Origin of the sequence: Franzmannia pantelleriensis, assembly GCF_900102875.1 — a bacterium.
Taxonomy (GTDB): domain Bacteria; phylum Pseudomonadota; class Gammaproteobacteria; order Pseudomonadales; family Halomonadaceae; genus Franzmannia; species Franzmannia pantelleriensis.
Genome location: NZ_FNGH01000010.1, coordinates 113,707 through 161,625, shown reverse-complemented (window position 1 = coordinate 161,625; position 47,919 = coordinate 113,707). Strand labels below are relative to the sequence as shown.

General features: G+C 62.3%; 39 protein-coding genes, 1 tRNA gene and 2 pseudogenes (1 of these 42 only partly in view). 22 read left to right on the top strand and 20 right to left on the bottom strand.

Going from position 1 to position 47,919, the window contains the following annotated elements:
• The 3 genes and pseudogenes from BLT16_RS21035 to BLT16_RS13980 all read right to left on the bottom strand — a co-directional run.
• Window positions 1–632: hypothetical protein (locus tag BLT16_RS21035; RefSeq protein WP_245701671.1), on the bottom strand; the 632-nt coding region annotated here is incomplete at its 3' end.
• 360 nt (window positions 633–992) lie between these two features.
• Window positions 993–1,124 (bottom strand): annotated as a pseudogene (locus BLT16_RS21230) (PAAR domain-containing protein); the annotation flags it as partial.
• A gap of 143 nt (window positions 1,125–1,267) precedes the next feature.
• Entirely contained in the window at window positions 1,268–2,146 is an 879-nt protein-coding gene (locus BLT16_RS13980) for an AEC family transporter (protein WP_089659118.1), read from the bottom strand.
• A 246-nt stretch (window positions 2,147–2,392) separates the two neighbouring features.
• On the opposite strand from BLT16_RS13980, the gene glyA reads away from it, so the two are divergent.
• The 7 genes and pseudogenes from glyA (at window position 2,393) to BLT16_RS13945 (ending at window position 12,419) form a co-directional block, all read left to right on the top strand.
• Window positions 2,393–3,718, top strand: coding sequence for a serine hydroxymethyltransferase (glyA, locus tag BLT16_RS13975; RefSeq protein WP_089659117.1), 1,326 nt, complete (start codon window positions 2,393–2,395; stop codon window positions 3,716–3,718).
• A 32-nt stretch (window positions 3,719–3,750) separates the two neighbouring features.
• Window positions 3,751–5,001, top strand: coding sequence for a sarcosine oxidase subunit beta family protein (locus tag BLT16_RS13970; protein WP_076746607.1), 1,251 nt, complete (start codon window positions 3,751–3,753; stop codon window positions 4,999–5,001).
• A gap of 12 nt (window positions 5,002–5,013) precedes the next feature.
• Window positions 5,014–5,355 carry a sarcosine oxidase subunit delta gene (locus tag BLT16_RS13965; RefSeq protein WP_089659116.1) on the top strand — a complete coding sequence of 114 codons (342 nt, stop codon included), beginning with the start codon at window positions 5,014–5,016 and terminating at the stop codon, window positions 5,353–5,355.
• Complete coding sequence (locus BLT16_RS13960; RefSeq protein WP_089659115.1) at window positions 5,352–8,399, top strand: sarcosine oxidase subunit alpha; 3,048 nt, start codon at window positions 5,352–5,354, stop codon at window positions 8,397–8,399. The genes BLT16_RS13965 and BLT16_RS13960 overlap by 4 nt, the downstream gene beginning before the upstream one ends.
• On the top strand, window positions 8,392–9,045 hold the full coding sequence (locus BLT16_RS13955; RefSeq protein WP_089659114.1) for a sarcosine oxidase subunit gamma: 654 nt from the start codon (window positions 8,392–8,394) through the stop codon (window positions 9,043–9,045). The genes BLT16_RS13960 and BLT16_RS13955 overlap by 8 nt, the downstream gene beginning before the upstream one ends.
• A 312-nt stretch (window positions 9,046–9,357) precedes the next feature.
• Window positions 9,358–10,224, top strand: a complete 867-nt coding sequence (gene purU / locus BLT16_RS13950; protein WP_089659113.1) for a formyltetrahydrofolate deformylase — start codon at window positions 9,358–9,360, stop codon at window positions 10,222–10,224.
• Window positions 10,225–10,352: 128 nt separating this feature from the next.
• Window positions 10,353–12,419: pseudogene (locus BLT16_RS13945) on the top strand (TonB-dependent siderophore receptor).
• Between the two features lie 150 nt (window positions 12,420–12,569).
• Here the strand turns inward: BLT16_RS13945 and BLT16_RS13940 are convergent.
• From BLT16_RS13940 to BLT16_RS13915, 6 genes are all read right to left on the bottom strand, one after another.
• Complete coding sequence (locus BLT16_RS13940) at window positions 12,570–13,877, bottom strand: lysine N(6)-hydroxylase/L-ornithine N(5)-oxygenase family protein (protein WP_089659112.1); 1,308 nt, start codon at window positions 13,875–13,877, stop codon at window positions 12,570–12,572.
• Entirely contained in the window at window positions 13,870–15,681 is a 1,812-nt protein-coding gene (locus tag BLT16_RS13935) for an IucA/IucC family protein (protein WP_218124455.1), read from the bottom strand. Before BLT16_RS13935 ends, BLT16_RS13940 begins: the two co-directional genes overlap by 8 nt.
• Window positions 15,681–16,586 carry a GNAT family N-acetyltransferase gene (locus BLT16_RS13930; protein ID WP_089659111.1) on the bottom strand — a complete coding sequence of 302 codons (906 nt, stop codon included), beginning with the start codon at window positions 16,584–16,586 and terminating at the stop codon, window positions 15,681–15,683. The genes BLT16_RS13935 and BLT16_RS13930 overlap by 1 nt, the downstream gene beginning before the upstream one ends.
• The gene (locus tag BLT16_RS13925; protein WP_089659110.1) at window positions 16,583–18,343 is read right to left on the bottom strand and encodes an IucA/IucC family protein; all 1,761 of its coding nucleotides are present in this window, start codon (window positions 18,341–18,343) and stop codon (window positions 16,583–16,585) included. Before BLT16_RS13925 ends, BLT16_RS13930 begins: the two co-directional genes overlap by 4 nt.
• A gap of 94 nt (window positions 18,344–18,437) precedes the next feature.
• On the bottom strand, window positions 18,438–19,640 hold the full coding sequence (locus BLT16_RS13920; RefSeq protein ID WP_089659109.1) for an MFS transporter: 1,203 nt from the start codon (window positions 19,638–19,640) through the stop codon (window positions 18,438–18,440).
• A gap of 162 nt (window positions 19,641–19,802) precedes the next feature.
• On the bottom strand, window positions 19,803–21,899 hold the full coding sequence (locus BLT16_RS13915) for a TonB-dependent receptor (protein ID WP_089659108.1): 2,097 nt from the start codon (window positions 21,897–21,899) through the stop codon (window positions 19,803–19,805).
• Between the two features lie 298 nt (window positions 21,900–22,197).
• Here BLT16_RS13915 and BLT16_RS13910 point away from each other — a divergent pair, with 298 nt between their 5' ends.
• Window positions 22,198–22,449 carry a hypothetical protein gene (locus BLT16_RS13910; protein WP_340148264.1) on the top strand — a complete coding sequence of 84 codons (252 nt, stop codon included), beginning with the start codon at window positions 22,198–22,200 and terminating at the stop codon, window positions 22,447–22,449.
• A 73-nt stretch (window positions 22,450–22,522) separates the two neighbouring features.
• Here the strand turns inward: BLT16_RS13910 and BLT16_RS13905 are convergent, their stop codons facing one another.
• Together BLT16_RS13905 and BLT16_RS13900 are read right to left on the bottom strand one after the other, a co-directional pair.
• On the bottom strand, window positions 22,523–23,290 hold the full coding sequence (locus BLT16_RS13905; protein WP_089659107.1) for an ABC transporter ATP-binding protein: 768 nt from the start codon (window positions 23,288–23,290) through the stop codon (window positions 22,523–22,525).
• A gap of 134 nt (window positions 23,291–23,424) precedes the next feature.
• A complete protein-coding gene (locus BLT16_RS13900; RefSeq protein WP_089659106.1) occupies window positions 23,425–23,826 on the bottom strand; it encodes a hypothetical protein in 402 nt (133 codons plus the stop codon).
• A gap of 230 nt (window positions 23,827–24,056) precedes the next feature.
• Between BLT16_RS13900 and fhuB the strand changes: the two genes are divergently transcribed.
• The 3 genes from fhuB to BLT16_RS13885 are packed head-to-tail and all read left to right on the top strand — an operon-like array spanning window position 24,057 to window position 28,590.
• Complete coding sequence (gene fhuB / locus BLT16_RS13895; RefSeq protein ID WP_089659105.1) at window positions 24,057–26,042, top strand: Fe(3+)-hydroxamate ABC transporter permease FhuB; 1,986 nt, start codon at window positions 24,057–24,059, stop codon at window positions 26,040–26,042.
• A gap of 58 nt (window positions 26,043–26,100) precedes the next feature.
• Window positions 26,101–26,880, top strand: a complete 780-nt coding sequence (gene fhuF / locus BLT16_RS13890; RefSeq protein ID WP_089659104.1) for a siderophore-iron reductase FhuF — start codon at window positions 26,101–26,103, stop codon at window positions 26,878–26,880.
• Window positions 26,881–26,931: 51 nt separating this feature from the next.
• Window positions 26,932–28,590: a multidrug ABC transporter permease/ATP-binding protein gene (locus tag BLT16_RS13885; RefSeq protein ID WP_089659103.1), complete on the top strand. Its 1,659-nt coding sequence runs from the start codon at window positions 26,932–26,934 to the stop codon at window positions 28,588–28,590.
• A gap of 75 nt (window positions 28,591–28,665) precedes the next feature.
• Here the strand turns inward: BLT16_RS13885 and BLT16_RS13880 are convergent, their stop codons facing one another.
• The 3 genes from BLT16_RS13880 to BLT16_RS13870 all read right to left on the bottom strand — a co-directional run bounded on the left by BLT16_RS13880 (window position 28,666) and on the right by BLT16_RS13870 (window position 32,842).
• On the bottom strand, window positions 28,666–29,493 hold the full coding sequence (locus tag BLT16_RS13880) for an ABC transporter substrate-binding protein (RefSeq protein WP_245701669.1): 828 nt from the start codon (window positions 29,491–29,493) through the stop codon (window positions 28,666–28,668).
• A 153-nt stretch (window positions 29,494–29,646) separates the two neighbouring features.
• A complete protein-coding gene (locus tag BLT16_RS13875; RefSeq protein ID WP_089659101.1) occupies window positions 29,647–31,746 on the bottom strand; it encodes a TonB-dependent siderophore receptor in 2,100 nt (699 codons plus the stop codon).
• A gap of 106 nt (window positions 31,747–31,852) precedes the next feature.
• A complete protein-coding gene (locus tag BLT16_RS13870; protein WP_245701667.1) occupies window positions 31,853–32,842 on the bottom strand; it encodes a helix-turn-helix transcriptional regulator in 990 nt (329 codons plus the stop codon).
• Window positions 32,843–32,981: 139 nt separating this feature from the next.
• Here BLT16_RS13870 and BLT16_RS13865 point away from each other — a divergent pair, with 139 nt between their 5' ends.
• The 5 genes from BLT16_RS13865 to nrdF all read left to right on the top strand — a co-directional run bounded on the left by BLT16_RS13865 (window position 32,982) and on the right by nrdF (window position 37,777).
• Window positions 32,982–33,593 carry a superoxide dismutase gene (locus tag BLT16_RS13865; RefSeq protein ID WP_089659099.1) on the top strand — a complete coding sequence of 204 codons (612 nt, stop codon included), beginning with the start codon at window positions 32,982–32,984 and terminating at the stop codon, window positions 33,591–33,593.
• 321 nt (window positions 33,594–33,914) lie between these two features.
• The gene (nrdH, locus tag BLT16_RS13860; protein ID WP_089659098.1) at window positions 33,915–34,136 is read left to right on the top strand and encodes a glutaredoxin-like protein NrdH; all 222 of its coding nucleotides are present in this window, start codon (window positions 33,915–33,917) and stop codon (window positions 34,134–34,136) included.
• A 31-nt stretch (window positions 34,137–34,167) separates the two neighbouring features.
• Window positions 34,168–34,620, top strand: coding sequence for a class Ib ribonucleoside-diphosphate reductase assembly flavoprotein NrdI (gene nrdI / locus BLT16_RS13855; RefSeq protein WP_089659097.1), 453 nt, complete (start codon window positions 34,168–34,170; stop codon window positions 34,618–34,620).
• Entirely contained in the window at window positions 34,617–36,770 is a 2,154-nt protein-coding gene (gene nrdE / locus BLT16_RS13850) for a class 1b ribonucleoside-diphosphate reductase subunit alpha (RefSeq protein WP_089659096.1), read from the top strand. Before nrdI ends, nrdE begins: the two co-directional genes overlap by 4 nt.
• 14 nt (window positions 36,771–36,784) lie before the next feature.
• Complete coding sequence (gene nrdF, locus BLT16_RS13845; protein WP_089659095.1) at window positions 36,785–37,777, top strand: class 1b ribonucleoside-diphosphate reductase subunit beta; 993 nt, start codon at window positions 36,785–36,787, stop codon at window positions 37,775–37,777.
• A 2-nt stretch (window positions 37,778–37,779) separates the two neighbouring features.
• On the opposite strand, the gene BLT16_RS13840 is transcribed toward nrdF, so the two are convergent.
• A complete protein-coding gene (locus BLT16_RS13840) occupies window positions 37,780–38,355 on the bottom strand; it encodes a hypothetical protein (protein WP_089659094.1) in 576 nt (191 codons plus the stop codon).
• A 142-nt stretch (window positions 38,356–38,497) separates the two neighbouring features.
• On the opposite strand from BLT16_RS13840, the gene BLT16_RS13835 reads away from it, so the two are divergent.
• Window positions 38,498–38,574, top strand: a tRNA-Ile gene (locus BLT16_RS13835).
• A 39-nt stretch (window positions 38,575–38,613) separates the two neighbouring features.
• Here BLT16_RS13835 and BLT16_RS13830 read toward each other — a convergent pair.
• Together BLT16_RS13830 and BLT16_RS13825 are read right to left on the bottom strand one after the other, a co-directional pair.
• The gene (locus BLT16_RS13830; protein WP_089659093.1) at window positions 38,614–39,612 is read right to left on the bottom strand and encodes a tyrosine-type recombinase/integrase; all 999 of its coding nucleotides are present in this window, start codon (window positions 39,610–39,612) and stop codon (window positions 38,614–38,616) included.
• Between the two features lie 320 nt (window positions 39,613–39,932).
• Window positions 39,933–40,667 (bottom strand): LexA family transcriptional regulator, encoded by a 735-nt coding sequence (locus tag BLT16_RS13825; RefSeq protein ID WP_089659092.1) that lies wholly within the window; start codon window positions 40,665–40,667, stop codon window positions 39,933–39,935.
• Between the two features lie 178 nt (window positions 40,668–40,845).
• Here BLT16_RS13825 and BLT16_RS13820 point away from each other — a divergent pair, with 178 nt between their 5' ends.
• Complete coding sequence (locus BLT16_RS13820; RefSeq protein ID WP_143025078.1) at window positions 40,846–41,349, top strand: hypothetical protein; 504 nt, start codon at window positions 40,846–40,848, stop codon at window positions 41,347–41,349.
• Between the two features lie 109 nt (window positions 41,350–41,458).
• Here BLT16_RS13820 and BLT16_RS13815 read toward each other — a convergent pair whose 3' ends face one another.
• The 3 genes from BLT16_RS13815 to BLT16_RS13805 all read right to left on the bottom strand — a co-directional run bounded on the left by BLT16_RS13815 (window position 41,459) and on the right by BLT16_RS13805 (window position 44,963).
• Window positions 41,459–43,132, bottom strand: coding sequence for a YfjI family protein (locus tag BLT16_RS13815; RefSeq protein WP_143025077.1), 1,674 nt, complete (start codon window positions 43,130–43,132; stop codon window positions 41,459–41,461).
• A 65-nt stretch (window positions 43,133–43,197) separates the two neighbouring features.
• Window positions 43,198–43,629 (bottom strand): helix-turn-helix domain-containing protein, encoded by a 432-nt coding sequence (locus BLT16_RS20680; protein WP_143025076.1) that lies wholly within the window; start codon window positions 43,627–43,629, stop codon window positions 43,198–43,200.
• A gap of 212 nt (window positions 43,630–43,841) precedes the next feature.
• Window positions 43,842–44,963 (bottom strand): YagK/YfjJ domain-containing protein, encoded by a 1,122-nt coding sequence (locus tag BLT16_RS13805; protein WP_089659088.1) that lies wholly within the window; start codon window positions 44,961–44,963, stop codon window positions 43,842–43,844.
• A 450-nt stretch (window positions 44,964–45,413) separates the two neighbouring features.
• On the opposite strand from BLT16_RS13805, the gene BLT16_RS20675 reads away from it, so the two are divergent.
• The 4 genes from BLT16_RS20675 to BLT16_RS13790 form a co-directional block, all read left to right on the top strand.
• Window positions 45,414–46,520: a coiled-coil domain-containing protein gene (locus tag BLT16_RS20675; RefSeq protein ID WP_143025075.1), complete on the top strand. Its 1,107-nt coding sequence runs from the start codon at window positions 45,414–45,416 to the stop codon at window positions 46,518–46,520.
• A 234-nt stretch (window positions 46,521–46,754) separates the two neighbouring features.
• On the top strand, window positions 46,755–46,895 hold the full coding sequence (locus BLT16_RS20840; RefSeq protein ID WP_176817239.1) for a hypothetical protein: 141 nt from the start codon (window positions 46,755–46,757) through the stop codon (window positions 46,893–46,895).
• A gap of 307 nt (window positions 46,896–47,202) precedes the next feature.
• A complete protein-coding gene (locus tag BLT16_RS13795; RefSeq protein ID WP_089659086.1) occupies window positions 47,203–47,535 on the top strand; it encodes a hypothetical protein in 333 nt (110 codons plus the stop codon).
• A gap of 106 nt (window positions 47,536–47,641) precedes the next feature.
• Window positions 47,642–47,919, top strand: the beginning of a protein-coding gene (locus tag BLT16_RS13790; protein ID WP_089659085.1) for a DUF932 domain-containing protein. 691 nt of this gene lie beyond the right edge of the window; the window shows 278 of its 969 coding nt (coding positions 1–278); it begins with the start codon at window positions 47,642–47,644; the stop codon falls past the right edge of the window.

Genomic DNA, 47,919 nt, shown 5'->3' with positions numbered 1-47,919 from the left:
ACCCCGACGGCACTGCCGATACTGGTGAGTCGCGAGGCCAGCCCCACTCGCGCTACCGCCTCCGAGACGCTCGGAATCTCGAACTTGCGAAAGCCCTGCGTCGCGGTGTTCAGGCCATGCACGGCGTGACGGGCTTCTACGCCTATTTTGCGTTTCAATGCTTCGCCGGTAGCGGGTAGGCTCAATGGCCGGCGGAGCCAAGCGGGCACGGCGGAGTCGATGCGCTGAAACGCGGCCTCGCGCAGGGCATGGAACTGTTCACGCGACTGGCTCACCGCCGGGTCCAGCGTGCGCTGGTAGAGATTGGCCAGATTATCGAGTTCCATCTGTGCTCTGCTGAACAGGTTTTGTCCCGCCGCCGAGAAGGTGCCAAGCGTCGTCGAGGCCAGTGACGCGGCAGTGCCGCCGTCCGGGTCCTTGGCCAGAGCAATATCCTCGAATGCGCCCCAATGATCGATCATGGCCTGGGCTTGTGGCGGCTCCAGCCGATGCAGCGTTTGTTGCACCTTACGCGCTTCCTGCATCAGTTGGTCTTCTTCGGGACGGCATTGCTGATTATCGGGGTCGCTGAGCACCACCATTGAGCCTGGCAGCACTACCTCGCCAAGGTGGCCGTTGAGGCGCTCAAACATTGCATCCACCTCGGGCGTCGGCATCGGGAGAACGTCACGCTTCAGCTCTGCCCGGGGAGTGAGCTTACGCACGATAACGAACCCGGGAGCGAGGCTGCTTTGATTCTCATCGTCTTCACCGGCAGGCGGAACGCTCATGGTTGAACGGCTATCGAGAGTTGAGCCTGCAGCTAGAGCGCTCGCGCCAGCAATGGTGGTAGCGGTGACGGCGGCAGAGCCCACTCGACTCTGGGAAGGGCTGCCTGTCTTAGCCGTGGCACGGGCCACCACCTGGCCGCCGCAGGAGGTGGCACTACCATCGACGGCAGCCGGGGACCCCTCGATACGTAGCCAGCCGAGCCCCGACGAGATGCTTGCCCCACATGAGCTCTTGTCACCAACGCATGCAGCCGGTAGGCCGTCAACAAGGGTCGTCGATGCTCCGCTAATGATACGGTGAGGCCCTCCTTTGCATCGGCAGACGACCTTATCGCCGAGCTTTGCTTGGTCCATCCATGAACTCTCCTGAGGTGTGCTTCAATGGGATCCTACTCACGGATGAGAGTCATTACCATAAAGAGGGGCAAGTGTCGTTGATCTCTTACGAGGTGTGTCGTCATCGTCCTTCAACAGTCGGCCGACTTAGGGGGCAAGCATCACATCATGATCGCCAGCAGGATCGGCAGGTAGATGAACGACAGCAGGGTGGAGCAGAACACCAGCCCGGCGACGTACTTGGGCTCGTGGCCGGAGCGCTGGGCGAACAGGTAATTGAATACCGCCACTGGCATGCTCATTTGCAGCACCAGGATGCTGTGGGCCATCGGCGGCAGGCCGATCGCCGCGCCAATGCCCCAGGCCAGCAGCGCCGCGGCCAGGGTGCGGACCAGGCTGAAGCCGATCCCCGATGAGAGGTTACGGGCCTGGATGCTGGCCAGCGACACGCCCAGGGTGATCAGCATCAGCGGTACCGTGAACCCGGAGATAAGATCCACGGTGTTGTCCAGCCAGCGCGGCAGGGCGGTGTCGGTGAGCAGTAGCGCCAGGGCGATGCCGATGGCGTAGACGGTGGGGGTGCGGGCCAGGGTGCGCAGTGGCCGGCCGCTCCTACTGTGCATGGCAGTACCGAAGGTGAACTGTACCAGCGACACCGTGACCATCGAGGCGATGGCGAAGGCGAAGCCGCTGCTGCCAAAGGCATACAGCGTCACCGCCAGGCCCATGTTGCCAGTGTTGGGGTACATCATCGGCGATAACAGCACCCGCCAGTCCTTGCGCAGCAGAGGCGCCACGGCAAAGGTCAGCAGGCCCATGGCGACGATTACCAGCAGGGTGCCGAGCATGGTGCTGCCGAGGCTGGCGGCATCGATGTCGGCGCCGCTCAACGAGGCCAGGATCAGCGCCGGGGTGCCGATATTGAAGACCAGTTTGGTGACGAACTCCACCGGGTAGGCGTGACCGAGACGAATCCAGGTGAAACCCAGGCTGGCGCCGACGAAGACCGGGGCCATCACGGCGAAGAGTTCGACAAGCATGCGGTGTCCTTGGTGGTCGCAACGGAGTCTTCGACGTCCAGGAGCGGCGACGAAGGTCTAAAGCGCAACGCTATTGTCGTCGATTCATGCTGCGCTGCAAAGGCCGGGCCGATGTCGCAACCCGACAGCTCTGTCGCAAACGCATCGCGTCGTGACGCCGCCAAGCATCTTGACCGGCGGGGCGGGGGATACCATCGCCGCAAGTGAAATCAATCACCGCTCATCACCGTGCTTCTGGAGGCCCCGATGCCACACCGCGACGGCTTTGCCTATACCGACACCCTGGCGGCATTCGACGCCCCTCTGGCCGCGGCCATCGCCGATGAGACGGCGCGCCAGGAGGCGCATGTCGAACTGATCGCCTCCGAAAACTACGCCAGCGTGCACGTCATGGAGGCCCAGGGCACCCAGCTGACCAACAAGTACGCCGAAGGCTATCCCGGCAAGCGCTACTATGGCGGCTGCGAGTACGTCGACGTGGTCGAGAAACTGGCCATGGAGCGCGCCTGCGACCTGTTTGGCGCCGACTACGCCAACGTCCAGCCGCACTCCGGGGCCCAGGCCAATGCCGCCTCCTTCATGGCGCTGGTGCAACCCGGCGACACCGTGCTCGGCATGAGCCTGGCCCACGGCGGCCACCTGACCCACGGAGCGGCGCCCAACTTCTCCGGCAAGCACTATCACGCCGTGCAGTACGGCCTGAACCCCGAGACCGGCGAGATCGACTACGCCGAGGTCGAGCGGCTGGCCCATGAGCACCGCCCCAAGCTGATTATTGCCGGCTTCTCCGCCTACTCGCGGGTGGTCGATTGGCGCCGCTTCCGCGCTATTGCCGACGCCGTGGGCGCCTGGCTGCTGGTCGACATGGCGCACGTGGCGGGCCTGGTGGCCGCGGACCTCTACCCCAGTCCGCTGCCGCATGCCCATGTGGTCACCACCACCACTCACAAGACCCTGCGCGGCCCGCGCGGTGGCCTGATCCTCTCGGCCTGCGGTGACGACGCCCTCTACAAGAAGCTCAACGGTGCGGTCTTCCCCGGCCAGCAGGGTGGCCCGCTCATGCATGTGATCGCCGCCAAGGCGGTGGCCTTCAAGGAGGCCATGAGCCAGGCGTTCGTGCAGTACCAGCAGCGCGTGATCGACAACGCCCGGGCCATGGCCGAGGTCTTCATCGAGCGCGGTTTCGAGGTCGTCTCCGGTGGTACCGACGACCATCTGTTCCTGGTATCGCTGATCGCCCAGGGCATCACCGGCAAGGACGCTGACGCTGCCCTGGGACGGGCGCATATCACCGTCAACAAGAATGCCGTGCCCAATGACCCGCAGAGCCCCTTCGTCACCTCAGGCCTGCGCCTTGGCACCCCGGCGGTGACCACGCGCGGCTTCGACATTGACGACTGCCAGACGCTGGCTGAGTGGATTTGCGACATCCTTGATGCCTTGGGCGAGGGCAGTGACAGCGCAGACGTGGAGGCGGAAGTGCGCGATAAGGTCGCGATTCTGTGCGCCCGCTACCCCGTCTATGCTGATAGCCGAGAGGCCAGCGCCGAGCGGCACAGCGCCATCGCCTGAATAAGGCGCGACACGAGTCCTGGAGAGAACCTATGCAACGCTATTCCGGCTTCGGCCTGGTCAAGCACGCGCTGAGCCACCATGAACACTGGGAGCGCCAGTGGCGCAACCCGACGCCCAAGAAGCAGTACGACGTGATCATCGTCGGTGGGGGCGGCCACGGCCTGGCCACCGCCTACTACCTGGCCAAGGAGCACGGCATCACCAATGTCGCCGTGGTCGAGAAGGGCTGGCTGGGCGGCGGCAATACCGCGCGCAACACCACCATCGTGCGCTCCAACTACCTGTGGGACGAGGCGGCGGCGCTCTACGAACACTCCATGAAGCTGTGGGAAGGGCTCTCCCAGGACATCAACTACAATGTGATGTTCTCCCAGCGCGGCGTGCTCAACCTCGGCCACACCCTGCAGGATATGCGTGACATCCAGCGTCGGGTCAACGCCAACCGCCTCAATGGCATCGACAGCGAAGTGCTCGATGCCGACGGCGTGCAGAAAATCGTGCCGATCCTCGACTGCTCCAAGCGCGCCCGCTATCCGGTGATGGGCGCCTCCTGGCAGCCGCGGGCCGGGGTGGCGCGCCACGACGCAGTGGCCTGGGGCTATGCCCGGGCCGCCGATGCGCTGGGCGTTGACCTGCTGCAGAACACCGAGGTCACCGGCTTCAAGATCCGCGACGGCCAGGTCTACGGCGTGCACACCAACCGCGGCGACATCGAGGCCAAGACCATCGGCTGCGTCACCGCCGGCAACTCCGGGGTACTGGCCAAGATGGCCGGTTTCCGGCTGCCGTTGGAGTCGCATCCGCTGCAGGCGCTGGTCTCCGAGCCGCTCAAGCCGATCCTCGACACCGTGGTGATGTCCAACCACGTCCACGGCTATATCAGCCAGTCGGACAAGGGCGACCTGGTGATCGGCGCCGGCATCGACGGCTACAACGGCTACGGCCAGCGCGGCAGCTTCCCTACCGTGGAGCACACCCTGCAGGCCATCGTCGAGATGTTCCCGATCTTCTCGCGGGTACGCATGAACCGCCAGTGGGGCGGCATCGTCGACACCTGCCCGGACGCCTGCCCGATCTTGTCGAAGACGCCGGTCAAGGGGCTGTTCTTCAACTGCGGCTGGGGCACCGGCGGTTTCAAGGCCACGCCCGGTTCGGGGCATGTATTTGCCGCCAGTCTGGCCAAGGGCGAGATGCACCCCATCGCCGCCCCGTTTTCCATCGACCGCTTCCATAGCGGTGCGCTGGTCGACGAACACGGCGCGGCCGGCGTCGCCCACTAAGGAGGCCATCACATGTTTCAGATCTACTGCCCCTACTGTGAGGAGCTCCGCGAAGAAGAGGAGTTCCACCCCAAGGGCCAGGCCCATATCGTCCGGCCTGCCAACCCCGAGGCCTGCTCCGATGAAGAGTGGGGCGACTACCTGTTCTTCCGTGACAACCCGCGCGGTATTCACCACGAGCTGTGGGTGCACGCGGTGGGCTGTCGCAAGTTCTTCAACGTCACCCGGCACACTGTGAGCTACGCGATCCTCGAGACCTACAAGATCGGCGAGCAGCCCAGCGTTACCGCTGAGCCTGCGGTCAGCGAATCGACCACCTCCACTGATGATGTCCGCCAAGGAGTCCGCGCATGAACCAGCAAGTGCAGCGCCTCGCCCAGGGCGGGCGCATCGACCGCAGCCGGCCGCTCGATTTCACCTTCAACGGCCAGACCTACCAGGGCTACCACGGCGATACCCTGGCCTCGGCGCTGCTCGCCAACGGCGTTGATATCGTCAATCGTAGCTTCAAGTACTCGCGGCCGCGGGGCATCGTCGCCGCCGGCGCCGAAGAGCCCAATGCCGTGGTCCAGCTAGGTGCCTCCGAAGCTGCCCAGGTGCCCAATGTGCGCGCCACCCAGCAGGCGCTCTATGCTGGCCTGGTGGCGCGCAGCACCAACGGCTGGCCCAGCGTGCAGAAGGACCTGATGGGCGTGGTGGGCAAGGTCGGCGGCAAGTTCATGCCGCCGGGCTTCTACTACAAGACCTTCATGGCTCCGGCCTCGATGTGGATGACCTACGAAAAGTATATCCGCAAGAGCGCCGGCCTCGGGCGCAGCCCCGCCGAGGCCGATCCGGACATCTACGACCACCGCAATGGTCACTGCGAAGTGCTGGTGATTGGTGCCGGCCCGTCGGGCCTGGCCGCCGCCCTGGCCGCGGCGCGCAGCGGCGTGCGGGTGATCCTCGCCGACGAGCAGGAAGCGATGGGCGGCTCGCTGCTCGATAGCCGCGAGACTCTCGACGGCAAGCCGGCGGACCAGTGGGTTGCCGACGTGCTCGAGGAACTGAGCGGGCTGGCCAACGTCACCCTGCTGCCGCGCACCACCGCCAACGGTTATCACGACCACAACTTCGTCACTCTCCACGAGCGGCGCACCGAGCACCTTGCCGATTGCGCGCCGCGCACCGCCGAGGGCGCCCGCCAGAGCCGCGCGCGGCTGCACCGGGTACGCGCGGGGCAGGTGATCTTGGCCACCGGCGCCCACGAGCGGCCGCTGGTGTATGCCGGCAACGACGTGCCGGGCAACCTGCTGGCGGGTGCTGTTTCCACCTATATCCGCCGCTACGGCGTGGTCCCGGGCAACAAGCTAGTGCTCTCCGTCAGCAACGATCACGCCTACCGCGCGGCCCTCGACTGGCACGACGCCGGTCGCGAGGTCGTGGCCATCGTCGACGCCCGCGAGGCACCGGATGGCGATCTGGTAGGTGAAGCGCGAGAGCGCGGCATTCGCGTGATCACCGGCAGCGCGGTGATCGAGGCCAAGGGCGCCAACCGTGTATCGGCGGCGCGGGTGGCCAGGATCGATATCGACGGCTTCCGCGTTGCCGGCCCGGTAGAGACGCTGGCCTGCGACTGCGTGGCCAGCTCCGGCGGCTACAGCCCGGTGATTCACCTCGCCTCCCACACCGGCGCGCGGCCGACCTGGAATGATGGCATCCTCGGTTTCGTGCCCACCCTAGTCGATGGCGTACATGCTGCCGGTGGCGCCCATGGCATCTATGCGTTGGGTGAGGTGTTGGCCGATGGCGTGGCGGTAGGCTCGCAGGCTGCTGCGGCGACCGGCGGCGAGGCTGCCGAGGTAGCCCTGCCGGCTAGCCAGGCAATTGCCGAATCGCCTGCCTGCGCGCTCTACCAGGTACCGCATGAGAAGCCCACGCTGCGAGCGCCCAAGCAGTTCGTCGACCTGCAGAACGACGTCACCGCTGCAGCCATCGAGCTCGCCACCCGCGAAGGCTTCGAGTCCATCGAGCACGTCAAACGCTACACCGCCATGGGCTTCGGCACCGACCAGGGCAAACTCGGCAATATCAATGGCATGGCGATTGCCGCGCGCTGCCTCAAGCGCACGATTCCCGAGGTGGGCACCACGGTGTTCCGCCCCAACTACACGCCGGTAACCTTCGGCGCCATCGTCGGCCGTCACTGCGGCGAGCTGTTCGACCCCGAGCGCTATACCGCACTGCACCAGTGGCACGTGGAGAACGGTGCCGAGTTCGAGGACGTCGGCCAGTGGAAGCGCCCCTGGTACTACCCCCGCAAGCAGGGCGGCAAGCTGGAGACCATGCACGAGGCGGTGGCCCGCGAGTGCCGTGCGGTGCGTGAAGGGGTGGGGATCCTCGACGCCTCGACGCTTGGCAAGATCGATATCCAGGGCCCCGACGCCCGTGAGTTCCTGGCGCGTATCTATACCAACAAGTGGGAGAAGCTCGCCGTCGGCAAGTGCCGCTACGGCCTGATGTGCAAGGACGACGGCATGGTCACCGACGACGGCGTGACCAGCTGCCTCGCCGACAACCACTTCGTGATGACCACCACCACCGGCGGCGCTGCGGCGATCCTCGAGTGGCTGGAGCTGTGGCACCAGACCGAGTGGCCGGAGCTCGACGTCACCTTCACTTCGGTGACCGACCACTGGGCGACCATGACCGTTACTGGGCCCAAGTCGCGGGCGCTGCTCGCCGAGCTCACCGACGACATCGACCTGGACCGCGAGAGCTTCAAGTTCATGGACTGGCGCGAAGGTACGGTGGCCGGGGTTCCGGCGCGGGTCTTCCGCATCTCCTTCACCGGCGAACTGACCTTCGAGATCAACGTCCAGGCCCACTACGCCATGCACGTCTGGAAGGCGCTGTTCGAACACGGCAAGAAGTACCAGCTGACGCCCTACGGCACCGAGACCATGCACGTGCTGCGCGCCGAAAAGGGCTTTATCATCGTCGGCCAGGACACCGACGGCTCGGTGACCCCGGAAGACCTCGGCATGCAGTGGTGCGTGGGCTACGACAAGCCGTTCTCGTGGATCGGCAAGCGTGCGCTGACGCGTAGCGACACCGCCCGCAGCGACCGCAAGCAGCTGGTCGGCCTGCGTCCCAAGGACCCCAAGGTGGTGCTGGAGGAGGGCGCGCAGATCGTTTTCGATCCCAACCACGCCATCCCCATGCCGATGGTCGGCCACGTCACCTCGAGCTACTACAGCCCGACCCTCGACAGCGGCTTTGCGCTGGCGGTGGTCAAGGGTGGCCAGCAGCGCATGGGCGAGAGCGTCTACCTGCCAATGGCCGACGGTAGCGTCCATGAAGCCGAGATCACCAGCACGATCTTCATCGATCCCAAGGGAGAGCGTCAGCATGTCTGAGTCAGCGCTGAGCCGAGTGAACCTGTTTGATTCCCGCGCCGACCACGCCAGCGTGGCAGTCGAGTCGCCGCTGGCCTATTCCTGGCAGCGCAGTGGCGCGCCGGCCCCAAGCGCCGCCAGCCGGGTGGTACTGCGCGAGCAGACCTTCCTCGGCCACCTGATCCTGCGCGGTGGTGCCATCGTGCTCGACGAGGCGCTGCGCGAGGTGCTGGATATCGGCTTGCCGGGTCGCCCCAATACCCTGAGTTGGGACGTCAGCGGCGAGCGCTCGATCCAGTGGCTGTCGCCGGACGAGTGGCTGCTGATCGTCCCCGGCGGCGAGGCCTTTGCCGTCGAGCGCCGGCTGCGCGAGCGCCTCGCTGACGCCAGCTTCGCCATCGTCGATGTCAGCGGCGGCCAGACGCTACTCACGCTGGAAGGTGAGGCGGTCCCCGAGCTGCTGATGAAGTCGGTGGTCTACGACGTCGACCCGAGCCACTTCCCGGTGGGCAAGGGCGTCAACACGGTATTCGCCAAGGCGACCGTCATCGTGCGCCGCAGCGGCGAGACGCGCTGGGAGCTGGTGGTGCGCAGAAGCTTCGCCGACTACTGCTACCGCTGGCTGCTGGATGCCGGCGAGGAGTATGCCATCGGCGTCGAGCGGTAGCTGGCGACGCGAATACCTCGATGGTCAGCATAAGCGACAAGGGGATATGCTCAAGCAAACCGTCTACGGCAGGGATGCCGTAGTCGAGCCCCCAGGGATGGGTTTACGGCGTGTTTGCGGAGCATTCCCCGCCGTCGCGCAGCGGGGCATGGCGAGCGCCAGATGAAGCTGCGCCTCCTCGTAGGCCTGTCGGTGGATCAGTCCCGAGCGGTGCTGCCTACCTGCAATAGCCTTGCTTGATGGTCAATATAAGCGACAACCGGCATGCTCAAGCAAACCGTCTACGGAAGGGATGCCCATTAAGGAGCCGCAATGAATCACTCTTCAGATACCTGGATCCTCGCCGCCCAGTGCCCCAGCCGCTTGGGCACCGTGGACGTGGTCACCCGCTTTCTCAAGGAGCAGCGCTGCTATATCACCGAGCAGCAGTCCTTCGATGATCGCCTCAGCCAGCGCTTCTTCATCCGCACCGCCTTTCATCCCGAAGCGGGCGGGTTCGACGCCGACGCCTTCCAGGCAGAATTTACCGCCCGCGCCGCCGAGTTCGACATGACCTTCGAGCTGGCCTCGCCGGGCCAGCTCACGCCGGTAGTGATCATGGTCTCCAAGGCCGACCACTGCCTCAACGACCTGCTCTATCGCTACCGCACTGGCCAGTTGCCGATCGAGATCCGCGCGGTGGTCTCCAACCATCCCGACCTCGAGCCGCTGGCCGCCTGGCACGGGCTGCCCTACTACCATTTCCCTATCACCCCGGAGACCAAGGCCGAGCAGGAAGCCCAGGTGTGGCAGGTGATCGAGGAGAGCGGTGCCGAGCTGGTGATCCTGGCACGCTACATGCAGGTGCTCTCCAGCGAGATGAGCGAGAAGCTGGCGGGCCGGGCGATCAATATCCACCACTCGTTGCTGCCCGGCTTCAAGGGCGCCAAGCCCTACCACCAGGCTCACGAGAAGGGCGTCAAGCTGGTCGGCGCCACCGCCCACTACATCAACGACGACCTCGACGAGGGGCCGATCATCACCCAGGGTGTGGAGCCGGTGACCCACGCCGACACCCCCGAAGACCTGGTCGCCAAGGGCCGCGACATCGAGTGTCTGACCCTGGCCCGGGCGGTGGGTTACCACGTCGAGCGGCGGGTGTTTCTGAACGACAAGCGCACGGTGGTGTTCGCGCGATAGGAGGCCGCAGGGGAGGTAGCTCGTACGCACGCGGCGGGTGGTGTTGATAAGCTAAATGATAATTCTTATAATTTAGCTTAGCTGGCGTTGCCGCCGGTGCCATCCCGCTCCCTGATCGAGACGCTCCCATGTCCCATAATCCCTACTGCCCTGCGCCAGCTCCCCTGAGCGTGGCGATTCGGCGTGCCGCCGCGCTGTCGCTATCCGGCTTGCTGGCCACCACGTCCCTGGGCCTCCAGGCCCAAGACGATATCGAGACCCAAGACACCATGGTGGTGACGGGCACCGCCTTGAAGGTGGCGACGCCGCTGGTCGAGACGCCGCGTCCGGTCTCCATCGTCTAGCGTGATGAGCTCGAAGAGCGCAACGTGCAGCAGCTCGACGAGACCTTCCGCTACCGCTCAGGCGTTTTGTCAGGCCACTACGGCTCGGATAACAACACCGACTGGTTCAAGGTCCGCGGCTTCGATCAGGCAACCTATCAGGATGGCCTGCGGATTTACCGCGAGGGATTTTATCAATGGTTGCCAGAGCCCTATGGGCTGGATCGTGTCGAACTCTTCAAAGGGCCCTCATCGATTCTCTACGGCGAGGCACCGTCCGGTGGCCTGATCAATGCCGTTAGCAAGCGGCCAACCGCCGAGCAGCGGGGCGAGATCAACATTCAGACAGGCAACAGGAATCATCGTCAGGTGGGTATCGATACCTCGGGCCCGCTTACCGCAGGTGGCGATGTGCGCTATCGCTTCGTCGGTCTATACAAGGAGCGTGACGGCGACCTGAACGATACCGAGAATGAACGTTACTATTTTGCGCCCAGTCTTGAATGGGATATCTCCGATGACACGCGATTGACCGTGCTTGCCAGCGTCCAGAAGGATGACGGAATTCCCGTCAATCCCTTCAAGCTGGCCTATGGCACAGTTCAGGATACGCCGTTTGGCAGGGTGGATCCTCAGACCAACTACGGTGCCCCCGGTTACGACAAGGACGAGCGTACCCAGACGGCGGTTGGTTACGAGTTCGAGCATGCCTTCAACGACACGTGGCGATTCGAGCAGAATTTCCGCTATAGCCATCTCGACCTGGATCTGCGCAGTACCTATATGATGATGGGAACCGGTGATGGCCAGACGGCATCTCGCGGTCATCTGCAGCGCGACGGCGAGATCGATAGCATCACCGTCGACAACCGCATGGTCGGCAAATGGTATGGCGACCGCACAGAGAACACGCTACTACTCGGGGTGGACTACCAGGACCTGACACTGGATGGCAGGGAATTCGACAACTACTTCTACGACAGTGTCGATATCTTCAATCCCCAAGGTGGCATTGCCCCAGTACCCAGCGATCAGCTGACCCGCCGCAAGATCGACAAGGAGCAGCTGGGGCTCTATGCACAGAATCAGCTGCGTATCGACGATCGCTGGGTACTGCTTGGCGCCGTGCGCCACGACACTGCCGATGTACGCAACGAGTCCGAATTCGATAACAACACGGTAGATGAAACCCAGTCCGCGACCTCCTGGTCCGGTGGCGTCATGTACCTTGGCGATAACGGCCTGAATCCCTACATCAGCTATACGGAATCCTTCCGCCCGGCAGCGCAGACCAACCCCGATGGTGCCATCTTCGAGGAAATCGAAGGTGAACAGTGGGAGCTGGGCGTCAAGTACGCGCCGTTCAATTGGGACGGTTATGTGACAGCGGCGGTCTTCGATATCAAGGAGTCGAACTCCTTTGCCACGGCTCCCGGTGGTTACCAGACCCAGGAGGGCGAACGCACCTCACGTGGATTCGAAATCGAGGGGGTAGGTTATCTCACAGATGCTCTCAGGCTGACCGCGGCCTATACCTACACCGATGCGCGTGATGCCGACGACAATCGGGCGGCACTGATTCCCCGGCATATGGCCTCTGCCTGGCTGAACTATGACTTCCAGGGAACGGCCCTGGATGGCTTGAATGTCGGGGTGGGGGTTCGTCATGCGGGTGAGACAGTGGATGGCGATATCACCGTAGCCGACTACACGGTGGGAGATGCTATGGCGAGTTACGACTTCAACCGCAACTGGACCGCCCAGCTCAACGTCAACAACATCACTGACGAAACGTATGTCGCCAGCTGTGATTTCTGGTGCTACTACGGTGAGTCGCGCAGCGTCATCGGCAGCTTGAGCTATCGCTGGTAGCCACGAAAAAGACAGGATCTTGGCCGTCCCTGGCCAAGCATCCTGTCAACAGTACTGCGAAGCGCTGGTCACCTCGCTGCTCGGATGTAGTGTGTCTGAGCCCGCTCGTCAGCAACGAGTGGGCTGCAACAGTGGCACAGGTAAGAAGCGTCAGATGGCCTGGACCCAGCGAGGTTCGGATGTGGGGTGCCATTCGATGGGGCCATCGTCTTCATGCAGGTCGAAGGCTTGGTGTCCGGCGACATGGTTGAGGATCGTTGCCGAGCGCCAGGCCATCAGAGATAGCTGAGGCTCCGCGATGCCGTGGCTGTGACGGCCGGCGTTGACCGCATAGATGCGGTGTGTGGTAGGCCCATCCCAGCTCACTTCGAAATGGGGGCCCAGCATCAGCTCGCCATGGGCATCACGTTCCAGACGCGGGGCCAGGTCGGCGAGACAGTCCGGCAAGTGTGAACAGAAGCCGGTAGCGAAAACGACGACATCGGCATTGAAGCGCTCCCGCCCGCCGGTAAGCCCGTGCGTGGTGGTAAGGGTGAAGCCGAGCCCGCTGCGCTCCAGGGCGATGGCCTCGCGGTGAGGAAAGAGCCGTGCCCAGCGGCGTTCGCCGAGTACGTCGAACCGGTGGTAGAGCTCGCGGTAAAGCGTTTGTAGGGCGGCTGGCGTGATGCCATCACTGGCCAGTTTCTGGGCCGCCACTTCACGCTCACGGATCTCGCGGTGCAGGGCGTGGAAGCTGCGCGTGTAGTCTGGCGTGAAGTACTCGTTGGTGAAGGCGGTTTCATCGAGGGGTTCGAAATTGCGCCGCCGAGAGATCCAGTGCAACTCCCGTGGTTGGCCCCAATGGCCGCGCAGAGCATTGAGGAAGATGTCGGCACCGCTCTGGACCCCGCCGACCACCACCACTCGGCGCTTGTTGAAGTCACGCCGGGTCCTGGCGATCTCGGCGGCGTGCAGGCAGTGGGGGCTACGCAGCGCCTCGGCAAAGTCCGGCAGCCAAGGGCGCTTGCCGGTACCTAGGCAGAGATGGCGGGCGCGGTAGTCACCGGCGTCGGTGCGCAGCCTGAAGCCGCGGCCGTCGAGCTGGACATCTCGTACCGCCTCACCGAGGGCGACGTTGTCCAGGCGACGGGCAGTCCAGCCTAGATAGTCGGAAAATTCGGCACGGCTGACGGTGCCCAGCTCGGCGTTGAGGAAGCGGTAGAGACGACGATGCTCGACCAGGTAGCTGAGGAAGGAGTGGCGGCTGTCCGGTGCCACGGCGGTTACCAGATCCTTGAGGAAACCTGTCTGAAGATGGGTGTCGGGAAGCATCAGCCCAGGGTGCCAAGACGGGTCGCGACGGCGCTCGAAAAAGCGCGTGGCGAGCCGTGGCAGATGAGAGTCGGCCAGCGCAGCGATGCTGAGGTTGAAGGGGCCGGCGCCCAGACCGGCCAGGTCGAGAACGTGGGAGTCAGACATTGGACACCTCCTGTGTCGTGGCGGCACCGACCGTATCGGCCGGCAGACGGACGAAGTACAGCGGGTTGTCGACGCGCAGTTCCATCTCGGCGAGCATGCGTTCCGCGGCCGCGTCGGTAGCGTGCAGGAACTTGGCGCGATTGAGGGTCAGGCGCAGGATGCGCGGGGCGAACAGTTCGAAGCGGATGAAGCGCTCGGCCAATTCGGGATGTCGATCCCGGTAGGCGGCAAGCACGTCGCCACACAGGCGATAGAAGCATGCCTCCGAGACCCCACAGGCTGCGGCGTGAGGGGCGATGAAGCGCAAGGTAGTGACGAAGTGCCCGGTCTGCAGGTCATGGATTAGTTTCTCCGGCGGCAGGCGCACCGTGACGTCCTTGAGCTCGGCGGGCAGGTCGTGGGCCTCGGGAAACTCTTCGTCGACCAGCCGCAGGTCGCCCTGAAAGTCCTTGAGCGCCAGGCGGTGAGGCCAGCCGTCACGCAGGATCAGAGTCAGGTTCTGCCCGTGGGCGATCAATGACACGCCATAGCGGCACATCAGGTGCCACAGCGGCACCAGGGTGACCTCGAACATCCGAGTGAACCAGGCCTGTACCGCCTGAGGGGCGTGAGCGCCGGCGGCCGTCAGGTAGGCGGCGAGCCAGGGTCGCCCGTCCTCGTCGACCTGCATCAGCTCGGCCATCAGCAATGCCTGCTCGTTGGCTGCTAGGCGCGGTGCCAGAGCCTCGCGCCAGATCACTCCAAACAGCTCGCGGTATCGATAGGGCGATTGCGGCAGGTGGGCATACTGCTCATGAGGTAATACGGCTCCCGCAGGTTCGGCGAGGATCTCCAGATTCACGCGGGAGAACTCCTCGTCATCGAGTGCCCGGGCCTTCAGCCAGGCCGAGGCGGCGGGACCGGCGAGCAGAAAGCGCCCGGGGATGCCGCGGTAGCAGGAGGTGTTCATGATGGTCAGCGGCAGCTTGATATCGTAGGCCGCTTGGCGGCTGACGTTGGTCAGGGTGCGCAGCGATTGCTGAGGCACGTAGCTGTCGCCGAACTCGCCGAGGTAGACCAGGCGACGGTGGGCGATGTCGGCGGCGTGCAGGGGGCCGAGCCACTGCTGCCACTGCCAGGGGTGAACCGGCAGCAGCCGATAAATGGCAGGGTCAGTCACTCGCAGGGCAAGGGCCTGGCACAGCCGGGCCTTCTCCGACTCGTCCAGCGCTGAGTCGAGCAGGGGAGCGGCGTCGATGGGGCCGCCGCCACACTCCAGGGCATCACCAGCAATGGCCACCCAGGAGAGACGAAAGGCGTTGCCGTGTTCCGGGGCGTAGCGTGCCAGAGCCTCCAACCCCCAGCCGCGGCGGCCCTTGTTGAACAGGAACTTGGGATGGCCGTCGAGCAGGCGTTGGCGTTGCGGCTCGGGCAGCAGAATGGCCTCATCGGCGCTCAATCCGCGGCAGGTTTCACGCAGCCGACAGTTGGCGCGAAGGGTGGCGAACAGATCCTCCAGGTGTTCGGCGACCTGGGCGTCATTCATGCCGAGCTTCGGCGCCAGGGCGAGGAGGAAATCGGCAGCCTCGAGGGAGGCGCCGTCGGGCGGCACCAAGCTCGTGGGGTCGATTCGGGGCTGCCGCCAGAGGTTGACACTGGCCCGGAAGCGCCAGGCTCCAGCCTCGCCCAGGTCGAGCTGGTGATCGTCGCTGTCGCTCGTCAGGGCGATGACCTGCTCATAGGCCAGCTCGCCGATCATCTTGGCGATCAGCTCGCGATTGACCGTTTCCCAGTGCGGCGCCAGACAGGTGTCGAGCGGTTCCATCACAGCACCTCCCGGAAGAAGCGTTCGCGTTGCCCCATCACTAGGCTGGCGCGCTTGTGAGGAAAGTCGAAGTCACGTAGCCGCGACAGTCCCAGGCGCTCGAGATGGCGGAACAGACGGTGGTTGTCGTGGCGTGGCTCCAGCACCAGGCGGCGGGTGCGCGGCTCGGCGAGGTAGGCATAGTGGGACAGTCCCCCCAGCCAGGCATCAACGAAGCGGGCACCGCGAACATCCTCTTCGCCCACCAGCAGGTGCAGGCCGCGATCGAAAGAGGCCCAGGGATAGTAGGGGGCGAGCCGGTCCTCGGCGGCCCAGTAGAGTTCGAAATAGCCGAAGGGGAGGCCATCGAACTCGCCGATCAGCGGCAGGGTGTGCGGATCGGCGAGGCGCTGCGCGACGAAGTCGGCAAGTTCGTCGGCGGGCCAGGCTTGCTCCCAGAACTCTGCTACCCGCGGCAGATGCATCCAGCGCACGAAGGATTCGAGGTCGCGTTCGGGCTCGATCAGACGCAGAGAAAAGGTGCGTCCTAGGCGTGGATCGGCGCGCCGATAGACGAGGCCGCTGGGCTTGGTAGGACGCCTGGGATGACCGCTCCCGGTATCGAAGGGAGTCTGCTCAGGGCGGACGGGGGGATGCTGCAGCCAGTGCCAGGGTTGCTGGTAGAAGTCGCTACGCAGGATGCGGCCACCGCCGAGTGCCTCTGTCAGCCGAGGCCAGTCGGCATGGTCCTGCCAGTCGGCCGGCTCCAAGACCAGCAGTGCCAGGCCGGGATGGTGGGCGAAGACGGCATCAATGCGCTCGATCAGCGAGCCAGTCGTTGCATCGCGGTTGAGTCGGGCCGCTTCGTCCTGCAGCGGGGCGAGGACGATATCGACAGGCGATTGGGTGTCGAGGGTGAGACTCATGCCGGGGCTCCTTGGTATCGGTTGGTGGCGGGGGCTGCGGCCGCAGCGGGCGCCAGGGGGTTGTCCAGCGACAGATAGAGGCGTGCCGGCTCGGTGAGGGTGGCCTCGTTGATGCCGCTCAGGTAGCAGAAGAAGTTGCCTTTGGCCTCCAGTTGGACGGATTGCAGGGCGTGGTCGAGGCAATCGAGGTCACCGTCGAGTCGTTCACGCAATGCGTTGAGGTGGTCACGCAGGTCGTGTTGCAGGGTGGCTTCATCGATCAAACCATCGGCAGCCAGGGCGCTGGTAACGGCGAAGGTCGAGTTGATCAACAGGTAGTAAAGGAAATAGCGGCGCTGAGTGTCCCGCGCCCAGTAGTTCTCCGGTGGGTGCTCGAGTTGGGGATGTCGTTCGAGGAAGCGGTCACCCACGCCGCTACCCTGGCAGTCGCGGTAGAACATGCCCACCGGCCAGCCATCGTCGAGCCGCAGTACGATGTTCTGCTGGTGCGCCAGGAGCACGATGCCATCCTCCACGGCGAGGCCGAACAAGGGTGTCAGTACATGCCTGCAGAAGGCGGCGAACCAGCCACGCGCCACCTGGGGTAGTGATTCACCCAGAGTCTGTGCCCGGGCGCGCAGGCGCGCTGCGAGCAGCGTCTGGCGGCCGGGGCCGAGCGGCTGCTGCGTCAGGGTGGCCAGCACCACTGTCTCGGTTTCCGCCGCCCCGAGTAGCAGGTTTTCGCGTAGTACCACCAGGCTGGCGGGGTCGACGTCACCCTTGGCATCGAGCCAGCCCAGCCAGGCCGGTTCCTGCATCACGGCGAAACCGGGAAAGCGCCGGGCCATGTCGAGCTCGCGCATCCAGCGGTCCAGATGCAGGCCGCGTCGGACCTCCTTGAGGCTGAGCAGGCGCAGCGAGTTGGTCAGGCGCGCCGACAGCGAGCCCTTGACCATCCAGGGGGCTCGGGGCGCGTAGAGTGAACGGTGCGACGAGGTCGGCAGCCACTCCGCGGCGCTGTTGCCAAGCCACAGCAGTTGACCACGTCGCTCCTGTGCCTGGACCCAGGCTTGGCGGCGCAGCTGCATTGCCTGCCAGGGATGCATGGGCAGGGCGCTGAAGCCGGGCGGCAGGCGGGTGGCCAGGTTCGCTGGCAGCACCTCGAGGGCGAGGTCGGCAGCGGTGATGTCGCGGCTGGAGTCGCCGGCTGCGAGCGGTGGAGCCACCGCCCACCAGGCGAGACCGAAGCGGGCGCGGTGCTCGGGGCAGAAAGCGCGTGCCTCGGCCTCGCTGAACGGGGCCCGGGACTTGGGGGCAGGGTGGAAGGCGTGGCCGGCCAGCAGGCCCTGCTCTGCTTCGGCGAAGGTCAGCGGGCCGTTTTGCAGATGAGCGAGATCGTCCCTGTCGTCGAGACTGGCCCGGGTATTGGCCCGGCTCTCCAGTACCCGCTCGCGGAAGGTGTGGCGGGCGGTGGCGTCGAGCGGTCCCACCAGGGCCGGTGACGCCAGAATGTGCTCCAGGGCGGTGGGGAAGTCGACCGCCTGGGAGGCGCCTTCCTTGAACCACAGGATGGGCCACTGGAAGCGGCATTCGCCGCTGGTACTGCGGTGCTGTAGTCGCAGTTGCAGCTCGCCCTCGGTAATGGGCAGACGGGCTAATTCTCCGTGGCCGGTGGTATCGAGCCGCCAGGCGCAGGTTTCGCGCAGCAGGGCATTGAAGAAGCAGCTCGCGGCCGGGTCGACCTCGTTCAGGGGAGTGGCATCGGTAGTTGTCGCCATGGGAAACCTCCGTGTTGAGAAGCATAAAACTAATGATAAGTATTTACATTGATGTCGTGTCGAGGCTCCTTGCGGCCCGCATGTTGGGCCTGAGTCAGTCGTGGGTCGGCGTGATCTGCGAGGTCGCCGGCATGATCCGGAAGTGGTTCCTGGTCATGGGAACGAACAGCAGGAGGACGCAGGCGGCGGCCAGCGACAGTGGCAACAGGTGAGCGGCGGCGGCCAGGCTGACCGTCAGTGTCGCGGCGCCGTAGCCCAGGGTGTGGGCCATGGCCAGCAAGCCGGCGCTGGCACCCGGGGAGCGCTGACGCGTAGCGGCGTCGGTATATCCGGGCACGGCCAGGGCGGCGCCGACGCTGGCGATCATGACGCCCAGGCCGAAACTGGCCGGGCCGATGGCCATCGTCAGCACTCCGTAACCGGCTACCAGCCCCAACGCCCCCAGAGCCAGTAGGGCATAGCCGGACAGCCGACGGTGACGAGTGATACCTAACTGGATGGTCAGGGAACCCAGTGCACCGAGCGACAGCAGGATCCCCATCAGGTGGCCGGCCCGGGTGGCGTCGATGTCGAGCCTGCCCTGCAGGGCACCGGGAAGGCCCAACTGCATTAGCGATGCTGACATCGCCAGCAGCAGTGCAATGGCCAGGCAGGGCAGCAGGTCGAGGGTGCCGCGTGGCAGTCGAGCGGCTCGACTGGCGGCAGACGGGAGTTGGGGAGTCGGGGCCGGTATCCCCCGGAGCAGCAGCAGGGCCAGCATGCCGCACAGCAGCATCACTACGAAGGGTGCATGGGCGGAAAGGCTCAAGCTGGCGGCGGCAATCAGCGGCCCAAGCAGGCGACCGCTGCTGAGTCCGGCGCTGATGGCAGCCAGTGCCTTGACCCGCTCCTCGCCGTCATGCAAGGCCAGCGACCACTGCTGGCAGGCCGGCACCATGCCCGAGACCGTCAGGCCGTACAGCACCCGTGCTGCCGCCACCAGGGCCAGCAGCGCGCCGTCGCCCAGCCAGCCGTGGGCCGCCGTCCACAGAGCGAAGCCGATCAGGGCGAAGCTGGTTACGTAGCCCAGCAGAGCCTGGATCACCACGCCGCGTGCCCCGTGACGATCGGCGATCCGCCCCCAGAAGGGACTGCCCAGCAGGAACAGCATCGAACCCAGCAGGATCAGACCGGCCCACTGCGACAGTGGCAGGCCGAAGCGCTCCACCAGCACCGGCAGCGCGACCAGTAGGCCGTTCTGGCCGAGGCCGAGCAATGCCGCACAGGCACTGATTCGCCACAGGGGAGGGAAGCGCATGATCGGCTCCTCAGTAAATACAACTGAGAATTATTATTAGTTAAGCAGTTGCCGTCAAGCGCGACAATGTATCGGCTTGTGAAGAGAGCTGGTTTGCGGGCAGGAAAAAGCCCACTGCGAGAGTGGGCTTGAGCGGGCGAGCGGCATCGCAATGAAGACGGGTCAGTAGTCCATCGACCAGGTCAAGCTGTAGGTGCGCCCACGGCCCTGGTAGTCGTAGAGGTATTCCGGGCCATAGTAGGGCGAGTAGAACATCGCCGCGCGCTGGCCCCACACCGTGGAGTAGCTCTCGTCCAGCAGGTTCTGCACGCCGAGGCTGAACTTGCCGAAGTCGGTCTGTCGGCTGAGCGCCAGATCCAGGGTGGTGTTGCCGTCGATCTTGCGCTCGGCGTCATCCTCCAGATCGAAGGTGTGGTTGGCCTGCAGGCGGGCCGAATGGACGTGGTCTCGCCAGCCGACGAAGGCGGTTGCCGAGGAGAGCGAGGCGTAGCGGGCATCGCGCTTTTCCCATCCGCCCTCGTCGTTCTCTTGCTCCGAGCGCACCAGGTGCAGGGTGCCGCCGACTTCGAGGCCGTTCGAGAAGTAGCGGGTCAGGGCACCTTCGAGGCCGTAGTCGCGCTTCCTGTCGTCGACCACGTCGACGCTCAGGTCGCCGCTGTTGATTTCCAGCGCCTTGTCGGACCAGGCGTAATAGACCGCCGCCTGGGCCGCCCAGTCGCCCCCCTGGTAACGCCAGCCGAGTTCGACCTGGTCGGTCTCGATGGCGGAGAGCGGGTTCGCGCCGACGCTGATGCCCGGGCGGCCGTAATACTTGGCCGGATCGGGAAGCTCGAATCCCTGGCTGTAGCGCAGCCAGCTCTGGTGGCCGTTGCCGAAGTCGTGGAGCGCGCTGGCGTTGAGCAGGGTGGCGTCGTAGTCGTTTTCGCCGCCGGGAATGCCGTTGAAGTCGTCGACCTCGACGTCGGAGTGCTGGCGCCGGACACCGGCCGATAGCTTGACGGCATCGGTCGCCTGCCAGTCGAGCTGGGCGAAGGCGGCGAGCGTGTCGATCCGGTAGCCGGGATAGCGTGGTGCGATGCTGGCCTGTTCCTGCACCAGCCCGCCGGTGGCGTCGGATACGGCCTTGTCGAAGGTCATCTGGCTAGCGTCGAAGCTCTCGCGATCGACATCCAGGCCGTAGATGAGGCCGATACGCTCGTTCAGCCGTGCATCGAACAGCGCCTTGAGGCCGCTGAGCTCAGTGTTCTGCTGGGAGGCGCGGAACTCGGAGCCGCCGGCGACCGGGTAGGGGAAGGCCTGGAAGCTGGCTTCCTCCTCGCGATGGAAGGCCTGCAGATAGAAGTTCTGCCCCAGCAGGTCGGCGTGGTGGTACTGCAGGTTGACCATCTTGCGATCGGTGGCTGGGTCGCGGTCGGAACGATAGCCGTCACGGATCTCGGCGTCCGCCAGACTGGGGCTGGCAGCGTCCAGGTGTGGGAAGTAGACCCCACGATCTCCCTCGTAGCCAGAGCGGTAGAGCTGGGCGGCGAGTTCCAGAGTTTGAGCGTCATTCAACTGGAAGGTGAGGTTGCCCAGCACGTCGATGCTGCGGTTGTCCTGCAGGTCGGTCTGAGCGAGATCGGGGAAGATCTCATTGCCGCGGCCGTCGAATTGGCGGCCATTGTCCTGAAAGGCGGTGCCGAGATAGGCTTGCACCCGGTCGTTGCCACCGCTGACCGACTGAGCGATCCGCCGGTCGAGATCACTGCTGCGATTGAAGCCGGTGGTGACCCCGACCTCGGTGCGCCAATCCGGGCCGCCGGCCCGACCCTTGCGGGTGATTATATTGACGATGCCACCAGTGGCGCCGCCGCCATACAGACTGCTGGCCCCGGATAGCACCTCGACGCGTTCGATATTGAAGGGATCGATGGCATCGAACTGGCGGGACAGGCCCCGCGAGCTGTTCATCGACATGCCGTCGATCAACACCTGTACGCTGCGGCCGCGCAGGTTCTGGCCATAGTTGGTGCGCCCCTCGGGGGCCATGTCGAGACTGGGCACGAGCCTGCCCAGAGACGTCTTGAGGTCGGCGCCGGCTTCGAGCTGCTGCTGTAGTTCCTCCTTTTCGATAATCCACACCGCGCCGGGGATCTGACTGATCTGAGTGGGAGTACGTGACCCCACCACGACCATGGTTTCCTGCGGCTCCTGAGCGTGAAGGGGCATGGTCGCCGAGCCGGCGGCTATGGCGAAACTGAGGATCATTAACTTCTTCATGGGGTTCCCTTGCCTGTAAAAGGTGAATGGTTATTGCTTTAAACAAGTGAGAATATCATTGCTAAAAATAATATCAATGACACTCATTCTCATTTGATGCATAGATAGAGCGACGACGTCTTCGAGCTTGGGCTCATCGACTCGACCTTCGAGCCTGGCGAGATCGTCTTTCTGGTAGGGGGCAGCGGCAAAGATCACCCTGGCTGGACTGCATCTGCAGCACAAGGTACGGGTCGAGCACGGCGCCTTCTCCACCCAGGCGCTGTCCCAGGGCCAGCGCAAACGCCTGGCGCTGGTGGTGGCCTATCTGGAGGATCGCCCCTTCCTGGTCTTCGACGAGTGGGCGGCGGATCAGGATCCGCTGTTCAAGGAGGTGTTCTACCGCGAGGTGTTGCCGGAGTTGAAACGCATGGGCAAGGCGGTGCTGGTGATCTCCCACGACGACCGCTACTTCCCCCTCGCTGACCGGCTGGTGCGGCTGGAGAGCGGCAAGCTCAGATTGGCCGAACCCTCTGCGAGTGAAGCATCGGTGTCGCCGGTGGCCTCGTAGACGACGAGCTGATGGGCAGTTGATGACTCGCCTTCAGACGCAGGCAAGTTCCATTCTATGACTGCTTGCGCAATCAGCACGCCACAGCAATACGATGCTCGCCATTGGGGTGAGGCATCACCTGCATCGGTAGACCGTAGATGGCTTCCAGGGTGGCGTCGGTCATCATTTCCGCGGGGGAGCCGTGGGCCAGCACCCGGCCGCTGTGCAAGGCGAGCAGTTCGTCGCAGTAGCGCGAGGCCATATTGATGTCGTGGAGCACGATGATCACGCACAGCTTGAGTTCGTCGCACAGCTTGCGGATCAGTGCCAGCACTTCCATCTGATGGGAGATATCCAGTGCGGCCAGCGGCTCGTCGAGCAGCAGGAAGCGACTCTCCTGAGCCAGCAGCATGGCCAGCCACACCCGCTGGCGTTCGCCACCGGAGAGGGTATCCACCAGCCGGTCGGCGAAATCCTCGGTGTGGCTGAGTTCGATGGCGCGCTCGACGGCGGCCTTGTCCTCTTGGGTGTGGCGGCCCAGCAGCCCATGCCAGGGGTAACGCCCGAAGCTGATCAGCTCGCGCCCGATGAGATTCTCGGCGCTCGGCAGGTGCTGGGGCAGATAGGCCACCCGGCGGGCAAACTCACGCTGGCCCCAGTCACTTACTGGGCGGCCATCCAGCATCACCTCGCCTTGGCTGACGGGCTGCTGCTGGGCGAGCAGCTTGATCAGGGTCGATTTCCCTGAGCCGTTATGGCCGATCAAGCCGTAGATCTTGCCCTCTTCGAAACGGTGCTCCACGGGATGCAGCAGGCACTTGCCATTGACTTCGAAGGTAGCGCCCTTGACCTCGAACATGATGGTTTCCTTGCGCGGGTAGTCGATCCCTATAGAGTAAACGAGAATCGTTGGCGTTATCTACCGTGTTTGACTGCCTTGGGTGAATATCCGAAGAAACGCGCGAAGGCCGTGCTGAAGTTGGCAGCTGGCCTTTACCAACCCAGCCAACCACGCAGCCGCTGGCGAGGAGATGAGGAGGCGGCGCTGGTGCGCTGTGTGCTATTCGAAAGTTGTGCGGTAGCTTCCTTGAGCGGTGCCATGATCGCCGACAGATGGTGCTGGCAGAGTTGCCGGTTGAGGGCCGCGGGGCACTGTGCCATCAGCAGGCCGCAGTGGTAAATCGCGGTATCCAGTGGCTGGTTGACCTCTTTGAAGGGCGCCGCCTCCTGACGGCAGCGCTGCAGCTCACCCAGCAGCATGCGCAGCGTCTGAGCATCCAGCCAGCAGGGCGTGTCGTCGCCCCGCGGTGAGGTGGCGACCGAATTCTGGATCGCCTGGAAGGAGACGTGCAGAAAAACGCATGTGTAGTACAGCTGGGAGCGTTCCGCGTTCATAGAGCACCATAGATCATCTCAATGAGACTGATTTGCATTCTGGTCCTTGGTAGCGGTTATGTCAAACCTGCCGCGTTGCGCCATTTCGTAATGCGACCTCATATCGTATGCGTATTTCAATGATAATCGTTTTCAATTAAAATATGGCCCGGCTGAATCGTCTATGCAAAGGGGGCAGAACGCATGACTGAAGGTAGCTTGTGCCACCGGCGGGAACAGGGGCAGTGGGCATGACGGGGTACGCGATGCGCAGGGGCGCGCCGGCACTTGCCTGCTGGCTGCTGAGCCTGCCGCTGGTGGTGCTGTTCTGGCTGGGCCTGGAGGCCCAGGGCGGTATGGCGTTGGGCTTCAAGGCGCTGTTGTCGCCTTCGTTCGAGGACGTCGACCAACTGCTGCTGCACTATGCGTGGTGGCCACGGCTCTCGGTTGCGCTGCTGGCCGGCGGCGGCCTGGCGCTGGCTGGAGTGCTGATGCAGCAGGTGCTGCGCAACCCGCTGGCGTCGCCTACCACCCTGGGGGTGGCCTCGGGGGCCAACCTGGCGTTGATGACGGCGACCCTGCTGGCGCCGGGGCTGCTGGCCGTTGGCCGCGAGTGGGTGGCGCTGGCCGGTGGTGCGTTGGCGGTGGGGCTGGTGTTCATGCTGGCCTGGCGGCGCGGTTTGGCGCCGATCGTGGTGGTGCTGGCCGGGCTGGTGGTGAACCTCTACCTGGGCGCGTTGGCCACGGCGCTGCTGCTGTTCAATCATGAGGCGCTGTCGGGGCTGTTGATCTGGGGCGCCGGCTCACTGGCTCAGAATGGCTGGGATGGCGTGGCGATTCTGTGGCCGCGGATGGCCATCGGCTGCGTGCTGGCCTGGTTCCTGCTGCGCCCGTTGGCGGTGCTGGAACTGGACGATGCCAGCGCCAAGAGCCTGGGGGTGTCGCTTACCCATCTGCGCTTTGCGGGCATGGGGCTGGCGGTCTTCATCACCGGCAGTATCGTCAGCGTGGTGGGCATCATCGGCTTTATCGGCTTGGCCGCGCCCAATATCGTGCGCCTGGCGGGGGCGCGTCGCCTCAGCGAGCGCTTGCTGTGGGGCACGCTGCTGGGGGCGGTGCTGCTGGCCACCACGGACCTGCTGCTGCAGAACTTCAGCGGCTTGGTGCCGATGCTGATTCCTACCGGTGCGGTGACCGGCGCCCTGGGGGCGCCGCTGTTAATGTGGCTGATCCCACGCCTCAAGTTGCACGGCAACAAGGCGCCCCAGCCGTCGGCGGTGATCGCGAGCCGGCATCCTGCTCCCGGCCGCCTGGCCACGCGCCTGGTCATTGGCCTGCTGTTGGCTGCCGCCCTGGGCCTGCTACTGGGGCAGGGAGTGAATGGCTGGTACTGGCTGTCGCCGGATAACTGGAACGTGATGCAGTGGCGTATGCCCCGGGTGCTGGCGGCGGCGGCCAGCGGCTTGATGCTGGCAGTGGCCGGCACCTTGTTGCAGCGCCTCTCCGCCAACCCCATGGCCAGCCCCGAGGTACTGGGTATCAGCGGTGGCTGTGCGATTGCCCTGATCCTGGGGATCTTCCTGCTGCCCGCGCCGACCAGCGGTATGCTGGTCGGGGTCGGCACCCTGGGGGCCTTTGCCACGCTGCTGATCCTGGTGGCACTCAATCGCCGCAGCGGCTTCGTACCGGAGCGCCTGCTGCTCACCGGGGTAGCGGTCACGGCGCTGTTCGATGCGGTGCGCAGCGTGATGCTGGCAGGCGGTGATCCCCGTGGGCAGCAGGTGATCGCCTGGCTGGCGGGCTCCACCTATTACGTCGATCTTACCAGCGCCCTGGTGGTCGGGACGCTGGCCGCGTTACTCACGCTGTGCACCCTGCCGCTGACCCGCTGGCTGGACATTCTCCCCCTGGGGGCGCCCACCACGCTGGCGCTGGGTATTGCCCTCAATCGTGCTCGCCTGGTGCTGCTGCTGCTGGTGGCCCTGCTCACGGCCTGCGCCACCCTGGTGGTGGGGCCGCTCTCCTTCGTCGGGCTGTTGGCGCCGCACATGGCCAGGTTGCTGGGGCTGTCACGCGCCCGCCATCACCTGCTGGGGGCGGCACTGGTGGGCATGCTGCTGATGGTGCTGGCCGACTGGCTGGGTCGCCAGGTGATCTTCCCCTACGACATGCCGGCCGGGCTGGTCGCGTCGCTGATCGGTGGCGCCTACTTCATGTGGGGGCTGCGCAGGCTGTGAGGTGTGGCCGCCCATGGGCAGCCGGAGATGATGGTGCGCTGAAAGAGAGGAGGCGGATATGACAGGGATGGCGGAGTTGCCGGTGTACCGCAACGATGCTGCCGAGGCGCTGCTGTCACTCTATCGGCAGCCACCCCTCGATAGGCTCAAGGCGCCCCGCTTTGGGGTGCCAGAGGTACCGACTACCGCGATGTCCGACCTGCTCGAGCCTGGGATGCTGGAGGAGACGATACGCCGCTTTACAGCCACTTTCGGCGAGGGGGCCGACCGCAAGGCGGCGGCCTCGATCTGGTCGAAACACCACTTCAGCGGCGTCTCGATCCCCACCCTGGCGGCCAATCTGCTGCTAGGGCAGGCGCTGCCGGTAGGTCTCGAGCAGATGCGCCTCGAGCTTGGCGACAAGGGGCAGCCGGCGCATATCTGGCTACCAGATGGCGGCGAACCGCTGCCTTCGCAGCTCCCCTCGGCGCGCTTTGACTATCTGTTCGACGCGCACTGCGCGCCGCTGATCGAGGCGCTGGCAGCGGTCTCCGGTCCGGCGCCCAAGGTGTTCTGGAGCAACCTGGGGCACTACGTGGAGTTCGTGGGGAAGACCTGCTCGCAGCATCCTGAATTTAGCGGGGCGGGGGAGCCGCTATTGCGCTATCTCGACACCAAGACGCTCGCTGACGGGCGTCGCAATCCGCTCTACCAGCCGGTGCGCTATCTCGAGCTGGGCGGTGAGCCCCCTACCCGGGTGCGGCGACTCTGCTGCGTCAAGTATCGGCTGCCCGATGAGCCGCTGTGCGGCGGCTGCCCGCTGAAGCCGGAAAACAAGCCGGCCAAGAAACGCCGTTAAGGCGGCGCGACACGCTGCTGCGCGTTCAACTCTTTGGAGGAGCCAAGGGTAATGGAGCTGTTCAGGATCGTATGGCGGGATTACCGCTGGCCATTCGTGGCCGTGGTGGTGCTGAGCTTGGCCAGTGCAGGGCTAGGCATTGGGGTCATCGCCTTTATCAATCAGCGGCTGCTGGGTATCTTTCCCGACCCCTGGCGAATCCTGCCGGAGTTCCTGGGCCTGATCGCGCTGTTGTTGGTGATCACCCTCGCCTCGCAGTTGGCCCTGACCACCCTGGGCCATCACTTCGTGTTCCGGCTGCGCGGGCAGTTGATCAAGCGCATCCTGGATACCGACATCGAGCGCGTCGAGCAGATCGGCAGCGCCCGCCTGCTGGCTAGCCTGTCTACCGATGTGCGCTATATCACCGTAGCCTTCGTGCGCTTGCCGGAGCTGGTGCAGGGTGGGGTGCTGACCGTGGGGGCCTGCCTCTACCTGGGCTGGCTGTCGCCCTCGATACTGGCGGTGACGGTGTTATGGACCGCGGTCACCGTGGCGGTCTGCATGCGCCTTGTCACCTGGGTCTACCAGCATATGGCCAAGCTGCGCGAGGTCGAGGACCGGCTCTACGCGGACTATCAGTCGGTGATCGAGGGGCGCAAGGAGCTGGCGCTCAACCGCGACCGGGCCAAGTGGCTCTATCGTGACGTCTATACGCTCAATGCCGATGCCTATCGGCACCATATCGTGCGCGGCGACACCTACCACCTCAGCGCGATCAACTGGTTCAATATCATGATGCTGGGCGCTATCGGCGTGGTGTTCTTTCTGGCCAATGGCCTGGGCTGGGCGTCGGTGCAGGTGGCGACCACGTTCTCGCTCACGCTGCTCTTTCTGCGTGCCCCCTTGATCCAGGCGGTGGGGGCCGTGCCGACGCTGATCAACGCCCGGGTGGCGTTCGAGAAGCTGAGCTCGCTGGCCCTGGCGGATTACCGCGATAGCTTCGATAGCGATACTCGGCGCCATGGCTGGCAGGAGATCGTCCTCGAGCAGGTGACCTACCGCTATCCTGAAGAGGAGGCGCGGCCGGGCTTTGCGATAGGGCCTATCGACCTGACCCTGCGGCGCGGCGAGGTGGTGTTTCTGATAGGCGGCAACGGCAGTGGCAAGTCGACCCTGGCGCGCTTGCTCACCGGGCTCTATCAGCCTCAGAGCGGAGTGGTGCGGGTCGATGGCCGGGCACTGCAGGCGCCGGACTGGGTGACCTACCGCCAGCACTTCTCGGCGATCTACACCGACCTGCACCTGTTCGACCGCCTGATGGGGCCGGGGGGCGAGTCGCCTGATGCGTCGCTGGTGGAGGAGTGGCTGGCCGCTCTGGGTATGCACAGCAAGCTCGACATCGAAGACGATCGCGTCACCAATATCAATCTCTCCCAGGGGCAGCGCAAGCGCCTGGCGATGCTGTTGGCGGTGGCCGAGCACCGCGACCTACTGCTGCTCGACGAGTGGGCCGCCGACCAGGACCCGCAGTTCCGGCGGGTTTTCTATCGCGAGCTGTTGCCGCGCCTGCGGGCATTGGGCAAGACACTAGTAGTGATCAGCCACGATGACCACTATTTCGACCAGGCCGACCGCCTGTTGGAGATGCGTGGCGGTCAGCTACATGAGCTGACCGGAGAGGAGCGTAAGGCGGCAAGCAGGGATGCAGTCGCCAGGGTGGAGCAGTAGGCGCCGGTATGACGAGCCGTTGGGTTAACACTGCAAGGCGCCAAGCGGCGTAAGTGAATCGGGCTGCCGCGGTTTTCAGGCCGCGGGCAGGGCCTCCACCAGAAGCTCGGCGAAGCGCCGTGCCGAGGGCAGGGCGCCAAAGCTCCACGCCGCTGGCAGCGTAATATAGGTGCCGTCGCGGACGCTGGGTAAATGTTGCCATAGCGCACTGCGGCGGAGTTTTTCCTCGACGCCGGTGGGGTAGGGCTCAACCACCACGAGTTGCGCGTCGAGCTTCATCAGCTGTTCGAGGCCGACCAGGCTGAAACCCCAGGCGTTGGTCTCCTCCTGCCAGGCATTTTCCAACCCCAGGCGATCCAGCACCGCTTGGAACAGGCCATTCTCACCGAAGACGCGTACGTGCCGCTCGTCCATGAACTGGATGATCAGCATGGGGCGGATCTCCTCGGGCAACTGCTGCCGCAGTGCTTCGATATGGCCGTCGGCCGCAGCGATCAAGGCGTCGGCCGCTGCGCTGCGCCCGGTCACCTCGCCCAGCTCGCGGGTCAGCGTTGCCGCTTCCTCCCAGGTGTCGCGGCCGGGCGTATAGAGGTGGAAGGTGTCGACCTGCCCGATTTTGCTCAAGCGCGGCGCCAGGTTGGCGAACATCGGCGAGATGACGATATGCGCGGGCGCCAGATGCGCCAATAGCTCGGTATTGGGTTGCGAGCGCAGCCCGATGTCGAGCACGTGCTCTGCCAGGCGGGGCTCTCCGACCCACTCATGATAAGCGTCTACCTGGGCAACGCCTTGGGGCGAGGCGTCGATGGCCACCAGGGTCTCGGCCAGGGTCCAGTCGATGCTGGCGATGCCCTCGGCATGAGAGGGGGTGGCATAGATCAATCCGAGCCCCGACACCAGCATGAGCGAACCTCCTAGGCGACGCAGTCGCGAGGTAATGGAAGCAGGCATGTTGGGATCAGGGCCTTGGTGACGTCATCTTGTGATAATGGTTGCTATTTCGATGCGTGAGTGTGCCAGCTCATGCGCGGGCTGTCCATCCTTGCTGGGCGGTGATCAGAAGGCATAGCTGAGACTGGCCAGCACCCCGCGCTCGGCGCCGAAGTAGCAGTACTCCAGCGAGTTGCAGGCAGCGACGTACTCTTCGTCGGTGAGGTTGGTGACGTTGAGGCGGGCGCTGAGACCGTCGTAGCCGAGGCGGCCCAGGTCATAGCCCAGGGTGGCGTCGACCAGGGTGTACTCGGGGACCCTGGCGGTATTGGCGCGGTCGGCCTGGATATCGGCGTAGTAACGCACCCCGAGGCCGGCGTCGAGGCCGTCGAGAGCACCGCTGTCGAAGGCGTAGTGCCCCCACAGGCTGGCCTGATGGCGCGGTGCATAGATGGCCCGGTTGCCCTGGTTGCCGTCGTCGCTGCGCCGGTAGGTGATGTCGGTATAGCTGTAGTTCGCCTGCAGGCGCACGCGATCGGTGAGCTGGGTGTAGGCCTCCAGCTCGACGCCCTGGGATTGGATCTCGCCCACGGCGCGATAGGGGTCGGTGGGCTGCTCCTTGGTGGCGACGTTCTCCTGATTGATGCGGAACAGCGAGACGCTGTAGCGATCGTCGCCGCCGGCAGGCTGATATTTGAGGCCGGCCTCGAGCTGCTCGCCTTCCATGGGCGGCAGCAGGTCGCCCTCGGCGTCGATGAAGCTGGTTGGGGTGAAGGCGGTGGAGTAGCTGAGATAGGGGGCGACGCCGCTGTCGAACAGATAGAGCAGGCCAGCGCGGCCGCTGAACTGGGTGTCGTTGAGTTCGCTGCGCTCGCCGCTGTCGAGGTTGGTGTTGGTGATGTCGACCCAGTCGTAGCGTCCGCCGAGGGTCAGCCGCCAGTTGCCCAGGGCCATTTGATCCTGGAGGTAGACCCCGGTCTGACGCAGTTCATGCTGCTCGCGGGTGGGCGGATACATGGCAATGGGGTCGGCGCCGTATTGCGGATCGAAGGCATCCAGGTTGGGGAAGGCGCCCGAGGGCCAGTCGACGTGGTTGTCGCGCTGCTGGTAGTCGACGCCCAGCAGCAGGGTGTGGTCGATGAAGCTGCCGCTGAGGTTGGCCTCGAGCTGGTTGTCGAGGGTCCAGGCCTCCAGTGACTCGTCGCCGCCGGCGAAGTAACGGGTCAGTTCGCTGTCCGAGCCCGGCGCCCAGCCGAAGCCGTAGACCTGATCCATGACCACATCGGCATTGAGGTAGCGCAGCCGTTGGCGCGCCCGCCACTCATCGTTGACGTGGTGCTCCAGCTCGTAGCCGAGCATGCGCTGGGTGCGCTTGAATTTGTCGTATGCCGCTTCGCCGTCGAAGAAGGTGTTGGCGATGCGCCGGCCGTTGCGGTCGACCACGCTGCCTTCATAGGGCACGCCGGAGTGGTAGCCTCCCTCGGGATCCTGCTGCAGGTAAGCGTACAGCGTCAGGCTGGTGACATCGGTAACGTCCCAGGTCAGAGAGGGGGCGATGGCGTAGCGCTCCTCCTCGACGGGGCCGAACTGGGTGTCGGCGGCGCTGGCCAGGCCGGTCAAGCGATAGGCCACACGGTTCTCGTCGCCGAGTGGCCCGGTGAGGTCGAAGGCCGCGCTACGCTGCTGGTTGTTACCCAGCGAGAGGCGCAGTTCGCCACCCGGTTCGAACGCGGGGCGCTTGCTGGTCAGCGCCACCACCCCGCCGGGGGAGGCGCGCCCGTAGAGCACCGAGGCGGGGCCACGCACCACCTCGATGCTGTCCAGGAACCACGGATCGACGCTCATCGAGCTGTAGGAGTTGCTGTCACCCATCACCTTCAGGCCGTCGAGGAAGGTGTTGCTCAGGCTGCCGTCGGAGAAGCCGCGCAGCACCAGGTAGTCGTAGCGGTTGGAGGCGCCGACCTGGTTGCTGAACACCCCGGGGGTGTAGTTGGTGGCACGCTGTACCGTGCGTGCGCCCTGGGTATCCATGTCCTCGCGACTGACCAGCGACACCGCCTGGGGCGTCTCGACGAAGGGTGTCGTCACCTTGGTGGCGGCCTGCTGGGCGGTGACGGTAAGGGTGTCGAGCGGCTGTGCTTGCTCCTCGTCTTGGCCCCAGGCCGTGCTGGCGATCGCGCTGGCAAGCATGGTGATAGCAAGTGAAAGCGGGTGTGGTTTGCGCATGGCGGCAATGTCCCTTGGCATGACGATGCGATCATTTTTCTAGGAATGAGAAGTATTACATTTCTGGCGGCGTGCAACCTTTGCGCCGTGCCAGAATGCTTATGCGCTATGCCAGGGTGCGGGCGAGACGACGCGGAGAGACGCCGAAGTGGCGGCGAAAGGCGGTGGTGAAGTTGCTGGGATGACGATAGCCACAGCGCAGGGCCGTTTGCTGCACGCTCAGCCCCTGGGCCAGGTACTCCCGGGCCAGGGTCAGCCGCTGCTCGCGCAAGCAGTCGAATACCGACTGGCCATAGGCTTGCCGGAACTTGCTGCGCAGGCTGCTGGGGCTCATCGCTGCAATGCGCGCCAGGTCCTCGAGCCGGTAGTCCTCCATCGGTTGCTCCAGCAAGCGCTGGCGCACGTCCTCGAGGCGTGCCTGTTCGCGGGGAGCACAACTCCCGCCCGCCAATGCATCGCGCCGAGGGGCGTCGGCATGGCCGGCGTGCTGAGCGTGGGCGAGCAGCTGCAGTGCCAGGCCCTCCATCATCAGGCGGTGCGGTCCCGCTTGCCAGTGCCCCTCCAGGGCGTATTCCAGTGCGCGCTTGAGGGGCTCGGCCAGGTGCCAGGCGAACCGTGATGATGTCTCCATGGCGGGTGACAGCTCCGGTAGCACCGCGGCGTTCTCCAGGCCAAGCGCCAGGGTACGCAAGCGCTGACCGGGCGCCTGGCTGGCATGCAAGGCATGCGTCGAACCGATCAGGCGGGTGCTGACCGCTTGACCCGATGTGAGGCGCAGCTCGCTGTCTCCGAGCTTTAGCGTTACGTCACCCTCCAGCACTACCAGCACCAGCAACGCGGCTGACTGCAGCGAAGTGGACGCATAGTGTTGGAGCACCTCGACGTCGGAGTGGGTCAGGCGCATACCCGGGCGCAGCGCAAACTCCTCGACCCGGCCCTGCACCACTGGCAGGTGGCCCCGGCAGGAAAACCGGTAGGCGATGCCAAAGCGCTTCCCGTAGCTGCTCAAGTCATCGCCGCAGTAGCGCTGGCAGGGCGTTGGAGGCATCGCGTGTTGATTCTCGGTGGAGGAGTAGGGCATGAGGGCATGATACACGAATGAGGTTTATTCGTATTTATTCTCGAGTACCACGATTCATTCGCGCCGTTCGCGTTGCTCTGCCATTCTGAGCTAGCATAGGGGGCTGCGGCCAAGCGCCGTGTCTTTTCTATCAGCAAAGGGAGGAGCTAGAGTCATGCCTCATACACTGCCCGATTTGCCTTACGCTTACGACGCGCTGGAACCGCACATCGACGCGATGACCATGGAAATCCACCATTCGCGTCACCACCAGACCTACGTCAACAACCTCAATGCCGCCCTAGAGGGCACCGGCCTCGAGGAGACGCCGGTAGACGAGCTGCTGGCCAGCCTGGACAAAGTGCCGGCCGACAAGCGTCAGGCGGTCATCAACAACGGTGGCGGCCACTCCAACCACACCATGTTCTGGGAAATGATGTCGCCCCAGGGCGGCGGTCAGCCCAAGGGCCAGGTGGCAGCCGCCATCGACGAGCAACTGGGTGGCTTCGATGACTTCAAGGATGCCTTCAAGAAGGCTGCCCTGGGTCGCTTCGGTAGCGGCTGGGCCTGGCTCAGCGTGACCCCGGAGAAGAAGCTGGTGGTGGAGAACTCCCTGAATCAGGACAGCCCGATCTCCAACGGCAACACGCCGGTGCTCGGTCTGGACGTCTGGGAGCATGCGTACTACCTGAAGTTCCAGAACAAGCGTCCCGACTACATCGAGGCGTTCTTCAACGTGATCAACTGGGACGAGGTCGAGCGTCGCTATCAAGCGGCCACTGCCTAAGTACCGATTGAGTGCGTCAATCTGATCGCCGCGGCCATCTGGCCGCGGCGCTCTTTTGTCAGCGCTATCCCCCTGATCGACGTCTTTCTTGATCTCTATTAAGGTCGCGCGCATTCAAGCCGCTAGACTTGCCTTGTCGACGCTTCCAGCAGGGCTCTGAGGTGATTGGACCGCCTCGCCCGACCTACCGTATGCAGGCGCGTTTCTGGCCAATAGACACTATATATTGATTTCAGCGTGGCAGGATTCACCAGATATGGTGTATCATGATGACCATCGGTTCACGCAACACATGCCTTAAATCGCAAGGGAATGATAACCATGAAGATTGAGATTTACAGCAAGCCCGCCTGCGTCCAGTGCACCGCCACCTACCGTGCGCTCGACAAGCAAGGGCTCGACTACGAGGTCATCGATCTGAGCCAGGATCCCAGCGCTCGCGAAACGGTGGAAGGCCTGGGTTACCGCCAACTGCCGGTGGTGGTGGCCGGTGACGACCACTGGTCGGGCTTCCGTCCGGACCGCATTCAGGCGCTGGCATAAATCTGGCTAACGGTGATTCGGGGAGGTCGTCATGACGGCCGCACAGGCACAAGACGCTGCGTTCAGCGCTGCTCAGCCGGATGGCGAGCTGGTGTACTTCTCGACCAAGTCGGGCAATACCCATCGCTTTGTCGAGAAGCTCGGCCTGCCGGCGCGGCGCATCCCGCTGAACCGTGACGAGCCGCCGCTGCGGGTCACCCAGCCCTATATTCTGATCACCCCGTCCTACGGTGGCGGTAGTACCCAGGGCGCGGTGCCCAAGCAGGTGATCCACTTCCTTAACGACCCGCACAACCGCGGGCTGATCCGAGGGGTGATCGCCGCCGGCAATACCAACTTCGGTACCGCGTACGGCCTGGCCGGGCGCATCATCGCCGACAAGTGCGGCGTACCGCTGCTATATCGATTCGAGCTGCTGGGCACGGATGAAGACGTGGCCAGGGTTCAACAGGGAGTAGACGCGTTTTGGAAACGACAGCCATGAGCGAGACCCACCGGCCCGCCGGCCAGGGCGAGGCGGCACGCACGCTGGATTATCATTCCCTCAACGCCATGCTCAATCTGTATGGCCCCGAGGGTGAGCTGCAGCTGGACAAGGACCGCGAGGCGGCGCGCCAGTATTTCCTGCAGCACGTCAATCAGAACACGGTGTTCTTCCACTCGTTGGAGGAGAAGCTCGACTACCTGGTCGAGGAGAGCTACTACGAGCCCGAAGTGCTCGAGCAGTACGACCGCGCCTTTATCAAGTCGCTGTTCGAGCAGGCCTACGCCTACAAGTTTCGTTTCCCGAGCTTTCTCGGCGCCTTCAAGTACTACACCAGCTATACGCTGAAGACCTTCGACGGCAAGCGCTACCTCGAGCGCTACGAGGATCGCGTGTGCATGGTCGCGCTGGCGCTGGCCCGCGGTGACGAGACCCTGGCCCGGGCGCTGGTCGACGAGATCGTCAGCGGCCGCTTCCAGCCTGCCACGCCGACCTTCCTCAACTGCGGCAAGCGCCAGCGCGGCGAGCTGGTGTCGTGCTTCCTGCTGCGCATCGAAGACAACATGGAGTCCATCGGTCGCGCCATCAACTCGGCGCTGCAGCTCTCCAAGCGCGGCGGCGGCGTGGCCTTCCTGCTCAGCAACATTCGCGAGTTCGGCGCGCCGATCAAGCGCATCGAGAACCAGTCGTCGGGCATCATCCCGGTCATGAAGCTGCTCGAGGATGCGTTCTCCTACGCCAACCAGTTGGGCGCGCGCCAGGGCGCCGGGGCGGTCTATCTCAACGCCCACCACCCGGACATCCTGCGCTTCCTCGACACCAAGCGCGAGAACGCCGACGAGAAGATCCGTATCAAGACGCTGTCGCTGGGCGTGACCATCCCCGACATCACCTTCGAGCTGGCCAAGCGCAACGAGGCGATGTACCTGTTCTCGCCCTACGACGTGGAGCGCGTCTACGGCGTGCCGTTTGGCGATATCAGCGTCACCGAGAAGTACCATGAGATGGTCGACGACTCGCGCATCCGCAAGTCCAAGATCAACGCCCGGGAATTCTTCCAGATCCTGGCCGAGGTGCAGTTCGAGTCGGGCTATCCCTATGTGATGTTCGAGGACAACGTCAACCGCGCCAATCCCATCGCCGGGCGTATCAACATGAGCAACCTCTGCTCGGAGATCCTCCAGGTCAATACGCCGAGCCTCTATGACGACGACCTCGGCTATCGCCACACCGGCGAGGACATCTCCTGCAACCTGGGCTCGATGAACATCGCCAAGGTGATGGACGCCGGTGATATCGGCACCAGCGTCGAGATTGCCGTGCGCGGCCTGACCGCGGTCTCCGAGATGAGCCACCTCGCCTCGGTGCCGTCGATCGCCGAGGGCAACGCCCACTCCCGCGCCATCGGCCTGGGGCAGATGAACCTGCACGGCTTCCTGGCTCGCGAGCATATCTACTACGGCTCCGAAGAGGGGCTGGACTTCACCAACCTCTACTTCTACTGCGTGGTCTATCATGCCCTGCGCGCCTCCAACCGCCTGGCCGTCGAGCACGGCGCGGCCTTTGCCGGCTTCGCCGACTCCGACTACGCCAGCGGGGCGTTCTTCGACAAGTACACCGAGCACGAGTGGCAGCCGCGTACCGAGAAGGTGCGGGGGCTGTTCGAGCGCGCCGGCATCGCCATCCCGACCCGCGAGGAGTGGCAGTCGCTCAAGGCCTCGGTGATGGAGCACGGCCTCTACAACCGCAACCTGCAGGCAGTGCCGCCCACCGGCTCGATCTCCTACATCAACCACTCCACCTCGAGCATTCACCCGGTGGCGGCCAAGATCGAGATCCGCAAGGAGGGCAAGCTGGGCCGCGTCTACTACCCGGCGCCCTATCTCAACGACGACAACCTGGACTACTACCAGGACGCCTACGAGATCGGCCCGGAGAAGATCATCGACACCTATGCCGAGGCTTCGCAGCACGTCGACCAGGGCCTGTCGCTGACGCTGTTCTTCCCTGACACGGCCACTACGCGCGACATCAACAAGGCGCAGATCTACGCCTGGCGCAAGGGCATTAAGACGCTCTATTACGTGCGCCTGCGCCAAAGCGCCCTGGAAGGCACCGAAGTAGAGGGCTGCGTTTCCTGCAGCCTCTGACAAGCGAGCGAATCATGACCAACGCACACACAGCACAGGGCACGGCGCCGCGCCTCTCGCGGGTCGATGCCATCAACTGGAACCGCCTCCAGGACGACAAGGACCTGGAAGTGTGGAACCGCCTGACCAGTAACTTCTGGCTGCCGGAGAAGGTGCCGCTGTCCAACGACATTCAGTCGTGGAACACCCTCACGCATCAGGAACAGCAGCTCACCATCCGCGTCTTTACCGGCCTGACGCTGCTCGACACCATCCAGAGCAGCGTCGGCGCCCCGGCGCTGATGCCGGATGCGCGTACCCCCCACGAAGAAGCGGTCTACGCCAACATCGCCTTCATGGAAGCCGTGCACGCGCGCTCCTACAGCTCGATCTTCTCGACCCTGTGCGCCACCCGGGACGTCGACGACGCCTTCCGCTGGAGCGAAGAGAACCCGACCCTGCAGGCCAAGTCGGAGCTGATCCTCGAGCGCTATCGCGCCGACGACCCGCTGATGCGCAAGGTCGCCAGCGTGTTCCTCGAGTCGTTCCTGTTCTACTCCGGCTTCTACCTGCCGATGTACTGGTCGAGCCACGCCAAGCTGACCAATACCGCCGACCTGATCCGCCTGATCATTCGCGACGAAGCGGTGCACGGCTACTACATCGGCTACAAGTTCCAGCAGGCCCTGGCCGAGGCCACCCCGGAGCGCCAGGCGGCGGTCAAGGAGTACGCCTACGAGCTGCTGCTGGAGCTCTACGACAACGAGGTCAAGTACACCGAGTCGCTCTACGACGAGGTGGGTCTGACCGAGGACGTCAAGAAATTCCTCCACTACAACGCCAACAAGGCGCTGATGAACCTCGGCTTCGAGGCGCTGTTCCCGTCAAGCGTCACCGACGTCGACCCGACCATCCTCGCCGCGCTCTCGCCCAACGCCGATGAGAACCATGACTTCTTCTCCGGCTCCGGCTCCTCCTACGTGATCGGCAAGGCGGTGGCCACCGAGGACGAAGACTGGGCCTTCTGAGGCTAGCGGTTTATCAGGATGGCGTTCAGCGCCACCGGTACCTCGTCGCCGATGCGCTGATAGCCGAGCAGGCTCAGCACGCTGCGCAGCGTGGAATTGGCCATGATCTCCTGGCCGTCGAGGGCCACCGGTTCAGCGGTGGTCACGCGTACCGTGTCGAGGTCCTCGCGTGTGAAGCGCAGGTCCACGGGCTCCTGCTGGAGACTGCCGTCGGCGCGTACGCTGAAGGTCAGTGTCTCGACCATTGATTCGCCGATATCGAGGGCGTCGAGGCGCTCCGGCGGCAGCTGTGTATTCAACGTCGCCAGCGGCATGTCGGTGATGCCGGAAAGCCATGGCGGCAGCGGCCCCAGGCGATCCAGCGTGTCGGTCTGGTTGAGGCGCAGCGGTAGCGTCAGGATGCCATCCTCGGAAATATCACCGCGCAGCTCGCGCACGCGGTGCTGATGCTCCACAGGGCCGTTATCGGTCAACTCGAAGATGGTCGCCTCGACCTGCGAGCGCTCGGGGTCGAGCTGCCAGTCGGCATGGGCGGGCAGGGCGATGAGCAGGGCAAACAGGGCAAGATAGGCTTTCACATGAGTCTCCCGGTCGATGACACAGCAGAGACACGCCGCCGCGAGAAAAGTGCCCCATTCCAACAATCCGCACGTGGCTACGCTGGCCTCACCCATCGGCATTCGCTATCATACCCCCGCGCGCTGACGCGCCCCTCCCGATGGGCCTATAGCTCAGTTGGTTAGAGCAGGGGACTCATAATCCCTTGGTCGCTGGTTCGAGTCCAGCTGGGCCCACCAATGAAATCAATCGGTTACGCCGCCAAGGGTCACTTTTCATTAGTGTGTGGTTGCTGATTGGTTGCTGATCCGCGGCAACTTCGCTACCACGCTCTCCCACCTTGCCGGGTCGGCATGCGCATAGCGACTGGTCACTGTCAGTGACGAGTGTCCGAGCAGATCCCTGATGCTCGTTAACGCCTCCCCCTTGCTCGCCAGCAATGAGGCATAGCAGTGACGCAAATCGTGAAAGCGGATGTCAGGGCGACCGATCTTCTCCCGGGCTTTCTCGAACGCGCCACGCACCCTGTCGCCAGTCGTGTCAAAAGGCAAGGCTTTCACCAGCGGTAGGGCTTCTTCCGTCAAGGGGATGATCCTTGGCTTCCCGTTTTTCGTCTGGTTAGGCATGAGCACGATGCGACCGTCGTAGACGTTCCTGGATTCCAGTGCCATCAGCTCACCCCGCCTCATGCCCGTCAGCATTGCCAGCAAAATCACCTCTCGCTCGACCTGGTAGCGTTCGGGTACCGCTGCAAGCAGCTCGGCCAGCTCCTGCTCCGTCAGGTAGACATGCCTTTCATTCTTAGGTGTGGGCTTGCGTAGCTTGCCGTCCAGCGGCAGATCGATCCAGTCCCACTCGCGGTACGACAGCGAGAGGACTCGCTTTACGACCTGAGTGCGGTTGTTGATGGTCGACTGCGCCAATCCCTTCTCCTTGAGGGCCTTCTGCATCCTGCGAGCCGAGTCCAGAAGCTCTTGCCCGATGATCACGCCGGGCGCATGCTCATCCATCCACCTGGCAACCAGCAGGATATGCTGCTTCTGTGAGCGAACGTCATATTCGCTGACCATGCGTTGCAGTCCCTCTGAGAAGGTGTACTTCGGTTTGCGGCCCATGACACCGTTGAACTCGTCCTCTTGGCGTTGAGCCTCTGCCTTCAGCGCATACTGCCTTGCTTCTCCTTCTGTGCGAAAAGTTCGCTGAGAACGCTGGCCGTTGACGGTGCAGCGGACGACCCACGTGCCACGATCTTTCCTGTGCGAGACTGTGTATCCCATTTCCGATCCTCCTTCCGCTGAGGATCGCGCCTGCAGCGTCTAGCGTACTCTTCAACTGCTCCATGCTCAAAACGCACTGCCTTCCCAAACTGGATGTATCCGATTTCGTGCTTGTGCCCGTATACCCAGCTCAGGCTCATTCGTAGTTTTTCTGCAACGTCTTCTGGTCTAAGAAATGCGTCTGGCATGGGAAACCTCCGTTGCCTCATGGAGCAGGTCGTAAGGCAATAATACATTAACGCATTAGCCAGTCAATACGTTTTCGTATTGGGGAGGGAGAGTCTCGTGCCTGGAGGGCCTGCGGTGAGCGGCGAGGGAGTTTACAGCTTTATCTTGGCTTCAATAGCTACGGCCAGCACTCGACAGCTTTTTTCCAGTTTAATCAAGGGGTAAGAGGGGTTCAGGGGCTTCAAGAAAATCTGGCCGCTTTCGTCAATCAGCGTCCGGAGGGTTGGTTCAGCCGAGCCTGCAGGAGCGGCTAGCACCAGCTTTCCAGGGGCTGCTTCCAAGCCGGTGTCCATGAGAACCAAGGTACCTTCCGGCAGGCTGGGCGAGGAACCGATGGGTGCTGCCATCGCATCACCACGCATTCTTAGCCAAAAAGCCACACCGACCTGTAAGTAGTCACTTGATTCAAATTGCCTTTTCTCATCTGAGGCAGGCTCCTTGAGCTGACTTGCCTGCATAGCTTCGGGCCAGGTGAGAATGGGGTAAGACCTGAGGTGCTGAGCAGTGGGTTCTTTATCGTACCGTGCTCCTCCGGCAAGGGCAGCTGCCGCTGCTCCAATCACTGGGAACGTACCCGACGCCCCCGAGCCTGCCGGAGTGGAGGAAGCTTGTTTAGCATCGCCATGCGCAAGGAAGCTTGCAGTGGTTCCTAACGAGGCAGCAATGCTCTCCAAATTACTGATTCTTGGGGATTTGCTAACGCCTTTGAGGATGCGATGTATGGTCGGCTGTGGCACCTTGGAGCGCCGAGCCAGCTCATTTTCACCTACCCCCTGCTCTTCCATGAGCTGGCGAAGTCGCTCAGCGATTGATGTTGCTGGATTCATACCGGGCTGCCTACCTGTACTGTGACATCGTCAATACGCAAATGTATTGATTTTTTCGCCCCGAGTCCATGCCAACAGCGCAGACTTGCAGCCCCGCCAGCGACGCCAAGGGTAGCAGGCCGTCCTCGGCCTGATGAGGACGGTGCAACAAACGGGAAAATAGGGCATCCTGCGGCGCATGAAAATTTCATCTGCTCCCGTCAGTTACCAAACCCACGTCCGCCCGTCGCAAGCAGTGGACATGATTCGCCACTGTAAAGCCTTACAGCGGGCGTTCGACCGCCTGACGGATACCTCCCGGGACCCAAGGCGCTTTCTCGACACTAGTGCGACATATGACCCCCAGATGGTGGCCATGCAATGGGTATCCCAGCGAGAAGTGCCTGCCTTCCGTGAAGCCGCACTCAACAATCATTTCATCTGTGCTAACTGGAAGACCTTTGATGAGCTCAAAGGCGACGGATTCCGATCAAAGGAGGCGGTGTTAACGGGGCGTCCTCTGGTGCCAGGTGACGCTGACTTTATGTGGCTGAGGCGTTTTATCCATTCGGTAGTGGTATGGGAGACCAGCACGGCAGAGCCTAATCCGCCGACGTTGCGGGTGGCGGCTGCCTTTCAGGGCTGGTCTGATGTTGCCAATGCCTTGCAACGGGAGCTGGAAAGGACTAGCAATAATGGATGAATTACGCCGAATATTCTAGACACCCGCCAGGTTCTGGAAGTGGCGCCGCTCGTACTCGATAGCAGACAGGTGATCACACCTGATGACGGCGCCTCGGCTGTATCAAGAATCAATAGCCGGGCTTGATAAGGTAAAATCCCGACCTAAAACCGCCAAACTTCTGGCGAGGAGGACTGTAATACTCCTGCTCTGAAAACAGGGGCAAGCTGTCGAGATGATACTCGATACCGTTGCGTATATCAGGCCCATTTGTTCCGGAAAAAATGTGCTCTCTGAAACGATATTTCCTTAAACCTCTGTGATACTCGACATGTCCAAGCTTTTGCAAAAGCTTGACTGATTCTCGAAGACGCTGATCACTTTCCCTTCCACGTAGGCGGTAAGGGCCGTATTGTTTCAATCGTGTCATGGTAAATTCTTGCTCTCTACCTAGCGCCAGATGCTCAGGAAGCTCTGGGGAGCTAGCGAGAGGATTCTGATTGTCTTTGTCAGCCCACTCGATGAGGTGTTTGGCAAGTTCGTTAGCATCAGAGACTACCTGAGGCTCGCCTGCTAAAAAGCGCTGAAAGTGAATAGAGCACTTGCGGACGAAGTCATAGCAAAATATTAGAGTATCCTTGGAAATATCACCCTCATAGCCCTCAAAGAAATGGATCAAGGCGGACATGCGAGTGACATTATCCATCAGTTTTGATGCGTGGTCCGAATAGTATTGATATGGACCGCCATCCTTAATCGAGTCTTCAATGCCCTGATGGTACCTTTTCCACAATTCAGAAGCCTCAGAAGTGAATCTCAGAAGCTGTTTTTCTGTTGAAGGATCAAAAGTGGTAGGGGTGATTCCATCAGGCTCAGTGAGAAGTTCGTAAGATTTTTGGTTGAATCGATCAATATGCGGGAGGTCGCGTAAGTTTCTAGTGGCACGATTTCCAGCCATTTTTCCTGGCTTTATCACCAAAAAACGCGCAAGAAACCCCATGCCCCTCGCCTCTTCACCTCGCTTGGAAAGGAAGCGATCTATTACACTGGGCTGTGTCATTAGTGAAAGAGTTAGTCGTGCGCCGGAGAGAATGAAGCTGGGACGAGTCATTCGGTCTACAATGACATCGCCGCCATCCCAAAGCGTATTTATTTTGTCCAAATCCTGAAGCGCTAGACCACTGAATATGCTGTTAGCCTCACTGGTCAGAAGGCAGCCATAACGTGAATGCTCGTGCAGGTGGTATACAAGCGCCTGAGGTGTCGTGTCATCGTAAATAAGCCTAGGAAGATTGGGTGGAATTGGCTTATTTTTTTGAATGGAATTTAGTCTTTCTCTGGCTCTTTCGATAGACGTTGCGTCTGAGCTTTTAATCGCTTTTGTCAATGCGATTTTGAGAGCCTTTTCCTCTACATTCCATACGTCAACATCAAAACTATGCTGCGAGAGTCTCTCATTGCTGATTTGAATTGAAGCTCGATTGAGAGCGGATATTGACCGAAAAAAAAGATTTTGCACGGTGGTTTTCCGTTCGCCAGATTCCGCTAACGTCAGCAGCATGAGAGGCGTTTGTACCGTATGACCTATAGGCATCTCGACATCAACGAGCCCTTGGCAAGAGACAGAAATCGCTCCAAGGGCGCACATGACTGCCATCTCTAAAGGGACCTGAACTTCCCCTGCCGCTTCGACGGAAGCCGACCAAAATAGGCTGCTCTCACGATACTTTGGCCAATGATCAGGCCTATCATCCCCAAAGGGAACTTCGATCGGCGTGGCTTGCGGAGCATTATGTGTAACCAATTTTTTCTCCGTTAATCTTTAAATCATGCTATAGCTGCTAGGGTATAGCAGCTATAGCATGGTTTCTACTCATTTTTATGATTAATTAACCAACGCTTGATCAGAGTCTGCCCAGGTCCGCGTGGATACCGACGGAACTGCAGCCACTCCTCCAGGGTACGATGGGACACCCCCATTTCCTCAGCCATTTTCGCCTGGGAGATCTTTCGGATCTTGGCCAATGCTTTGGCATCGCGAATCAGCCGTCGTTTGGGCTCATTCTGCTCCATCTCAGCCAAGCGTTTGTCCTCCGTGGGCGGATACGGTGGTGGGGTATGCCAGGTTGGAGGCGATGGCTCGATGACAGGATCGATGGCATGGGCATTCTGCTGCTGAGCTTCCCACTCTGCCTTGCTGACTGCCTGCCAGGGTAATAGGGGCGGCCTGCTACTATCATCGTAATGACGTGACTCTTCAGGCAGATCGCTGGGATGATGTTTCGGGGGGAAAGTGGACATCGTTTCACTCCAATGGATTGACGAAAAGGCCTACCATGTTCAGGGAAGGCCTAGTAGAAAAGCGGGGAGAAAGTAGCCCGGCATTGGCCGCCGCAAGACGGAATCACCGGCTTATTCCCGTGACTGCCGTGACGACTCATACCATGAGCGCATTACAATAAAGCTGAATGGTCAGCGGGCAGATGTGTGAAGTGCCGACGCTGATGACAGGCCTAGGAGGCTGAGAACTTCCTAGGTCGACCAGGGCGTGGTCCATCGGGCAAGGTCGGCGTTGGGCTGGTCTGGAATGTACGGCCAGTGACCAGCATGGCGGCGTACTCATCGATCTTGGTCAGGTAGCGGGCGATGTAGTCCAGGCCGCGCTGTTTCTTGAAGTCGTGGTAGTCGATGCGCCCCAAGGCGTAGTAGTGATAGACGTTCTCAGCATTGCGATTGCAGTTGAAATAGTGGCCCTGGCCGCCGGTGATGGAGCGCGCCCATAGCTCGCCGATAAGCCGAGCCTTGGTAACGTCTTCCTGCACCTGATGGCCATCGAAGAAGAATACGAAATGGTAATGAAATCCCTTCTGAGGACGCCATTCTAGCTTCCAAGCGTAGCCAAGTAGGTGATCAAAGAGCGCGTAGGAGTGAAACATCCGGCACAGCTGTTCACGATGGTAGCGCGCCGTCTCATAGTTGATATACGGCCCATCCATCTCAGTATAGCTCAGATCGACTCGCAGTACCGTCAGGCGGCTATGACAGGCGAATAGGGTATCCATTAGATCCCGGAGACTCTGGTAATTGTTGCGGCTATTGCGGCGGTTCCGGTTGCACTCGTAGGCAAAGTCCGGCTGCTTCATGCATTGGTACCAGGCCGTCAGTCGCTGATTGAGGTCGACGACCGTCTGCTCTGCTACCTGCCGGCTCATGGTGGGTGGCTGATGGAATCCTGCCTCACGCAGATAGGCACAGCTCGCAAACGCCCAAAGGAAGCGCTGGGCGTGAGGGCTCGGACGATAGTGCTGACCGATGTCAGTCTCCTTGAACATCGTCACCAGCACCGTATAGAGCGTGGTCAGCGTGTCCAGCAGAGCGTTCGGTGCCAATACCACGACATCACTGCCGTAACTATCCGGAAGGATCAGCCGTTCACTCTGCAGCAGCGTACCGGTTACGGCCAAGCCCTTCAGTTGCCGATCCACCTCGATCAAGTCCTGTCGCCAGAGGTGGTGTGAAAGCGTGGCGATCTCCTGCCCTAAGGCGGAGGTCTCCAGCACGGTGCTGCTCATGCCTTGGCAGATGGCCAGCATTTCCGCTTCGCTCAGGGTGTCGTCGTTAGCATCATCGTACATGGGGGATTGCCTCTCTTTGATGGTGTTGGAGCGTTTCGCTCGTACCATCGCCGAGGCATGTAGAAATTTACGTCACCGCCGGGAAACGTGGCAGGCCATCTCCAAGAGGCCTGGCCACTTCGAGGTCTCGCTGGCTACGTGATGCTGTCCAAGACTGGAAGGTCGATTCGATCCTTTTGGGGATCTCCCCTCCTGCCCATAGCGCCTCTGTAGGGTAACAAGACGGATATGAGATCCGTGGTTCCTTAATTTTTTTTGTGCTGTGCCTAAAGAACCATCAAAAAATGCCGATATTTATGGTCAGATTTTTTTGAAGCTTAACCGGCTGCCCTTTTAATAACAAATAACGCGCCAAACGTATGCTAATTTCTTCCGGAAAGACGGGGGAAGGCAAAAATTAATAGGAGCTTTTATGCTGTTTTTTACGAAAAGAAAATTAATGGAGATGACATGAGAAACCTGTGCATGCTCCCGCTTGCTTTTTTGATTTATGGGTGCTCCGATCATGACATAGAAGACCTTAAGGGAAGTACGATCCCTGGATATTCTTCTTATACGGTTGGCCAGTTATTTGACAACAGAAAGCTTTGCAAGTCCGTAGACTGGTCAACAAGGAATGGTGAAAGAGGTGAGAAAATAATTGATTACTCATGTGTCATGCGCGACGTGCTGGAGTTTGAAGAAAGATTCATAGAAGAATCTGCAGAGGATTTCCTCGGTTTGATAGGTAGGAAATCTGGTACAGAATATAGAATTGACGAGATAACCGAAGGCCTTGTTTATCATGAGCGTTATTTGACGCATGTCTTGGACGAGATAGAGATGGATGAGCCACATCCTGAGGCTATTCGCCTGGGACAAAGGGTGGCAGTGCTGATAGAGAAACGTGAAGAACTTTCAAGTCTAACCTTGGATGATGTAGCTGAAGGTAGGTTTTCTACTTTCAGGTTGCCCTTTGATATCATATCGGCAAGACATGAAATGGCAACTGACTCCATTCCACTTGGCTACTCGGAGCCCAATGTGGAAAGGCAGGATCGAGCAAAGCGGATTATTGAAACATTTCTCGAAGAGGAAAAACGCACCACGCTCTCCGATATTGAACGCTTAGAGAGGGAAATTGATGAGATTAACAAAAGGGCAGAAGAGAACAGAGCCAGATCACTTGCCTCGGCCAGAAGGGCTGTAGACGAGAACAAGAACTTGTTGGCAGAGCTAGAAGAAGAGGTAGTCGTTCGTGCTGAAAAATTCGAAACATTAGTGAGAGATTTCGTTGCAGAGCTAAAAAACCAAAGTGATGATGTATATGCTTTAGAAAGTTTTTCATGGGTAGTGGCCCCAAATGGAACCTATGAGGTTCTGCATGCTGGATTCGAAGGTCACTCACGTATCAGGGGTTACGTTAACACGACCTATCATAACTACAGGCACGCAATCGATAGAATTTATGAGAATAGATTACAAAATTACGAGGAGTTCCTTCGAGCCACAGGAGGCCACGCTGAAATGAATCAAATAATGTCACGATATCGAGGCTCTCTTATAAGCACCCTATAAGAAGCCTTAAGATTTGGGATATTTTTCAAGCCAAAGATTCTGGCTTGAAAGAATCTCAGATTAACCTTGGCGTTAAGCACTTCACCGTAGGCAACCTCTGCCCCAAGCTCGGGCAGAGATTGCTGGGCGGTCTCAAGTCAGAGCGGACACATTTTCAGGCCGCAGCCGCCAATTCAATTGAAGCGCCCCCTTCCTGAACTGCACAGTCTAGAGTGCGGTGATCAGGAGGATGAGATGAGCAACGAACCCACCGTCAAACGATGGACCGCGGAGCACAAGGCCGCTGTGGTCATGGACCTCTTCCAGAGCAAGACCACCTTCGGTGAAGTGGCTCGCCAGCATTCTCCCCCTTCCTATTGGGCTCTTACTACGTGAGCCCATTGTCTTTAGAGCTATTGAATACCCCCCCCCTATAGAACCCATGGTTATATCTAATAACATACAAAGCCAAATGGCCTAGCACGCCCAGAGGGGAGCATACCGGGGGCTGAAGAGCCAATGCCCAGTGAATGCCAGGCGTTTTCCGAGTAAGTCATTGAAAAAGTTACTGTCGTAGACAAGGCAGACCACTGGGTTGCCAGCTACCTGCTCACCGATTCGATTCAAAAAAATCTCAGCCCTGTACTACCACGATGAAGCCCCAGACGACTGGGTTCTCAGCGTTCATCATGGAGGTACTGCCATGCCCACAAGCTGCCCAAGCTGTGGCTCACATCACGTCATGTCCCGACACCACGGCCGCAAGGTGTGCGGGGTTACCGGCGCTGCCGCCGGAATGGCTTCAGGGTCGGCTGGAGCCCTCAGTGGTGCCAAGACCGGCGCCATCATGGGGGCAATGGCCGGTCCTGTCGGTATCAGTGTCGGTAGCATCACCGGCGCCGTGCTGGGCGGCCTGATTGGCTGTGCCGCTGGCGGCGTCACCGGCGCACGTCTCGGCGCACAGCTTGACGACAAGGTACTCGACAACCATCAGTGCGGCGATTGCGGTCACAGTTTCCGCCCCGTGGCGGACTGATCCCTACGCTCATCCCTGTTTTCCCTCAACTCGCGCGCGCATGGCCCGCTGCCCTCGGGTGGCGGGCTGCTATGCCGTGATCACAACGTTTCAAGGAGCTATACCCATGGCACATCTGATCGAGCAAATGGCTTACGTCGGCGACACCCCCTGGCACGGCCTGGGGCAGCAGCTGTCGCGTCATCAACCGCTGGAGATCTGGCGGCAACAAGCCGGTATGGACTGGCACATCGAGGCATCCCCGGTGCGCTTCATCACCAACGGCGCTGGGCACCTGGGCAGCATCCACTCTTTCCCTGAGCAGAAGGTGCTCTACCGCTCCGACACCAAGGCCCCGCTGTCGGTGGTCTCCCAGCGCTATAAGGTGGTACAGCCGGAAGAGGT

Excerpts from the sequence above, each read along its gene's own strand:
- BLT16_RS13980 (WP_089659118.1), bottom strand. The coding sequence starts at position 2,146 with ATGCTTGTCGAACTCTTCGCCGTGATGGCCCCGGTCTTCGTCGGCGCC.
- glyA (WP_089659117.1), top strand. The coding sequence starts at position 2,393 with ATGCCACACCGCGACGGCTTTGCCTATACCGACACCCTGGCGGCATTC.
- BLT16_RS13970 (WP_076746607.1), top strand. The coding sequence starts at position 3,751 with ATGCAACGCTATTCCGGCTTCGGCCTGGTCAAGCACGCGCTGAGCCAC.
- BLT16_RS13965 (WP_089659116.1), top strand. The coding sequence starts at position 5,014 with ATGTTTCAGATCTACTGCCCCTACTGTGAGGAGCTCCGCGAAGAAGAG.
- BLT16_RS13960 (WP_089659115.1), top strand. The coding sequence starts at position 5,352 with ATGAACCAGCAAGTGCAGCGCCTCGCCCAGGGCGGGCGCATCGACCGC.
- BLT16_RS13955 (WP_089659114.1), top strand. The coding sequence starts at position 8,392 with ATGTCTGAGTCAGCGCTGAGCCGAGTGAACCTGTTTGATTCCCGCGCC.
- purU (WP_089659113.1), top strand. The coding sequence starts at position 9,358 with ATGAATCACTCTTCAGATACCTGGATCCTCGCCGCCCAGTGCCCCAGC.
- BLT16_RS13940 (WP_089659112.1), bottom strand. The coding sequence starts at position 13,877 with ATGTCTGACTCCCACGTTCTCGACCTGGCCGGTCTGGGCGCCGGCCCC.
- BLT16_RS13935 (WP_218124455.1), bottom strand. The coding sequence starts at position 15,681 with ATGGAACCGCTCGACACCTGTCTGGCGCCGCACTGGGAAACGGTCAAT.
- BLT16_RS13930 (WP_089659111.1), bottom strand. The coding sequence starts at position 16,586 with ATGAGTCTCACCCTCGACACCCAATCGCCTGTCGATATCGTCCTCGCC.
- BLT16_RS13925 (WP_089659110.1), bottom strand. The coding sequence starts at position 18,343 with ATGGCGACAACTACCGATGCCACTCCCCTGAACGAGGTCGACCCGGCC.
- BLT16_RS13920 (WP_089659109.1), bottom strand. The coding sequence starts at position 19,640 with ATGCGCTTCCCTCCCCTGTGGCGAATCAGTGCCTGTGCGGCATTGCTC.
- BLT16_RS13915 (WP_089659108.1), bottom strand. The coding sequence starts at position 21,899 with ATGAAGAAGTTAATGATCCTCAGTTTCGCCATAGCCGCCGGCTCGGCG.
- BLT16_RS13905 (WP_089659107.1), bottom strand. The coding sequence starts at position 23,290 with ATGTTCGAGGTCAAGGGCGCTACCTTCGAAGTCAATGGCAAGTGCCTG.
- BLT16_RS13900 (WP_089659106.1), bottom strand. The coding sequence starts at position 23,826 with ATGAACGCGGAACGCTCCCAGCTGTACTACACATGCGTTTTTCTGCAC.
- fhuB (WP_089659105.1), top strand. The coding sequence starts at position 24,057 with ATGACGGGGTACGCGATGCGCAGGGGCGCGCCGGCACTTGCCTGCTGG.
- fhuF (WP_089659104.1), top strand. The coding sequence starts at position 26,101 with ATGACAGGGATGGCGGAGTTGCCGGTGTACCGCAACGATGCTGCCGAG.
- BLT16_RS13885 (WP_089659103.1), top strand. The coding sequence starts at position 26,932 with ATGGAGCTGTTCAGGATCGTATGGCGGGATTACCGCTGGCCATTCGTG.
- BLT16_RS13880 (WP_245701669.1), bottom strand. The coding sequence starts at position 29,493 with ATGCTGGTGTCGGGGCTCGGATTGATCTATGCCACCCCCTCTCATGCC.
- BLT16_RS13875 (WP_089659101.1), bottom strand. The coding sequence starts at position 31,746 with ATGCGCAAACCACACCCGCTTTCACTTGCTATCACCATGCTTGCCAGC.
- BLT16_RS13865 (WP_089659099.1), top strand. The coding sequence starts at position 32,982 with ATGCCTCATACACTGCCCGATTTGCCTTACGCTTACGACGCGCTGGAA.
- nrdH (WP_089659098.1), top strand. The coding sequence starts at position 33,915 with ATGAAGATTGAGATTTACAGCAAGCCCGCCTGCGTCCAGTGCACCGCC.
- nrdI (WP_089659097.1), top strand. The coding sequence starts at position 34,168 with ATGACGGCCGCACAGGCACAAGACGCTGCGTTCAGCGCTGCTCAGCCG.
- nrdE (WP_089659096.1), top strand. The coding sequence starts at position 34,617 with ATGAGCGAGACCCACCGGCCCGCCGGCCAGGGCGAGGCGGCACGCACG.
- nrdF (WP_089659095.1), top strand. The coding sequence starts at position 36,785 with ATGACCAACGCACACACAGCACAGGGCACGGCGCCGCGCCTCTCGCGG.
- BLT16_RS13830 (WP_089659093.1), bottom strand. The coding sequence starts at position 39,612 with ATGGGATACACAGTCTCGCACAGGAAAGATCGTGGCACGTGGGTCGTC.
- BLT16_RS13825 (WP_089659092.1), bottom strand. The coding sequence starts at position 40,667 with ATGAATCCAGCAACATCAATCGCTGAGCGACTTCGCCAGCTCATGGAA.
- BLT16_RS13820 (WP_143025078.1), top strand. The coding sequence starts at position 40,846 with ATGAAAATTTCATCTGCTCCCGTCAGTTACCAAACCCACGTCCGCCCG.
- BLT16_RS20680 (WP_143025076.1), bottom strand. The coding sequence starts at position 43,629 with ATGTCCACTTTCCCCCCGAAACATCATCCCAGCGATCTGCCTGAAGAG.
- BLT16_RS13805 (WP_089659088.1), bottom strand. The coding sequence starts at position 44,963 with ATGTACGATGATGCTAACGACGACACCCTGAGCGAAGCGGAAATGCTG.
- BLT16_RS20675 (WP_143025075.1), top strand. The coding sequence starts at position 45,414 with ATGAGAAACCTGTGCATGCTCCCGCTTGCTTTTTTGATTTATGGGTGC.
- BLT16_RS20840 (WP_176817239.1), top strand. The coding sequence starts at position 46,755 with ATGAGCAACGAACCCACCGTCAAACGATGGACCGCGGAGCACAAGGCC.
- BLT16_RS13795 (WP_089659086.1), top strand. The coding sequence starts at position 47,203 with ATGCCCACAAGCTGCCCAAGCTGTGGCTCACATCACGTCATGTCCCGA.